This window comes from Lysinibacillus sp. NPDC097868 (genome assembly GCF_044761135.1).
Classification (GTDB): domain Bacteria; phylum Bacillota; class Bacilli; order Bacillales_A; family Planococcaceae; genus Lysinibacillus.
The window spans coordinates 1-57,671 of sequence record NZ_JBIWBS010000003.1 but is presented as its reverse complement, the minus strand read 5'-3'; the positions used below and the strand labels follow the sequence as shown (position 1 = coordinate 57,671).

Annotated in this window: 57 protein-coding genes; 53 read left to right on the top strand and 4 right to left on the bottom strand. The window is 38.2% G+C overall.

Annotated elements, in window-relative coordinates; translation table 11 throughout:
• Positions 1-118 precede the first annotated feature (118 nt).
• From fsa to ACIQXJ_RS16940, 46 genes are all read left to right on the top strand, one after another.
• Positions 119-769 (top strand): fructose-6-phosphate aldolase, encoded by a 651-nt coding sequence (gene fsa / locus ACIQXJ_RS17165; RefSeq protein WP_340821003.1) that lies wholly within the window; start codon positions 119-121, stop codon positions 767-769.
• A 60-nt stretch (positions 770-829) separates the two neighbouring features.
• Positions 830-2,116 carry a UDP-N-acetylglucosamine 1-carboxyvinyltransferase gene (locus ACIQXJ_RS17160; protein WP_401010784.1) on the top strand — a complete coding sequence of 429 codons (1,287 nt, stop codon included), beginning with the start codon at positions 830-832 and terminating at the stop codon, positions 2,114-2,116.
• 96 nt (positions 2,117-2,212) lie between these two features.
• Positions 2,213-3,169, top strand: a complete 957-nt coding sequence (glpX, locus tag ACIQXJ_RS17155; protein ID WP_401010782.1) for a class II fructose-bisphosphatase — start codon at positions 2,213-2,215, stop codon at positions 3,167-3,169.
• Between the two features lie 147 nt (positions 3,170-3,316).
• Positions 3,317-4,600 carry a transcription termination factor Rho gene (rho, locus tag ACIQXJ_RS17150; protein ID WP_340821000.1) on the top strand — a complete coding sequence of 428 codons (1,284 nt, stop codon included), beginning with the start codon at positions 3,317-3,319 and terminating at the stop codon, positions 4,598-4,600.
• Between the two features lie 485 nt (positions 4,601-5,085).
• Positions 5,086-6,993 (top strand): AraC family transcriptional regulator, encoded by a 1,908-nt coding sequence (locus tag ACIQXJ_RS17145; RefSeq protein WP_403056322.1) that lies wholly within the window; start codon positions 5,086-5,088, stop codon positions 6,991-6,993.
• A 106-nt stretch (positions 6,994-7,099) separates the two neighbouring features.
• Entirely contained in the window at positions 7,100-8,824 is a 1,725-nt protein-coding gene (locus ACIQXJ_RS17140; RefSeq protein WP_403056325.1) for an ABC transporter ATP-binding protein, read from the top strand.
• Positions 8,825-8,843: 19 nt separating this feature from the next.
• Positions 8,844-9,638 (top strand): ABC transporter ATP-binding protein, encoded by a 795-nt coding sequence (locus ACIQXJ_RS17135; protein WP_403056328.1) that lies wholly within the window; start codon positions 8,844-8,846, stop codon positions 9,636-9,638.
• A 33-nt stretch (positions 9,639-9,671) separates the two neighbouring features.
• Positions 9,672-10,724 (top strand): FecCD family ABC transporter permease, encoded by a 1,053-nt coding sequence (locus ACIQXJ_RS17130; protein ID WP_403056331.1) that lies wholly within the window; start codon positions 9,672-9,674, stop codon positions 10,722-10,724.
• Positions 10,721-11,755: a FecCD family ABC transporter permease gene (locus ACIQXJ_RS17125; RefSeq protein WP_403056334.1), complete on the top strand. Its 1,035-nt coding sequence runs from the start codon at positions 10,721-10,723 to the stop codon at positions 11,753-11,755. Before ACIQXJ_RS17130 ends, ACIQXJ_RS17125 begins: the two co-directional genes overlap by 4 nt.
• Positions 11,756-11,850: 95 nt before the next feature.
• Positions 11,851-12,900, top strand: coding sequence for an NAD(P)/FAD-dependent oxidoreductase (locus ACIQXJ_RS17120; RefSeq protein ID WP_403056337.1), 1,050 nt, complete (start codon positions 11,851-11,853; stop codon positions 12,898-12,900).
• A 170-nt stretch (positions 12,901-13,070) separates the two neighbouring features.
• Complete coding sequence (rpmE, locus tag ACIQXJ_RS17115; protein ID WP_004269457.1) at positions 13,071-13,274, top strand: 50S ribosomal protein L31; 204 nt, start codon at positions 13,071-13,073, stop codon at positions 13,272-13,274.
• 291 nt (positions 13,275-13,565) lie between these two features.
• The gene (locus tag ACIQXJ_RS17110) at positions 13,566-14,138 is read left to right on the top strand and encodes a thymidine kinase (protein ID WP_401010767.1); all 573 of its coding nucleotides are present in this window, start codon (positions 13,566-13,568) and stop codon (positions 14,136-14,138) included.
• Between the two features lie 250 nt (positions 14,139-14,388).
• Positions 14,389-15,465, top strand: coding sequence for a peptide chain release factor 1 (gene prfA / locus ACIQXJ_RS17105; RefSeq protein ID WP_340820992.1), 1,077 nt, complete (start codon positions 14,389-14,391; stop codon positions 15,463-15,465).
• Entirely contained in the window at positions 15,452-16,312 is an 861-nt protein-coding gene (prmC, locus tag ACIQXJ_RS17100) for a peptide chain release factor N(5)-glutamine methyltransferase (protein ID WP_403056340.1), read from the top strand. The genes prfA and prmC overlap by 14 nt, the downstream gene beginning before the upstream one ends.
• Positions 16,313-16,356: 44 nt before the next feature.
• Positions 16,357-16,938: a stage II sporulation protein R gene (locus tag ACIQXJ_RS17095; RefSeq protein ID WP_403056342.1), complete on the top strand. Its 582-nt coding sequence runs from the start codon at positions 16,357-16,359 to the stop codon at positions 16,936-16,938.
• A gap of 100 nt (positions 16,939-17,038) precedes the next feature.
• A complete protein-coding gene (locus ACIQXJ_RS17090; RefSeq protein WP_403056345.1) occupies positions 17,039-18,073 on the top strand; it encodes an L-threonylcarbamoyladenylate synthase in 1,035 nt (344 codons plus the stop codon).
• A gap of 456 nt (positions 18,074-18,529) precedes the next feature.
• Positions 18,530-19,027, top strand: a complete 498-nt coding sequence (locus ACIQXJ_RS17085) for a manganese efflux pump MntP (protein ID WP_403056348.1) — start codon at positions 18,530-18,532, stop codon at positions 19,025-19,027.
• Positions 19,028-19,044: 17 nt separating this feature from the next.
• Positions 19,045-19,485, top strand: a complete 441-nt coding sequence (locus ACIQXJ_RS17080) for a low molecular weight protein arginine phosphatase (protein ID WP_403056351.1) — start codon at positions 19,045-19,047, stop codon at positions 19,483-19,485.
• A gap of 8 nt (positions 19,486-19,493) precedes the next feature.
• Positions 19,494-20,777 (top strand): methyl-accepting chemotaxis protein, encoded by a 1,284-nt coding sequence (locus ACIQXJ_RS17075; RefSeq protein ID WP_403056354.1) that lies wholly within the window; start codon positions 19,494-19,496, stop codon positions 20,775-20,777.
• A 413-nt stretch (positions 20,778-21,190) separates the two neighbouring features.
• On the top strand, positions 21,191-21,628 hold the full coding sequence (rpiB, locus tag ACIQXJ_RS17070; RefSeq protein WP_403056357.1) for a ribose 5-phosphate isomerase B: 438 nt from the start codon (positions 21,191-21,193) through the stop codon (positions 21,626-21,628).
• A 123-nt stretch (positions 21,629-21,751) separates the two neighbouring features.
• A complete protein-coding gene (locus tag ACIQXJ_RS17065; RefSeq protein WP_403056360.1) occupies positions 21,752-22,294 on the top strand; it encodes a TIGR01440 family protein in 543 nt (180 codons plus the stop codon).
• Positions 22,295-22,356: 62 nt separating this feature from the next.
• Entirely contained in the window at positions 22,357-23,598 is a 1,242-nt protein-coding gene (glyA, locus tag ACIQXJ_RS17060; protein ID WP_401010746.1) for a serine hydroxymethyltransferase, read from the top strand.
• Positions 23,599-23,997: 399 nt separating this feature from the next.
• On the top strand, positions 23,998-26,151 hold the full coding sequence (locus tag ACIQXJ_RS17055; protein WP_403056363.1) for an EAL domain-containing protein: 2,154 nt from the start codon (positions 23,998-24,000) through the stop codon (positions 26,149-26,151).
• 127 nt (positions 26,152-26,278) lie between these two features.
• Entirely contained in the window at positions 26,279-26,908 is a 630-nt protein-coding gene (upp, locus tag ACIQXJ_RS17050) for a uracil phosphoribosyltransferase (RefSeq protein WP_173478609.1), read from the top strand.
• 185 nt (positions 26,909-27,093) lie between these two features.
• The gene (gene wecB, locus ACIQXJ_RS17045) at positions 27,094-28,215 is read left to right on the top strand and encodes a non-hydrolyzing UDP-N-acetylglucosamine 2-epimerase (RefSeq protein ID WP_403056366.1); all 1,122 of its coding nucleotides are present in this window, start codon (positions 27,094-27,096) and stop codon (positions 28,213-28,215) included.
• Positions 28,216-28,755: 540 nt separating this feature from the next.
• Positions 28,756-29,127 (top strand): ATP synthase subunit I, encoded by a 372-nt coding sequence (locus ACIQXJ_RS17040; RefSeq protein ID WP_139860289.1) that lies wholly within the window; start codon positions 28,756-28,758, stop codon positions 29,125-29,127.
• Between the two features lie 35 nt (positions 29,128-29,162).
• The gene (gene atpB, locus ACIQXJ_RS17035; RefSeq protein ID WP_402889880.1) at positions 29,163-29,873 is read left to right on the top strand and encodes a F0F1 ATP synthase subunit A; all 711 of its coding nucleotides are present in this window, start codon (positions 29,163-29,165) and stop codon (positions 29,871-29,873) included.
• A 63-nt stretch (positions 29,874-29,936) separates the two neighbouring features.
• Entirely contained in the window at positions 29,937-30,161 is a 225-nt protein-coding gene (gene atpE, locus ACIQXJ_RS17030) for a F0F1 ATP synthase subunit C (protein WP_004269474.1), read from the top strand.
• Positions 30,162-30,338: 177 nt separating this feature from the next.
• Positions 30,339-30,857 (top strand): F0F1 ATP synthase subunit B, encoded by a 519-nt coding sequence (gene atpF / locus ACIQXJ_RS17025; protein ID WP_340820980.1) that lies wholly within the window; start codon positions 30,339-30,341, stop codon positions 30,855-30,857.
• Positions 30,854-31,390 (top strand): F0F1 ATP synthase subunit delta, encoded by a 537-nt coding sequence (locus ACIQXJ_RS17020; protein ID WP_340820979.1) that lies wholly within the window; start codon positions 30,854-30,856, stop codon positions 31,388-31,390. Before atpF ends, ACIQXJ_RS17020 begins: the two co-directional genes overlap by 4 nt.
• A 28-nt stretch (positions 31,391-31,418) precedes the next feature.
• Entirely contained in the window at positions 31,419-32,927 is a 1,509-nt protein-coding gene (gene atpA, locus ACIQXJ_RS17015; RefSeq protein WP_173478606.1) for a F0F1 ATP synthase subunit alpha, read from the top strand.
• A gap of 49 nt (positions 32,928-32,976) precedes the next feature.
• Positions 32,977-33,834, top strand: coding sequence for an ATP synthase F1 subunit gamma (gene atpG / locus ACIQXJ_RS17010; RefSeq protein WP_340820977.1), 858 nt, complete (start codon positions 32,977-32,979; stop codon positions 33,832-33,834).
• A gap of 50 nt (positions 33,835-33,884) precedes the next feature.
• Entirely contained in the window at positions 33,885-35,300 is a 1,416-nt protein-coding gene (gene atpD / locus ACIQXJ_RS17005) for a F0F1 ATP synthase subunit beta (RefSeq protein ID WP_173478604.1), read from the top strand.
• 24 nt (positions 35,301-35,324) lie between these two features.
• On the top strand, positions 35,325-35,732 hold the full coding sequence (locus tag ACIQXJ_RS17000) for a F0F1 ATP synthase subunit epsilon (RefSeq protein WP_340820975.1): 408 nt from the start codon (positions 35,325-35,327) through the stop codon (positions 35,730-35,732).
• A 58-nt stretch (positions 35,733-35,790) separates the two neighbouring features.
• On the top strand, positions 35,791-36,030 hold the full coding sequence (locus ACIQXJ_RS16995; protein ID WP_401010728.1) for a DUF1146 family protein: 240 nt from the start codon (positions 35,791-35,793) through the stop codon (positions 36,028-36,030).
• Positions 36,031-36,427: 397 nt separating this feature from the next.
• Complete coding sequence (murA, locus tag ACIQXJ_RS16990; RefSeq protein ID WP_340820973.1) at positions 36,428-37,741, top strand: UDP-N-acetylglucosamine 1-carboxyvinyltransferase; 1,314 nt, start codon at positions 36,428-36,430, stop codon at positions 37,739-37,741.
• A 141-nt stretch (positions 37,742-37,882) separates the two neighbouring features.
• Positions 37,883-38,827 carry a stage II sporulation protein D gene (spoIID, locus tag ACIQXJ_RS16985; RefSeq protein WP_403056369.1) on the top strand — a complete coding sequence of 315 codons (945 nt, stop codon included), beginning with the start codon at positions 37,883-37,885 and terminating at the stop codon, positions 38,825-38,827.
• Positions 38,828-38,864: 37 nt separating this feature from the next.
• Positions 38,865-39,521 carry a peptidoglycan DD-metalloendopeptidase family protein gene (locus ACIQXJ_RS16980; protein ID WP_403056372.1) on the top strand — a complete coding sequence of 219 codons (657 nt, stop codon included), beginning with the start codon at positions 38,865-38,867 and terminating at the stop codon, positions 39,519-39,521.
• 134 nt (positions 39,522-39,655) lie between these two features.
• The gene (locus ACIQXJ_RS16975) at positions 39,656-39,916 is read left to right on the top strand and encodes a sporulation transcriptional regulator SpoIIID (protein ID WP_004269485.1); all 261 of its coding nucleotides are present in this window, start codon (positions 39,656-39,658) and stop codon (positions 39,914-39,916) included.
• A 166-nt stretch (positions 39,917-40,082) separates the two neighbouring features.
• A complete protein-coding gene (gene mreB, locus ACIQXJ_RS16970) occupies positions 40,083-41,078 on the top strand; it encodes a rod shape-determining protein (RefSeq protein ID WP_340820969.1) in 996 nt (331 codons plus the stop codon).
• Between the two features lie 21 nt (positions 41,079-41,099).
• Entirely contained in the window at positions 41,100-41,933 is an 834-nt protein-coding gene (locus tag ACIQXJ_RS16965) for a flagellar hook-basal body protein (protein WP_403056375.1), read from the top strand.
• A gap of 24 nt (positions 41,934-41,957) precedes the next feature.
• Positions 41,958-42,797: a flagellar hook-basal body protein gene (locus tag ACIQXJ_RS16960; protein WP_401010716.1), complete on the top strand. Its 840-nt coding sequence runs from the start codon at positions 41,958-41,960 to the stop codon at positions 42,795-42,797.
• Positions 42,798-42,833: 36 nt separating this feature from the next.
• The gene (locus ACIQXJ_RS16955) at positions 42,834-43,118 is read left to right on the top strand and encodes a DNA-directed RNA polymerase subunit beta (RefSeq protein ID WP_173478595.1); all 285 of its coding nucleotides are present in this window, start codon (positions 42,834-42,836) and stop codon (positions 43,116-43,118) included.
• Between the two features lie 227 nt (positions 43,119-43,345).
• Positions 43,346-43,789, top strand: a complete 444-nt coding sequence (gene fabZ / locus ACIQXJ_RS16950; protein ID WP_340820965.1) for a 3-hydroxyacyl-ACP dehydratase FabZ — start codon at positions 43,346-43,348, stop codon at positions 43,787-43,789.
• Positions 43,790-43,948: 159 nt separating this feature from the next.
• Entirely contained in the window at positions 43,949-44,332 is a 384-nt protein-coding gene (locus ACIQXJ_RS16945) for a hypothetical protein (RefSeq protein ID WP_340820964.1), read from the top strand.
• Positions 44,333-44,445: 113 nt separating this feature from the next.
• Positions 44,446-44,844, top strand: coding sequence for a hypothetical protein (locus ACIQXJ_RS16940; RefSeq protein ID WP_403056379.1), 399 nt, complete (start codon positions 44,446-44,448; stop codon positions 44,842-44,844).
• A 785-nt stretch (positions 44,845-45,629) separates the two neighbouring features.
• Here ACIQXJ_RS16940 and ACIQXJ_RS16935 read toward each other — a convergent pair.
• Positions 45,630-45,866 (bottom strand): nuclease-related domain-containing protein, encoded by a 237-nt coding sequence (locus ACIQXJ_RS16935; protein WP_403056382.1) that lies wholly within the window; start codon positions 45,864-45,866, stop codon positions 45,630-45,632.
• 256 nt (positions 45,867-46,122) lie between these two features.
• Complete coding sequence (locus ACIQXJ_RS16930) at positions 46,123-46,548, bottom strand: YwpF family protein (protein WP_403056385.1); 426 nt, start codon at positions 46,546-46,548, stop codon at positions 46,123-46,125.
• Between the two features lie 301 nt (positions 46,549-46,849).
• Here ACIQXJ_RS16930 and ACIQXJ_RS16925 point away from each other — a divergent pair, with 301 nt between their 5' ends.
• Positions 46,850-47,272: a single-stranded DNA-binding protein gene (locus ACIQXJ_RS16925; protein WP_403056388.1), complete on the top strand. Its 423-nt coding sequence runs from the start codon at positions 46,850-46,852 to the stop codon at positions 47,270-47,272.
• A 268-nt stretch (positions 47,273-47,540) separates the two neighbouring features.
• Here the strand turns inward: ACIQXJ_RS16925 and ACIQXJ_RS16920 are convergent, their stop codons facing one another.
• Together ACIQXJ_RS16920 and ACIQXJ_RS16915 are read right to left on the bottom strand one after the other, a co-directional pair.
• Positions 47,541-50,312: a DEAD/DEAH box helicase gene (locus ACIQXJ_RS16920; RefSeq protein ID WP_403056391.1), complete on the bottom strand. Its 2,772-nt coding sequence runs from the start codon at positions 50,310-50,312 to the stop codon at positions 47,541-47,543.
• Complete coding sequence (locus tag ACIQXJ_RS16915; RefSeq protein ID WP_403056394.1) at positions 50,309-51,883, bottom strand: hypothetical protein; 1,575 nt, start codon at positions 51,881-51,883, stop codon at positions 50,309-50,311. Before ACIQXJ_RS16915 ends, ACIQXJ_RS16920 begins: the two co-directional genes overlap by 4 nt.
• Positions 51,884-52,111: 228 nt before the next feature.
• Between ACIQXJ_RS16915 and ACIQXJ_RS16910 the strand changes: the two genes are divergently transcribed.
• The 6 genes from ACIQXJ_RS16910 (at position 52,112) to ACIQXJ_RS16885 (ending at position 57,085) form a co-directional block, all read left to right on the top strand.
• A complete protein-coding gene (locus ACIQXJ_RS16910) occupies positions 52,112-52,576 on the top strand; it encodes a transcriptional regulator (protein ID WP_403056397.1) in 465 nt (154 codons plus the stop codon).
• A 192-nt stretch (positions 52,577-52,768) separates the two neighbouring features.
• On the top strand, positions 52,769-53,617 hold the full coding sequence (locus ACIQXJ_RS16905; RefSeq protein ID WP_403056400.1) for a flagellin N-terminal helical domain-containing protein: 849 nt from the start codon (positions 52,769-52,771) through the stop codon (positions 53,615-53,617).
• A 244-nt stretch (positions 53,618-53,861) separates the two neighbouring features.
• The gene (locus tag ACIQXJ_RS16900) at positions 53,862-54,188 is read left to right on the top strand and encodes a nuclease-related domain-containing protein (RefSeq protein ID WP_403056403.1); all 327 of its coding nucleotides are present in this window, start codon (positions 53,862-53,864) and stop codon (positions 54,186-54,188) included.
• A gap of 104 nt (positions 54,189-54,292) precedes the next feature.
• Positions 54,293-54,952, top strand: coding sequence for a hypothetical protein (locus tag ACIQXJ_RS16895; protein ID WP_403056406.1), 660 nt, complete (start codon positions 54,293-54,295; stop codon positions 54,950-54,952).
• Positions 54,953-55,100: 148 nt separating this feature from the next.
• Positions 55,101-56,372: a nucleotide sugar dehydrogenase gene (locus ACIQXJ_RS16890; protein ID WP_403056408.1), complete on the top strand. Its 1,272-nt coding sequence runs from the start codon at positions 55,101-55,103 to the stop codon at positions 56,370-56,372.
• A complete protein-coding gene (locus ACIQXJ_RS16885) occupies positions 56,369-57,085 on the top strand; it encodes a WecB/TagA/CpsF family glycosyltransferase (RefSeq protein WP_401010694.1) in 717 nt (238 codons plus the stop codon). The genes ACIQXJ_RS16890 and ACIQXJ_RS16885 overlap by 4 nt, the downstream gene beginning before the upstream one ends.
• Positions 57,086-57,671: the final 586 nt, after the last annotated feature.

Below are 57,671 nucleotides of genomic sequence, written 5' to 3'. Positions count from 1 at the left end.
GAATACACATAATAAGAGAAGTGTTGATGCTAGCAATCGACCTTCTCTTGTTTTTGACATAATAACTTTTTTGAAAAAATTTAAAAATATAAACAAATAGGGTTTAGGAGGAAATATTATGAAATTCTTTATTGATACAGCAAACTTTGACGAAATTAAAGAAGCACACGCATGGGGTATCTTATCGGGAGTTACGACAAATCCATCATTAGTTGCAAAAGAGGAAAACGTTTCTTTTCATGATCGACTACGTGAAATTGCTGAGCTTGTAGACGGCTCAGTAAGTGGAGAGGTAATTGCATTAGATGCTGAAGGAATGATTAAAGAAGGTCTAGAATTAGCTGCGATTGCACCGAATATTACAGTTAAATTACCGATGACACCAGCTGGTTTAGAGGCTTGCCGCTTCTTTGCAAACAAAGGCATTAAAACAAACGTAACACTAATTTTTAGTGCAAACCAAGCATTAATGGCTGCGCGTGCGGGTGCTACATATGTATCACCATTTATCGGCCGTTTAGATGATATTGGTCTAAATGGTGTAGAGCTTATTGAAACAATTTCAGATATTTTTACAATCCATAACATTGAAACGCAGATTATTGCAGCATCTATCCGTCACCCTCAACACGTAACGGCGGCAGCACTTGCGGGCGCTCATATTTCAACAACTCCTTTTAAAGTGTTAAAACAACTTTTCCACCATCCATTAACGGAAAAAGGAATTGAAGGATTTTTAGCGGATTGGAATAAGCGAAAAGGTGAATAATAAGATTATAAAGTGAGTCAAATGCTAAAATTACTTTCCAATCATGAGGGAGAACGCAAAATGGATGTTTATAAAATTACAGGCGAAAATCGTCTAAAAGGTACAATTAAAGTTAGTGGTGCAAAAAATAGTGCGGTCGCCTTAATACCAGCATCAATTTTGGCGAACTCTCCAGTGACAATTGGAGGGATTCCAGAAATTTCAGATGCTTGGACTTTAAAAGCCTTGTTAGAAGAGATCGGTGGAGAAGTACAGTTTGAGAATGGCAAAATGATTATTGATCCTTCCGAAATGCTTGCACTACCTTTGCCAAATGGTAATGTGAAAAAACTCCGTGCCTCTTATTATTTAATGGGGGCAATGCTTGGTCGCTTCAAAAAGGCTGTCATTGGCTTGCCGGGTGGTTGCTTCTTAGGACCGCGTCCGATTGATCAACACATTAAAGGCTTTGAGGCACTTGGTGCTAAAATTACAAACGAGCACGGTGCGATTTATTTACGTGCAGAAGAATTAATTGGCGCCAAAATTTATTTAGATGTCGCAAGTGTTGGCGCTACCATCAATATTATGTTGGCTGCAGTACGTGCAAAGGGGCGTACAGTTATAGAAAATGCAGCAAAAGAACCTGAAATAATTGACGTAGCAACACTTCTTACAAATATGGGTGCCAATATTAAAGGTGCTGGTACAAGTGTAATTCGTATCGAAGGTGTTGATGAGCTGCACGGTACGGAGCATACAATTATTCCAGACCGTATTGAAGCTGCAACTTTTATGATTATGGCAGCAGCAGTTGGCGACGGCATTACGATAGACAATGTAATTCCACTACATTTAGAGGCAATTACTGCAAAGCTTCGTGAAATGGGCGTCAAGATTGATATAGGTGAGGAAAGTATTTTTGTTCCAAAAACAGACCTATCAACATTGCAGGCAGTTGATGTTAAGACGATTGTGTATCCTGGATTCCCTACAGATATTCAGCAACCACTTTCCGTGTTAATGACACAGGCATTTGGCTCCTCAAAAATTACAGATACAATCTACACGGCTCGATTTAAGCATATTGATGAGCTACGTCGTATGAATGCCAACGCACGTGTAGAAGGGAATACGGCGATAATTACCGGTCCAAGTAAATTACATGGCTCAAGCGTAACTGCAACAGACCTTCGCGCGGGTGCAGCTTTAGTATTAGCTGGCCTATTAGCAGAAGGTGAAACTGAAATTCACGATATCTATCATATTGAACGTGGCTATAGCTCACTTATTGAAAAATTACGTGACTTAGGCGCAGATATTCGACGTGAAACAATTATGGTCAGTGTTGCAGAGGCAAAGGAATAATGAGAGGTAAAAGTTTCGAGCCAATTATGTTACAATAAAGGTAATTTGAATGTTTCGGCACAAAGAAACATGCCGATAACGGGAGGCAAAACAACAATGGAACGTAGTTTATCGATGGAAGTAGTACGAGTAACAGAGGCAGCAGCAATCGCATCCGGGAAATGGATGGGTCGCGGTTTGAAAATTGAGGCAGATGATGCAGCAACGACAGCAATGCGCTCAATGTTCGATACGATTCCAATGCATGCTACAGTAGTAATTGGGGAAGGTGAAATGGACGAAGCGCCAATGCTTTATATCGGTGAAGAGCTTGGCCTTCGTAATGGCGGTCCTCAAGTAGACATAGCAGTCGATCCTTTAGAAGGTACAAATATAGTAGCAAAAGGTACAAATGGTGCAATGACTGTATTAGCAATTGCTGATAAGGGTAATCTGTTAAATGCACCAGATATGTATATGGAGAAAATTGCTGTAGGGCCAGAAGCTGCAGGAAAAGTTGATATTAATGCCTCTGTTACTTATAATTTATTACAAGTAGCAAAAGCAAAAAATAAAGATATTTCTGATGTAGTAGCTACTCTATTAGATCGCCCTCGCCATCAAGCAATAGTAGATGAGATTCGTGAAGCGGGAGCACGTATTAAATTTATTCAAGATGGTGATGTTGGTGCTGCTATTAACACTGCATTCGATGAAACAGGCATCGACATTATGTTTGGAATGGGCGGCGCACCAGAAGGTGTTATTTCAGCTGTTGCATTAAAATGCTTAGGCGGAGACTTCCAGGCCAAATTAGTGCCAGAAGACGAAGAACAGTTAGAACGCTGTAAACAAATGGGCGTAGATGTAGAGAAAGTTCTTTACTTAGATGACTTAGTAAAAGGTGACGATGCAATTTTTGCAGCAACTGCCGTCACAGATTGTGAGCTATTAAAAGGTGTTCAGTACAAAGGTGCTTACGCATTAACACATTCAGTTGTAATGCGAGCGAAATCAGGTACTGTGCGATTTGTAGAAGGTCGTCACGCGCTTGATAAAAAACCTAGCTATTAATAATATTTTCTTCTAAAATATACCTAGTGCAACTTATTTGCACTAGGTACCTTCTTCTTCATTAAAACCATCCCATAGTTTTACTTAAAACTTCTATGTTTACCCCAATACATGCATTATATTTTGAAAAAGACTGGAGTTGTGCATATGTCTGCATTGACAATCGCTCAATTAGAAAACATGACGTTAAAAGAGCTTTACGCCCTCGCACGCCAATACAAAATTTCGTATTATAGCAAACTAACGAAAAAGGAATTAATTTTTGCTATTTTGAAAACGCGTTCAGAGCAAGAGGGTTATTTCTTTATGGAAGGGGTACTTGAAATTGTTTCGCAAGAAGGCTTCGGCTTCCTTCGTCCAATAAATTACTCACCAAGTAAAGAAGATATTTATATTTCTGCTTCTCAAATTCGTCGTTTTGATCTTCGTAATGGGGATAAGGTGTCTGGCAAAGTACGCCCACCTAAAGAAAATGAACGTTACTATGGCTTACTACAGGTGGATGCTGTAAATGGAGAAGACCCTGAAGTAGCAAAAGAACGTGTTCACTTCCCAGCATTAACGCCGTTATACCCTGATCGACAAATTAAGCTTGAAACAACACAGAGCAATCTATCAACACGAATTATGGATTTAGTAGCACCGGTAGGATTTGGTCAACGTGGTTTAATTGTCGCGCCTCCAAAGGCTGGTAAAACATCTTTACTTAAAGAAATTGCCAACGCTATTACAACGAATCATCCTGAGGCTGAGTTAATCGTCTTACTTATTGATGAGCGCCCTGAGGAAGTAACGGACATTGAGCGTTCTGTAAATGCGGATGTCGTGAGTTCTACGTTCGATGAAGTACCGGAAAATCATGTTAAGGTAGCTGAAATCGTGTTAGAACGAGCTCGCCGTTTAGTAGAACATAAACGTGACGTTATTATTTTAATGGACTCTATTACGCGTCTTGCACGTGCTTATAACTTAGTTATTCCACCGAGCGGTCGTACGCTTTCAGGTGGTATCGACCCTGCTGCCTTCCATAGACCAAAACGATTCTTCGGTTCTGCTCGTAATATCGAAGAAGGTGGTAGCTTAACAATTTTAGCTACAGCTTTAGTAGATACAGGATCGCGTATGGATGAAGTAATCTATGAGGAATTTAAAGGGACTGGTAACTTAGAGTTGCACCTAGATCGACAATTAGCAGAGCGTCGTATTTTCCCTGCGCTTGATATTCGTCGTTCAGGTACACGTAAGGAAGAATTACTTCTTGAACCAGAACAACTCGAAAAACTATGGGCAATTCGCAAAACATTTTCAGATGCACCAGATTTTGCAGAGCGTTTCTTGAAAAAAATACGCACAACAAAATCAAACGAAGAATTCTTCGAAAAGTTAAATGAAGATATGAAAAAGGCCACTAAAGGTAAAGGGCTACTTTAAAATTTTAGACACCATTGACTAGTAATAGTTAATGGTGTCTTCATTTTTTTATGCTATCATGGATTTCCGTATGGGAGGTGTCAGGCACTCAAACAATTTACTATGTTAAACATGGATTTTATGACTATCTAAGTAAAAAATTCACTTAGATTCCTCGTGGGAACAGCACAAAACGTAAGACGTAACAAAGCGCGCGCAAGCAAGGGTTGCGGCATACGTTGTGCCCGTGGAAAGCGAAGTGGATTTTTCCGATTTAGGAAACCATTATTATGCTAAGTGCCAGGCACTCAAACAATTTTACTAGTTGATTGGAGCGAAAAGCATTCGCCCGTAGCGGAAATCAACGAAGCAAGTTTATCTCTAACCTAACACCATTAACTAATAATAGTAATTGGTGTTTTTTTCTTGTCCTCTAAAAAGTATAATGAAATTGATAATCATTATCAATATAATGATGGTATGTCTTATTAGTTGAGGAGAACGCTATGAATTATGATGCCTACATGCTCCTATGGGAAAATGCACATATCAAGGTAAAACACATTGAATATGTATTTAACAACGAGGTGCAAAAAAAAGAAGTAATGAATTACAGTTCGCTATTAATCATTACAGTTGGTGAAGCAGAAATTGTTATTGGAAATAATCCTTATCATGTGCAACAATTTAGTATTTTTCATATTGGAAAGTCCCAAACACTACATATAAAACCAAAAAAGCCTTTGAATTACTTCTTAATCCACTATAAAGGCGATGTCATTTATGCCGATGCTTTTATGCAACACTTACAAATGCAATATCAACCTTTTCAAACGGAGTTCTCATGTGTACCTGCTAATCCTATTGTGATTCATAAGTTGTTACATGACATGTTTAACAAGTGGCAGACAGGTGCTATTCATGAGCATGTATTTGTAAAAGCATCCTTTTATGAGCTCATTTATCGTGTGTTTCAAGAGCTAGCTGAAGGGCAGGGTAGGCCACATGAAATGGATAAGGTAGAATTAGCACGTTTATTTTTAGAAGAACATATTCATGAGCCATTATCCATACAAACGCTAGCAGATTCACTCAAAATTAGTACACGACATTTATTACGCATTTTTAAGGCTCGTTATGGAATAGGGCCACAAATTTATTTACAGCAACTCAAAGTTAAACGCGCAAAACAATATTTAATAGCCAATCAATATGACATTAAAGAAATTGCTATTTCTCTTGGATATGAGGATGAATACTATTTTAGTAGAGCCTTTAAAAAGGAGACAAGTATGGCACCAAGTATTTTTAGGCTGAAATATACAGCCACTATGTCCGAAATAGCTATTACAAATGAGAATCATTTTCAATACAATAAGAATCAGCTCGAGCAAGCAAAACGATTTAAGATTGGGGAAAATGAAGTCATGATGAAAAAAATGCTTAAACATATAAAGACGCCCTTTTTGCTAAGTTTGTTAGTTTTACTAGCAGCATGTGGTGAGGATACAAAACAACCAGCTGAAAATAATGATCGTGTACCTAAAACAGAAGAGGCAGAGACTAAAACTATTACGGACGACAGTGGCCGAGAAGTAGAAATTCCAGTAAAAGCACAACGTATTGTGACAGACTGGTATATGGGGCAAATCCTTGCATTGGATGTTGTGCCAGTAGGAGCAATCACAGCCAATTTAGATTATGCAGCATTTTTAAAACCGTACTATAAAGACGGAGAAATTACGAATGTCGGAACAGACGGTAATGCATCATTAGAAAAGATTTTAGAGTTAAAGCCAGATTTAATCATTACATGGAATCCAGAAGATGTTGAAAAATATGAAAAAATTGCACCGACAATCGTTTTTTCTGATACAGCCTATAATTCAGCTACTGATGAGGTCAAAGCAATGGGCGAATTTTTAGGAAGACAAGAAGAAGCAGACGCATTTGCCAAAGATTTTGAGAATCGTGTAACGCAAGCACAACAAAAAATAAATACGGCTATTCCAGAAGGTGCCACTTTTACGATTTTTGATTTATTTGAAAAAAATGCAACTGTTGTTGGAAATTCAAGTGTGTCAGGAGGACGAGCACTTTATCAAATTCTTGGTGTAAAACCACAAGAAAAAATTCAGGAGCTATTTGATACAAAGGAATCAAATGGCGGCCGCTATGAAATCTCCTATGAAGTAGTCGGTGACTATGTTGGCGATTACGTCTTCGTTATTAATTTCTTTAATAAAGAAGGGAAACTCCCTCCAACTTGGACAAATCTTGATGTTATCAAAAATAATAAAACAATTCCTTTAGAAGCGGAATATTATTTTGCTTCTGATCCTTTATCTGGGCTACATCAAGCAGAAGATTTAGCTGACAAAATTGTAGAGTATACAAAATCTCAGGAAAAATAAAAAGTAGAAATGTGGATAACACATGAGGTGAGCTACCTGATTTGCAATTAGGTAGCTTTCATTTAATAGAGCATAAACAATGCATGTTTATTAGGAGGTAACGTCCATGTTACTACAACGTTTCTTTACTTATTACAGGCCATATAAAGGATTATTTATATTAGATTTCTCCTGTGCAATTTTAGTTGCCCTAATTGAGCTGGCATTTCCATTAGTTTTAAATAAAGTAATTGATGATATCCTTCCAGATGGTGAATTAAAGTGGATTATGATGGCAAGTGGATTGCTACTGTTGTTGTATGTTTTTAACTCAATTTTAGATTTTATAGTTTCATATTGGGGGCATATGCTTGGCATCAATATTGAAACGGATATGAGAAGGGAAGCGTTCAATCATATTCAAAAGCTCTCTTTCCGCTACTTTGATAACAATAAAACAGGACATCTTGTCTCCCGATTAACAAATGATCTAATGGACATCGGTGAGCTTGCACATCATGGTCCAGAAGATATGTTTATTGCAATGATGACGATAATCGGATCTTTTTGCGTCATGTTTTATATTGATCCTACATTTACGCTATTAATCTTTATTCTTGTACCATTTATTCTTTTGCTAACTATTATTTTTGGCAAGCTTATGTCGAAAGCATTTCATCAAATGTTTAGCGATATTGCAGACTTTAATGCCCGTGTAGAGAATAACGTCAGTGGTATTCGAGTAGTACAAGCATTTACAAATGAAGACCATGAAAAGAACCGCTTCAAAACGAATAATGAAAAATTCCGAACAACAAAATTGTTTTCTTATAAGGTGATGGCTTGGAATGAAGCTATCTCTGGTATTTTAACAAAAGTTTTATCATTATTTACGCTATTTGTCGGAGCGTACTTTGTATTAAATGGCTATTTAACGAATGGCGAATTTATTGCTTTTATTCTTCTATCCGGGATTTTGCTCGGACCAATTAACAAAATAAATATGTTTATTGAGAGTTATCCAAAGGGCATGGCTGGTTTTAAACGCTATATTGAATTTTTAGAAACAGCACCGGAAATTGCAGACCACCCAAATGCCAAGTTAATAGAGTCTATTGATGGCAATATTACATTTAACCAAGTTTCATTTGGTTACACCGATACAGAACGAACATTAAATAATATTAATCTTACGGTTCAGTCTGGAGAAACAGTAGCGCTTGTTGGTCCATCTGGAGCGGGGAAATCAACCATTTGTAGTCTACTCCCACGCTTTTATGAGGTGAGTGAGGGATCAATAAAAGTCGATGGGAAAGATATACGAGATTTTAAGCTTCATTCATTACGCTCACATATCGGCATAGTGCAACAGGATGTTTTTTTATTTGATGGCACGATTCGAGAAAACATTGCATACGGAGATTTACAGGCGAGTGAGGAAGATATTTGGTATGCGGCCAAACGAGCACAGCTTGAAGAGATGATACAAGCATTACCAGATGGTATGGATACGTTAATTGGTGAACGAGGCGTGAAATTATCAGGTGGACAGAAACAGCGATTATCTATAGCACGTATTTTCTTGAAAAACCCTAAAATTCTAATTTTGGATGAGGCAACATCCGCTTTAGATACAGAAACAGAACTGGCTATTCAGCAAGCTTTACATGAACTTTCCAAAGGACGCACAACGTTAGTCATTGCACACCGCTTGGCGACAATAAAAGATGCAGACCGTATTGTCGTCGTTTCGAAAAAGGGAATTATAGAAGAAGGAACACATGAACAATTAATGGCTATGAAAAATGCTTATTACGGTTTGTACACAGCACAATTTGGTTTGCAAATCTAAAAATGAAAGGAAGTTTTGTATGTCAGTATTGGAGATCGAACATGTGGCGATTGGTTACTCCTCGACGCTTATTGTGGATGATTTAAGTGTTGCCATTCCTAAAGGTCAAATCTCAACAATTATTGGCCCAAATGGCTGTGGAAAATCTACTTTATTAAAGGCTATTGCGCGTGTATTACGAACACAGGATGGTGCTGTTTATTTAGATGGTAAGGCCATTCATCAATTAAAGACAAAAGAAGTAGCAAAAAAGATGGCAATTTTACCTCAAACAGCAAGTGCACCAGGAGGATTAACTGTTTTTGAATTAATATCATACGGCCGTTTCCCTCATCAAGGAGGGTTCGGTACATTGCGCAAGGAAGACTACGAATATATTCATTGGGCAATTGATGTTACAGGATTAAGAGAGTTTTGTGATCGTCCAATTGAGGCATTGTCAGGTGGTCAGCGCCAAAGAGTATGGATTGCAATGGCATTGGCTCAAGGTACGGATATTTTAGTACTGGACGAACCGACAACATATTTAGATTTAGCACATCAGCTAGAAATTTTATTATTGCTTGAAAAACTCAATCGGGAAGAAGGACGAACGATTATTATGGTATTGCATGATTTAAACCATGCGTCTCGGTTTTCTCATTTTATGATGGCTATGCGAGACGGAAAATTGATCGTAAGTGGCAGCCCTCAAGATGTGATGACAAAGGAGAATTTACAAACAGTGTTCAATATCAACGCAGAAATGGCTGTCTGTCCATATAGTAAAAATCCAATTTGTCTATCTTATCAGCTATACAACATGAAAGATTAAGTGGAGCATTGGAAGTTAAGAGGAGGAAGTAGAATGACTGCGTCGACAGGAGTAGAAGGGCTCAGCGATATAGATGAGCTACAGAAACAATCTCACCCAATACGCGGAATAGTAGCTTTGATTTTAGGAGTAATTGCATTAATATTTGCCATTGGCTTAGCCATTTCTTTAGGAGCAGCGGATATTTCATTAAGTACTGTTTGGACTGCCATTACACAATTTTCACCAGAATTAACAACACATCAAATTATTCATGATATTCGTTTGCCACGAGTACTTGGAGCAGCGTTAGTAGGTGCAAGCTTTGCAGTTGCTGGTGCGATTATGCAAGGTATGACGCGCAACCCTTTAGCAGACTCAGGGTTATTAGGATTGAATTCTGGAGCGGCATTTATGCTCGCTGTCTGCTTTGCCTTTTTTCCTGGCATGCCCTATATGTATTTAATTTTATGGTCGTTTGTAGGTGCAGGCCTCGGTGTTGCGATTGTCTATGGTGTTGGCTCATTGTCTAAAGGGGGCTTATCACCTATGCGTCTAGTTCTTGCTGGCGCTGCTGTTAGTGCTTTACTTGGTGCGCTCGGCGAAGGAATTGCACTTTATTACCGCATTGGACAAGACCTAGCATTTTGGTATGCTGGAGGCGTTTCGGGTACGATGTGGAGTCATCTTCAAATATTATCGCCATGGATACTGATTGCGATGATAGGTGCACTTATACTATCTCGCTCCATTACGTTGTTAAGCTTAGGAGAAGAAATTGCAATAGGGCTTGGTCAACGAACTGTTGTCGTGAAAGTGTGGGGGATGGTGATTGTTTTAATTTTAGCAGGTGCAGCAGTTTCGGTTGTAGGCGCTGTTGGTTTTGTAGGATTAATTGTTCCCCATTTTACGAGATACATAGTTGGACACGATTATCGATGGATTATCTCTTGTTCATTAGTATATGGAGCATTACTCGTTGTACTAGCTGATTTAGTTGCGCGTACTATTAATCCGCCATATGAAACGCCGATTGGTGCATTAATTGCTTTAATTGGGGTTCCATTCTTTCTTTATTTAGCACGTAAAGGAGGAAAGGAACTGTGAGTAATAATTTTTTAACACAAAATCAGCAAAAGCTTAGAAAGAAAAATTTCCTCATCATAGCTACACTAATGATTTTAATAGTAATTACTTTTGTAATTAGTATGAATACTGGCGTTATTAAACTGACACCAATGGAAGTGATACGTACTCTTTTTGGGCAGGGCGATACGCAACAGCAAATAATATTATTTCAATTTAGGCTTCCTAGAATTGTAATTGGAGTTTTAGTAGGAATAGGTTTAGCCATGGCAGGTGCTGTTTTACAGGGCATTTCAAAAAATGCTTTAGCAGATCCAGGTATTTTAGGCATTAATGCGGGTGCTGGGTTAGCTGTAATGTTGTATATTTCTTTTTTCCCAACGACTAAATCAGCACCTGTATATTTACTACCAGTACTAGCCTTTATAGGGGCAGGGATAACAGCAGTGTTAATTTATACACTGTCTTATAAACGCCATGAAGGTATCACACCAATGCGTTTAATTTTAACGGGAATTGCGGTGGCCGCTGGAATTAGTTCAGCAATGATTGTATTAACACTTCGTCTTAGCCCTGAAAATTATCAATTTGTGGCTACGTGGCTAGCGGGTAGTATTTGGGGCTCGAATTGGAGGTTTGTCCTATCCTTATTACCATGGTTATTAATTTTACTACCATTTATCTATTCAAAATCTCGAGTTTTAAACATATTAAATTTGGGCGAAATAACATCGATTGGATTAGGTGCTTCTATTGAAAAAGAACGTCGTTGGTTATTAGCCGCATCAGTTGGATTGGCTGGAGCTAGTGTTTCTGTTAGTGGCGGTATTGGATTTGTTGGATTAATTGCCCCACATCTAGCTCGGCAACTTGTAGGAGCAAACCATCAATTTTTACTTCCTACCGCAGCGCTTTTAGGTGGCTTTTTAGTGTTATTGGCCGATACGATAGGTCGCTCAATTTTAGAGCCTTCAGAAATACCAGCTGGAATTGTGGTAGCGGTTTTTGGAGCACCATATTTTTTATATTTATTAGCGCGATTAAAGGAATAAAATAGATTTCTTATATTTCTAATTGAGAATGAATATCATTAGTCTTAGGAAGAATAGAACATGCAAACTTTATAAGTAGAAAAGGGGAGAAAGACATGCCAGAAGAATTGTATGATGTAACGATTGTTGGGGGTGGACCAGCAGGTTTATATACAGCTTTTTATAGCGGGATGCGCGATTTAAAAACGAAAATTATTGAATTTAGCTCACAGCTAGGTGGACGCATGCTTATTTATCCTGAAAAAATGATTTGGGATGTTGGTGGGGTAAAGCCTATTTTAGGTGGCGAGTTAATTCAACAACTTATCCAACAGGCAAAAACGTTTGATCCAACAATTGTTTTAAATCAAAAGATAGAAAAATTAGAAAAACAGAGTGATGGAACATTTATTTTAACGTCAGCATCAGGAGAGAATCATTATTCTAAAGCAATAATTTTAGCAGTTGGTTATGGTGTGATTTCAATGCAAAAGCTTGATATAGAAGGAGCAGACCGCTACGAAGTAACGAATTTACATTATACTGTGCAAGAATTAGAGATTTTCCGCAATAAACATATACTTATTTCAGGTGGTGGCAATTCCGCAGTGGATTGGGCGAATGAACTAGAATCTATCGCTGCTAGTGTAACAATTGTCCATCGTCGTGATGAATTTGGTGGTCATGAAAAAAATGTCTTACGTATGCGAGAATCCTCTGTCAATGTAAAAACACCATACGAAGTGGTACAATTACATAGTGATGGTGATGTAATACAGTATGTGTCCATTGTGAATAAAGATACAAATGAACTGGAACGAGTGCAAGTAGATGCAGTTATTGTTAATCATGGCTTAAAATGTGATTATGGAGCTCTTGAGGAATGGGGATTAGAAATTCAAGATGGAGTAGCTATCGTCAATGAGAAGCGAGAAACCAATATAGAAGGTATCTACGGAGCAGGTGATTTTATTGATCATCCTAGCAAAGTAAGATTAATTGCGGGTGCGTTTACAGATGGTATTTTAGCGTTAAATAGTGCAAAATTATTTTTAGAGCCAGATGCCCCGAAAGTTGCGTATGTATCATCGCATAATATTCGATTTAAAGAGCGCAATAAACAAATAGGATTAGTAGATAACGATTATCGCGAAGTTCGTGGTTAAAAATTGTAATATAGTTTTTCAATATTTTTTGCTTGAAAAAAATAAAATAACTATGCTATACTTCAAAAGTATGCAACGTGTACATATGTAGCCGACATATTCGGGCTATGTAAGGTACAGTTCGATAATACTCTGTTCCAGATGGTTCAGGGCGAGAGGAGAAAACGAATATGAAACAAGGAATTCATCCAGACTACAAAGAAGCAACAGTAACTTGCTCTTGTGGTAACACTTTCAAAACTGGTTCAGTTAAAGAAAACATCGTTGTCGAGTTCTGCAACGAATGTCACCCATTCTATACTGGCCGTCAAAAATTCGCGTCTGCTGATGGTCGCGTGGATCGTTTCAACAAAAAATACGGTCTTAAAAACTAATGTTAGTTTAATACCTGCCAAGCATGTGCTTGGCAGGTATTTTTTTCAGTATATAAAAAGTGCATGCGTTCATTGCGTCCCGACGCATTTGTATCTTTCACAACGTTGCACGTAACGTTCAATATAAAACAAAGACCGGATTTTGAAATGTGCTTAAGCTAGCGCAAATCCATTCGATACTGACAGTAGGTTCGGTATAAAAGATTAACACTATGGTGCAAGCTTTTAAGCTAATTGCTAAAATAATTCCTTTCAAAATCCATAATTGCAAATAGAGAGGGAGAAGATACAATGGCACAGCTATACTATAAACATGGCGCGATGAATAGTGGCAAATCAATTGAAATTTTAAAAGTTGCACATAACTATGAAGAACAGCAAAAGCCTGTCATGATGTTTACATCTGGGCTTGATACGCGAGATGAGGTAGGTTTTGTTTCAAGTCGAGTAGGTTTACGACAAGAAGCCATTCCAATTTATGAGGATACGAATATTTTTGAACTTGTAAAAAACAATGTAGTAAAACCATACTGTGTTCTTGTAGATGAAGTGCAGTTTTTAAAAAAGGCACATGTGCTACAATTAGCTAATATTGTCGACCAACTAGACATCCCTGTCATGGGCTTTGGCCTGAAGAATGATTTCCAAAATGAATTATTTGAAGGTAGTCAGTACATGCTTACATATGCAGATAAAATTGAAGAAATGAAAACGATTTGCTGGTTCTGTCATAAAAAAGCAACAATGAATTTGCGTGTCGATGAAAATGGCAAACCTGTGTATACAGGCGATCAAATAAAAATCGGCGGTAATGATTCTTACTATCCTGTTTGCCGTAAATGCCACGCACATCCACCACTTTGAATTCGCTTTAATCGGAAGAGGGCTTTATGATATTAAGCAGTCGACCGAAGAAAATGTAGCATACATGCGGAATTTTCCTTATACTAAGTAGTGGAAATAATGCATGACTATTACGCCTAAACAAATCCTTTGTCAGACTCTATTGTAGGCGGAATGATTAATGAATAGAGTAAAAAATACGTCTCGCTGTCTTTAATGGAGGCGCATTCCTACTGGATATAGATAAATGAACTAAATAGAGGTGAAGCCCATGTTTGATAGACTACAAGCAGTAGAAGATCGTTATGAAAGGCTAAATGAGCTTTTAAGTGATCCGGATATTGTAAACGACAGTAAAAAATTACGTGAATATTCAAAGGAACAATCGGATATTCAGGAAACAGTTGATGCTTATCGTGAATATAAAAGCGTGAAAGAGCAACTAGTTGATACACGTGAAATGTTGGATAACGAAAAAGATCCTGACATGCACGAGATGGTAAAGGAAGAATTCAACTCATTAAAAGCACAGCAAGAGGAGCTGGAAGAACGTCTACGCGTTTTATTAATTCCAAAAGACCCGAATGATAATAAAAACGTAATTATGGAGATTCGTGGAGCAGCCGGCGGTGATGAGGCGAATATTTTCGCAGGAGATTTATTCCGTATGTATTCTCGTTATGCTGAGACACAGGGCTGGAAAATCGACATTATGGAAGCAACGCCAAACCCAATGGGCGGCTATAAAGAAGTAATTTTTATGATTAACGGGCAAGGCGCATATTCAAAATTCAAATTTGAAAATGGTGCGCACCGCGTACAACGTGTACCAGCAACAGAATCACAAGGACGTATTCATACTTCAACAGCGACAGTTGCATGCTTACCTGAAGTTGAAGAGGTAGATGTTGAAATCCATGAAAAAGATATCCGTGTAGATACTTTTGCGTCATCAGGTGCAGGTGGGCAATCGGTAAATACAACGATGTCTGCTGTACGTATGACCCACTTACCAACAGGTGTAGTTGTATCGATGCAGGATGAACGTTCACAAATTAAAAATCGTGAAAAAGCGATGAAAATTCTTCGTGCGCGTGTAGCTGATAAGTATTTGCAGGAAGCGCAAAAAGAAATCGACGCAACACGTAAATCAGCAGTAGGCTCAGGCGACCGATCAGAGCGTATTCGCACATACAATTATCCACAAAACCGCGTTACAGACCATCGTATTGGCTTAACGATTCAAAAGCTTGATCAAATCGTCGAAGGAAGACTGGACGAAATCATTGATACACTTATCTTAGAAGAGCAAGCATCTAAGCTAGAGAGACTGAATGATGACCTATAAAAATGTGATGGAGGCCCTTGATTGGGCTTCTTCTTTTTTAGTGGATAATGGACGTGAAGAAACCGCGGGTCGTATTGTGATGCAACATATACTGGGCACAACGTATTCGGGTGTGATGCTACACTTACAAGATTCGTTAACAGCTGAGCAAAGTGAACAGTTTAAAAATCTGATTGAAGAGCATGCTAGTGGGCGACCTGTACAGTATTGTATCGGCAGTGAAGAATTTTATGGACGTACATTTATTGTGGATGAATCGGTGCTAATTCCCAGACCTGAAACAGAGGAATTAGTGCTAGCAACAAGCAATCGCATTGAACAATTATTTAATAAGAAAACATTAAAGCTAGCAGATATCGGGACAGGTAGTGGCGCTATTGCTATTTCTATGAAGTTAGAATGTCCTGAGCTAACAGTAGTGGCAACAGATTTATCTGCAGCAGCATTATCCACTGCACAAAAAAATGCACAAATACTTGAGGCAGATATTGATTTTCGTCTAGGCGATTTAACAGCACCCCTCGTTGGGGAAAAGTTTGATATTGTTTTATCTAATCCTCCGTATATTGCAATTGAAGAAGCGAAGGACATGTCTAGCATCGTACTGGAGCATGAGCCGCATAGTGCTCTTTTTGCAGAAGAGGATGGGCTTATTTTATATCGCAAATTAGCACAACAGCTTCCAGCACTGATGAATAAGCCCGCTTTGATCGGTCTTGAAATTGGTTATACACAAGGAGAGCAGGTAGCGAAATTTTTTAAAGAAAGTTTTCCACAAGCTACTGTTAGCGTTGAAAAAGATATTAATGGAAAACCTCGTATGGTTTTTTGTGAAATTGATGTATAAAGATTCTCCTTCTTGACAACAATGTTGAGCAAGGAGGGATTTTTATGTTAAACGAATACAAGATTGTTAGATTTCCAAAACTAAATATTGTGCTAGCTTTTGCTAGACTAGTAATTATGGCGATAGCTTTACAACTATGTATATTATATATTCCATCATTAATAGGTTTTGCAAAGGAAGCTACGAATAATGAACAAGAAAATGATTTTCGTATAAGAGTTATAGCTAATAGCAACACAACAGATGATCAGTTTGAAAAAGAGCAACTTGTGAAAGATTTAAAACCATATTTAATACAAGTAGGTTCAACTACAAATGTGGATAATGATAATTTTGTTACATTAAAAGAGAGTATTGAAGCAGAATTAAAAGAAAATTATCCACAATTGCGTACACAAGTGTTACTTGGGGATAACTTATTTCCGCCGAAGAGACAAGATGCGATGTTTTATCCACAAAATATGTACCATTCGATTGTTGTGAAAATTGGCGATGCACGTGGTGATAACTGGTGGTGTAGCATTTTCCCGTCTATTTGTGAACCGGAAAAAGAGGAAGAAAAGGCAGAAGAAAAAGAACAAGTAACATTCTTTATTTGGGAATGGATAAAAGGATTTTTTGAGTAATTGTGCACAAATTCAGATAACTTATACACAATTATTGATAAGTTATGAACAAAATGTGGATAATTCAGAAAAAAACAACGATTGAAAGAAGGTTTATCATATGGAAACCGTGTGTAAGATTGTGGATAGTAATGTGAATAGTCAAATAACTTATGCACAAGCTGTGGATATCTTGAATGCTGGAGAGGTTGTGGCATTTCCAACAGAAACGGTTTACGGTTTAGGTGCAGTGGCTACAAATGATGATGCAGTCAGAAAGATATTTAAGGCAAAAGGGCGTCCTTCAGATAATCCACTTATTGTCCACATAGGAACGAAAGAGGAAGTTTATCTTTATATAGAACATATTTCTGAGCTAGCAAAAAAATGTATGGATGCATTTTGGCCAGGCCCTCTTACACTCGTTATGCCAGTAAAGCCAAATGTGCTGGCACAAAGTGTGACAGCTGGATTAAAGACTGTCGGAATTCGTATGCCGGATCATCCAGTCGCGCTAGCATTATTACAGCAAATTCAAAAACCACTTGCTGCTCCAAGTGCGAATCGTAGCGGGAAACCAAGCCCAACAGAAGCGATTCATGTAAAAGATGATTTAGAAGGGTACATACCGTATATTTTAGATGGAGGTTCTACAGGTATTGGTTTTGAATCGACTGTGCTAGATGTGACGCATGAACCACCAGTTATATTACGTCCTGGTGGTATTACAAAAGAAATGTTAGAGTCCGTAATAGGTCCAGTTATTCAACCGACCAAAATAGAGCAGACAATGGAAGAGACGCCGAAAGCCCCAGGCATGAAGTATACACATTATGCTCCTAATGCACCTGTATACTTAATTGATTGTGATGAGGGAAAAGTACAGCAAGCCATACAACAACTTCAAGCGCAACATCATAAAGTAGCACTTCTAGCACCTGAGAGCTTTAAGCATATTAATAAAGAATATTACTTCTCAATCGGTGAAGCAGGTAGTAAAGAAGAGATGGGCGCGGCACTATATCATGCATTAAGAGCTTGTGATAAAACAGAAGCTACCGTTATTCTAGTGACGACGACATCAACAGAAGGTGTAGGCGCTGCTATTATGAACAGACTTGAAAAAGCTGCTGGGGGCAAATGGTATTCACTTTAATTAGTGGGTCTATCGGCGGTTCGAGAACTTCTACCGGCGATTCTCACAAGTTTCTCGGCGATTTCATAAGACGACAATAAAAAAACTCATCTATATAAAAGATGAGTTTTTTTATATGGAAAAGTATCTGCAAGTGTTATTTGCAAGTGCCAGGCACACAAACAATTTTCCATGCTAGCATAACTTCTAAGTAAAAATCTACGTAGACTCCTGCGGGAAAAGCACAAGTAGTAAGACGCAACAAACCACGCGCTAACGAGGGCTGTGGCTTACTCTATGCCGGCGAAAAGCTAAGTGGATTTTTACGATGTAAAGTGTCAGGCACTCAAACAATTCTCTAACTATTATTTGAAAATGGAATTTTATAATATGGAAAATGTCTTATCTTTCATTATTGATAATAATGTATTTCCAAGCATAAAATGATAAAATATTAGGAAGCGAAGGAGTGCATTCTTGCAGGGGATTCTTGCAGGTATTTTAACGTCTGTCGATGTCGTCGGTTTATTTGTATTAATTCCAAATGTTAAATATCGTTTATTTTTGTCAATGTGGACAGCAACATTACATATGCTTTTTCCACTACTCGGCTTTGAATTAGGAAATTACTTAGTGCGTTTTTTATCAGAATGGGGTCAATGGATTTCCTGTATTCTATTATTTAGCATTGGACTACATTTACTTTTGTCTTCCAACAAAAATGAGAAAATAACCATTTCACCTGTTTTATTAGCTGTGACTGCTAGCCTAGATACCTTTTCAGTAAGTGTTTCTTTTGGTATGCTTAACTTAGAAAAAACTATTTTTATTATTAGTGCTGGAATGAGTGCTTTTATTTGCGCATATGGGGCTTTAGTTATAGCACGTAGAAGTCAGGTTTTTTTTGGAAACAAAATTCAAATTATTGCAGGGATTGTTTTTATCATTATGAGTATTTTAGCGCTTCGAAAATAATAAGGAAGGTGATAAGTGTGAATATATTATTTGTTTGTACCGGAAATACTTGTCGCAGTCCAATGGCAGAGGTTATTTTAAAGCAGAAACAAATCTACAATGTTCAGGTTCGTTCTGCTGGTATTTATGCAATGCCGAACGCTGAAATGTCAGCACATGCGCAGCAAGTTTTAAATGAAGCGAATTTGCCACATCAACATTCAGCAACACAATTATCCATGGCTGAAATAGAGTGGGCCGATTTAATTTTAACAATGACAACAGCGCACAGAGATACTATTATCGCTAACTATCCAAACACAGAAAAAAAAGTTTTTACACTGAAAGAATATGCGAACGAAGGAAGTTTAGAGAATGTTGTAGACCCTTACGGCGGAAATAAAGCGATTTATGAGGAAACATTTGCAGAACTAGATAAATTAGTAGAACAGTTAGTTAAAATACTTGAGAAGAATTGAGGGGCACTATGAAAAAACAGTTTGGCTTACGACTTAAACTAGTATTATTTGTAAGTATTCTTGCACTGATCACATATAGTATCAGCTTTGTATTCATTGAATTTATACAACCTACTTTTTTCCCGGAAATTAATCGTAAGCTATTTGAAGTGATTACTTATTTATTAGGGATTACATGGTCAGGTATTTTAGCAGCAATTTTCAGTGTTATTTTAATCAAGCCGTTACAGCGACTTGAATACTCTGCTACACGCGTTGCAGAAGGAAAAATTGGAGAGGATGTAGTGATGCCAAAAACGAATGATGAGATTCGTTCAGTGGCAGTAGCATTCCAACAAATGGTGTTAAATTTACGCCACATGGTAGAAAGCATCGATCAAAACTTTCAACAAACAAATCAATCAATTATCAAATTATCCGATGAAACCGCTGTTGCGACAAAGAAAGCAGACGGTATTGCAGTGACGGTAAAACATATTTCCGCAGGAGCAGAAGCGTCAGCTATAGCAGTACAAGATACAGCAGAGGCGATTGAAGATGTGCGCACATTAGCAACAGAAGTGAATACTAGAGCGGAACAGTCTGCAATACAATCGAAAGAGATTTTACATAATTTAACTAATACAACAAAAGCGATTGAAACGTTAGTCAACAGCATTCAACAAATTGCAGCTGGCAACAACGAAGCACTAGAAAGTATTCGTACATTAGAAGACAATGCTGGACAAGTTGAGCGTATCATTAGTTTAGTAGGAGATATTGCGGCACAAACAAATTTACTAGCGTTAAATGCATCTATAGAGGCTGCCCGTGCAGGAGAACATGGTAAAGGCTTTGCGGTTGTGGCAGAAGAGGTTCGTGGCTTGGCCGATGAAAGTGCAAAAGCTGTACAAGGAATTACGACTCTTATTCAATCAATGCAGCATAATGTTGAAGTTGTTGTGAAACAAATGAATCAACAAGTGGGATTTGCGACTAAAGAGGCAGCGCGTGTTTCTGAAACTACGACTGCGGTTGAAGGGATGTCATCAAGTGTCCATGAAATGGCAACCGCGATCGTAGAGATTTCTTCATTAATTGAAAAACAAATGCACAATATTGAAACAACTGCTCGACAATCACAAGAAGTGGCAGCAATTGCTCAAGAAACATCAGCTGGTGCACAAGAAGTGAGCAGTGCAACAGAAGAGCAAGCACATGCAATTGAACAGGTAGAACAACTTGCACAAGACTTGAAAAAACAATCCGAAGCGTTGCATAAAATGATTTTACAATTTGATAGAGAAGCATAGTAAGAAAAAGCATTCAAATTAATACATGTAAATGACAGACTGTGGACAAGCTCAAAAAAGAGCTTGTCCACAGTTTTTTCTATTGATTGACCAAATACTTGTTGATAGGAAGCTTAAACGTTATTAACAGGTACAAATGAAAAAATATTGAAATAGTATGTCCACTGTAGTTGAAAAGATAGAAAAACTTCAGAAGAGGGAATATTACAACAAAAGACCATTATCCGAATTTATTAACAGGATATTCACATTATCCACAGAAAAAGGACTTAAAAATGAACGTTTTTCAATCGAATTACAAGAAATGTTCGTCTTTTAGGGGAAATCAGCATAAAATTGCAACAAAAATCATGTTATTCTTGAAAGAGAAGTGGTAAACTAATGTTGACTATATTTCGAAATGAGGGAACCCAGTGAGAATAGCAATTTCTTCTGATCACGGAGGCAATAATTTACGTCGTGAGATTATGCAACTGTTAGATGAGCTTAATATTGGCTACGAAGATTTTGGTCCACAATCTGCGGATTCAGTAGACTATCCTGATTATGCAAAGCCAGTTTCTGAAGGTGTTGCTAACGGGGAATTTGATAAAGGTATTTTAATTTGTGGCACAGGGATTGGCATGTCCATCACTGCGAACAAAGTAAAAGGCATTCGTTGTGCATTAGTGCATGATGTATTTAGTGCAAAGGCAACACGTTGCCATAATGATTCAAATATTTTAGCGATGGGTGAGCGCGTAATTGGTCCAGGCCTTGCACGTGAAATTGCGCAAACATGGCTTGAAACTGATTTTGAAGGTGGGCGTCATACACGTCGCGTAGAAAAAATCGCTGAATTAGAACAGTAATACAAGAACGTCTTCCGCCGTTAACGCAAAAACAAATAGGTAGTGACAGTCTTGCACTGTCACTTTTACCTTAGCTTGACGCCTAACGTAAATAGAAGACATCAAAATAAGGGGCTGAGCTTAATGGTTGTGCAACAAATACAAACGCAATTGACTCAGTTACTCAGTGAATTCGAAGAGCAGGTAGTACTGCGACCAAAGACTATTTTTGTCGTAGGCTGCTCTACGTCTGAAGTGATTGGTCAGAAAATTGGCACAGCAGGTGCACTTGAAACAGCAGAAGCAATTTTTGAGCCATTGCAGGCATTTGCAAAGAAACATCAATTATATTTAGCGTTCCAAGGCTGTGAGCATATAAATCGAGCTATCACGATGGAAGCTTCAGTTGCAGAACAGTTGGGCTATGAACCTGTGGCTGTTATTCCTGTTCGCACTGCGGGTGGGTCGATGTCAGCTTATGCTTATACAAAATTGGAAAGCCCAGTAGTTGTAGAGGCAATACGTGCACATGCAGGTATTGATATAGGCCAAACTTTAATTGGTATGCATTTAAAGGAAGTAGCTGTTCCAGTTCGTACATCAGTGCGATCAGTAGGAGAAGCGGTTGTCACAGTAGCAACAACACGTCCAAAACTAATAGGTGGCGAACGTGCTGTATATAAATAACACTACTTCTGTTGTCAGAGGTACATGTAAATAACGATTATACTTAGGAGGCTTTTTCAAACATGGCATACGAAAAATTAGCAGTACAAGACAAAGCAGTATTAGATGGGATTTTAGCTGAGAAAAAACGTCAACAAGCGAATATCGAGTTAATTGCATCTGAAAACTTTGTATCTGAAGCAGTAATGGAAGCACAAGGTTCAGTTCTTACTAACAAATATGCTGAAGGTTATCCTGGAAAACGTTACTATGGTGGCTGTGAACACGTAGACGTAGTAGAAGATATTGCACGTGATCGTGTGAAAGAACTTTTTGGTGCAGAATATGCTAACGTACAACCGCACTCTGGTGCACAAGCAAACATGGCTGTATACCATACAATTTTACAACCAGGAGACACAGTTCTAGGAATGAACCTTTCTCATGGTGGTCACTTAACACATGGTTCTCCTGTAAACTTCTCAGGAATCCTTTATAATTTCGTAGAATACGGTGTAACAGAAGATACACATGTAATCGACTATGAAGATGTTCGTCAAAAAGCATTAGCACACAAACCGAAACTAATTGTAGCTGGTGCATCTGCATACCCACGTGAAATCGACTTCTCTAAATTCCGTGAAATCGCAGACGAAGTAGGAGCTTACTTTATGGTTGATATGGCGCACATTGCTGGGCTAGTAGCTGCTGGAGAGCATCAATCACCAGTTCCTTACGCTGATTTTGTTACATCTACAACACATAAAACATTACGTGGACCACGTGGTGGTTTAATTCTTGCGTCGAAAGAATGGGAGCAAAAATTAAACAAATCTGTCTTCCCAGGTATCCAAGGTGGGCCATTAATGCATGTTATCGCTGCAAAAGCTGTAGCATTTGGCGAAGCTTTACAACCTGATTTCAAAGACTACGCAAAACAAATTAAAGCAAATGCACGCGCTTTAGCAGAAGTGTTAATCGAAGAAGGTGTAGAAATCGTATCTAATGGTACGGATAATCACTTATTACTTCTAAACGTTAAATCTCTTGGCTTAACTGGTAAAGTAGCAGAGCACGCACTTGATGAAGTAGGAATTACAACTAACAAAAACACAATTCCGTACGATACAGAATCTCCATTTGTTACTTCTGGTATTCGTATTGGTACACCTGCAGTTACATCACGCGGCTTTAAAGAAGAAGACATGAAAGAAGTAGGCGCTATTATCGCAGCTGTACTTAAAAACCCAGAAGATGAAGCGGTAAAAGCTGATGCAAAAGATCGTGTTAAAGTTTTAACTGATAAACATCCATTATACGCATAATTAGTATTGTTTAATTATAGGCTGTGTCTTAAGTGTGTTGTTCACTTTAGGCACAGCTTTTAGTTTGTTTAATTCGATTTAGCAAAATGCCTCTTCTATAGAATTCATTGAAATTAAGTGAAAGGTCCTGATGGTTGATTTTCTAGCAAGCACACAAAAAATGCTGAAGTGTAATGGATAGAATAAACTGCAAAACTATACTTTTTGCTAACATAAAAATAAATTAATCTTATTTTTGGATTTTTTTACATAAATATAGGATAAAAGGTTATATTATATTGAATAAGGACAATGGTTGTCCCGAAGAAGGAATGTTTTTTTGTAAAAGTGACAATTTATTGAATTTTTTATGTACAATATAAAGGGGTAGAATTGATGGATATAGTCGGGAGGGGTTGGATGGTTACTAAATCTATGGACGTACAAAAAAATATTTTATTAACTACAATTCGTAACTTAGGTGAACAATCTAAAGAAAGCTATGTTATTTTGGATGCGAAAACTAATTTCATAGTAGAATGTAATAATTCTTTTTGCATACTAACAAATGCAATACGTTCACAGATTCTAGAAACAGATTATTTTGCGATGCTTTCAAGTGGGTTACAAACGACAATGCTTGAAAAAATAAAAGAGAACATACATAGTGGAGCAATGGTGACGGAAAAGCTGCACCATAATCGCTTCGAACAGCCACCATTTTGGGCAGAAATGCAAACCCTTCCTTTTCAAAATAATGATAATGAAACATTATTTGTGTTAATCATCGTGAAGGATATTACGTATTATCACACTGAAGATTTTATAGCGGAATTAGAGAAAACCGTTTATGAGGCAATCGAAAAGGACTATCCATTTTATAAAAAAATGGACACTATTTGTAGCAGAATAAATCAATTTTTTATGCCACATGTGTTTAGCTCGGTTCTTATCAAAATAGATTCAAATCATTTGCAAGTTTTTACTTCTAACAGTGTTCGCCAACATGTCCCTCAGCTTTTCGAGATGAATGACTTCTATAGAAAAGTCATGCAACAGGAAACACCCATGATAGCAGATAAACTAGAAGAGGTTGCTATTCCAATAGAATTTAAAAGTTTTGCTAATCTAACAAATAATCATTCGGGATGGTTTGTTCCTATTCGCAATCAAAAACAACAAGCAATCGGATTTTTTGCAATATTTTCTCAATATCCCCGTGAAAGCTTGTTTTTTAACAATGTGTTTCAAAAAATAGGTGCACTCGTTGCATTAGCGTATTCGTATGCAAAAACTCAGAAAAAAATATGGGATTTAGCATATAAGGATATTACGACTGGCTTGCCAAATCGACATAGCTTTTTAAATAAGATAGAAAAGGAAGAACAACGAGGGCGAATAGGCTTTATCAAAATAATAAAACCAAGTGAATTTCATCAAGTCGTTGAATTATATGGCCGTGAAGCAGGGGATGAATTATTAAGACAAATTGCTAGGCGTCTTCAAGAACATAAGAAAGATTTGAATGAGTATATTGCTAGGTTCACAAGTTCTAGTCTTATTATTTCACAAGTGACACCCAATGAAGAGTTAAACGATTATGAGCTTCGCATAAAAGAATTAACGCGCCAGCCATTTATTATAAATGGTAAACAAATTTATATTACATTAAAGACAGGCATCTCTTCCTTCGATAAGGATATTAAAATTGCAGATGCAATCAGATTTGCAGATAATGCATTATCTTATGCGGCCAACAAACCAGGAACGCATCTGGAGATATTTACGAAGGAACGCAATGATTTACTAGAGCAACAGATGACTGTTTTAAATCATTTATCACAAGCACTTAAAAATAAAGAGATTTCTGTGAATCTACAACCAAAAGTAGATTTACGAACGGGGGAAATTCAAAGTATTGAAGCGCTAGCTCGTTGGCATTCACCGGTTCTCGGCTTTGTATCACCAGCTATGTTTATACCAGTTGCCGAAAATGCAGGGAAGGTTCGTGAAATAGACATACAAATTTTAGAAATTGTTCTCGCTTGGCTAGCGGAGCGTCAACAGTTGGGGAAGAAGTTAGTGAAGGTTGCGGTAAATATATCGCCTGATCACTTTTACTATCCTCATTTTGTTAAGGATATCCGGCAATTAGTTGAAAAATATATGATTAATCCAAGTAATATTATTTTAGAGGTAACAGAAAATATCGGCTTAGTAGATTTTCAAACCGCACTCGCCATTATTCAAGAATTAAAGAGCTATGGCTTTAAAACATCGGTGGATGATTTTGGAACAGGTTTTTCCTCTCTTAGTTATTTACAAAGATTACCGTTCACTGAGTTGAAAATTGATCGTAGCTTTATAAATGATATACATGATGCAGCAACATTAGCAATTGTCCGTTCAATTATTCAGCTTGCATTAAATTTAGGTATGACATCTGTTGCAGAGGGAATCGAAAATGAGGAACAGGTAGAGATATTACGTGCGCTTGGTTGTAAGGTCGGACAAGGTTACTTCTATTATAAACCGATGGCGATTGAGCAACTTGATTCTATACTTGACGTATAAATTGCTTCTATATGTAGCAAACACTCTAGAAAAGGGAATATCTCGAATTTATTTTTGAGACAACTCCTGTTTTCTGTTATACTAGTTGAGATAAAAATGAAATCCGAACGGTTAGGAGAGAACCCCTTTGAGCAAAGTATACGTATTTGATCATCCACTAATCCAACACAAGTTAACTTATATTCGTGATAAAAATACAGGAACTAAAGAATTTCGTGAGCTAGTTGATGAGGTCGCAACATTAATGGCATTCGAAATTACGCGAGAAATGCCTGTAGAAGAAATTGAAATTGAAACACCAGTAACAATCGCGAAAACAAAAGTTCTTTCTGGGAAAAAACTTGCAATTGTACCGATCTTACGCGCAGGCATCGGCATGGTTGATGGCGTATTAAAACTAATTCCAGCTGCAAAAGTTGGTCATATTGGTCTTTATCGTGACCCTGAAACATTAAAACCTGTTGAGTATTATGCAAAACTTCCAGCAGATGTGGAAGAACGTGATTTCATTATTGTAGACCCAATGCTTGCTACGGGTGGTTCAGCAGTGGAAGCTATCAATTCACTGAAAAAACGCGGTGCGAAAAGCATTAAATTTATGTGTTTAATTGCTGCGCCAGAAGGTGTTAAAGTAATTCAAGATGAACATCCAGATGTGGACATCTATATTGCAGCACTTGACGAAAAGTTAAATGACCATGGTTACATTGTTCCAGGTCTAGGTGATGCTGGTGACCGTTTATTCGGTACGAAATAAAAAGAGGGTTATTGCTTAAAGAGCAATATCGTTTTTCATACAGCAACTTTATAGCATTTGAAAGCGTCCTTCAATATTGAAGGACGTTTCATAGTATGTTTAGGCAATTAAGTCTCTCTTCTTAATAATGAATGTGGACCATTGCACTTGATATACAATATAACCAAAGGACGGTGCAAATCGTTTTGACGAAAAAATGGAAAGTGATGACGATTTTCGGTACGAGACCAGAGGCGATAAAAATGGCCCCGCTTGTATTGGAATTACAAAAACATCCCGAGCAAGTGGAATCAATCGTGACTGTAACAGCACAACATCGCCAAATGCTTGACCAAGTATTAGAAACATTTAAAATTACACCAGACTACGATTTAAATATAATGAAGGATCGTCAAACTCTAATTGATGTGACAACTAATGCATTACAAGGTTTAGATAAAGTCATGAAAGAAGCGCAACCTGATATCGTCTTAGTGCATGGTGATACTGCTACAACATTCATTGCAAGCTTAGCAGCATTTTATAATCAAATTGCCATTGGTCATGTTGAGGCAGGTCTTCGAACATGGAATAAGTATTCACCTTACCCAGAGGAAATGAATCGTCAGCTGACAGGTGTCATGGCTGATTTGCACTTTGCACCAACAGAAGTATCAAAGAAAAACCTTTTAGATGAAAACAAAAATGCAGATACTATTTTTGTCACAGGCAATACAGCTATTGATGCATTAGCCACAACGGTGAGTGAGCATTATACACATCCCGTGTTAGAAAAAATAGCAAATGATCGAATGATATTATTAACAGCGCATCGTCGTGAAAATCTAGGCGAGCCTATGCGTCATATGTTCCGAGCAATTACACGACTGTTAGCGGAGCACGAAGATGTACAAGTTGTCTACCCTGTGCATATGAATCCGGCTGTGCGAGAAATAGCCAATGAAATATTAGGCGATAATGACCGCGTGCATTTAATTGAACCACTTGAAGTTTTTGATTTCCATAACTTCGCTGCGAATTCGTACATGATCTTAACTGACTCTGGTGGTGTTCAAGAAGAAGCGCCTTCATTAGGAAAGCCAGTTCTAGTGCTTCGTGATACGACAGAGCGTCCGGAAGGAATTGCTGCTGGAACTTTGAAACTAGCAGGAACAGAAGAGGAAACAATTTATTCTCTTGCAAAAGAATTGCTAGAGGATAAAGAGGCGTATGAAGCGATGGCAAAAGCCTCTAATCCTTATGGAGATGGACATGCTTCACAGCGTATCGTAGAAGCTCTCTTGAAATTTTTGCAAAAAAGCAAGTAATACACCATTTTTAATTTATAAAATAAGTAAAAAGAACTAAAATTTAATGTGTAGCTAATTTACGAGCAAATTTCTGTCGTAAATTAGCTTTTTTTTGCATTATTCCAAAAAAGTTTTTGTAATCTATGAAAGTTCATACACAAATTTGTCAACAATTTGACAAGAGTATAGTAGCTGTGAAGTTTTTCTCCTTTACTAATTGACTTCAAATATCACCTATTGTATGCTTACAAAGGGTAAGAATGATAAGGGTTTCTAATCGTTGATAGACGTTGAAACACTTGTTATATCAAGTTTCTACTAAATTGACAGTTCAAACCATCACTGTCGATTTGCAACGTTTTGTGCGTTTCGGTTTAACACCGAATCAGTAAGGGGTGTAAGGCATTATTAGGAATTTACACCTGTAATTTCATTCAAATGACTCTCCCATTACTATTCCGCTGTGAGTAGTGTTTTTCACTGCTCTTTTCTGATTTCACAAAGTGGTAAGCAAACGTTTTCTTTACTCGAAAAAATGATTCAGGAGACTACAAACCAATGCTAGATTTGCATCACATTTTTGCTGTGCAGAAGAGAGCGTTATTTTTTTTGCTCGCACTTTGCGCTTTAGGCTGGGGCTTTACGTCCTTTCAAACAGTTTTTGCGGGCATCGCAATCGGTGCATTTTTTGGTACGTATAATTTTTGGATTTTAGTTCGCCGTATGGAGAAGTTTGATCGTTCCATTAGTGAAGGGAAGAAAATAGGTTCACTTGGTACAGCACTGCGTTTTGGATCAGGTGTAGCGGCAGTCGCTATAGCCATTTCGTTGCCAAACTATTTTCACTTGATTAGCACGGTCATAGGGCTAATGATTCCGTACGTAGTTCTCTTTGTCGAGAGAATTGTATCTCATGTAAGGAACCACTAATTGTGCTTTATTAGAAAGAGAGGTGAAAAATAACAATGAATCATGAAGCTCCGTTAGTAACCATTGGTTTTTTAACATTTAACTTATCTACAGTTATGATGTTACTAGTTGCAGCAATAGTCGTATTTTTAATCGCTGTTATCTCTACTAGAAACTTAAAGTTAAAACCGACTGGTATGCAAAACTTTATGGAATGGATTATGGATTTCGTAAAGAATATCATCAAAAGCAACATGGACTGGAAAACTGGTGGACGATTCCACATTCTAGGTATCACACTTATTATGTTTATCGCAGTATCTAACTTATTAGGTCTTCCATTCTCTATCGTCTATGACCATGAACTTTGGTGGAAATCGCCAACAGCTGACCCAACGGTTACAATGACTCTTGCAACAATGATTTTAGTATTATCTCAATACTATGGTATCAAAATGAAGGGTACAGGCCATTATGTTGGTACATTCTTCAAACCAATGTCATTTATGTTCCCGCTAAAAATTATTGAAGAGTTTGCGAACACTTTAACATTAGGTCTGCGTCTTTACGGTAACATTTATGCAGGTGAAATTTTACTTGCATTAATCGCAGGTTTAGCAGTATCAGGTCCGATCGGGTTCGTAGGTGCAATTGTTCCTATGATGGCATGGCAAGGTTTCTCTATTTTCATCGGCTTTATCCAAGCCTTTATCTTCACAATGTTAACAATGGTTTACATGGCTCATAAAGTGAGCGATGACCATTAATATAAAGCATAAATTTTATGCTTGAACCAAAAAAACAAACAATTCCAAGGAGGAAATTTTAAAATGACAGGTTCATTAGGTTTATTAGCAGCAGCAATCGCAATCGGTTTAGGTGCACTTGGTGCAGGTATTGGTAACGGTCTTATCGTATCAAAAACAGTTGAAGGTATCGCTCGCCAACCAGAAGCTCGTGGCGTTCTTCAAACTACTATGTTCATCGGGGTTGCATTAGTTGAAGCCTTACCGATCATCGCAGTAGTAGTAGCATTCATCGTAATGAACAAATAATTCAGTTGTATACTGAATTTTACTAGTGGCGAAGCAGGATTCACCAGATGAAACTTCGCCCTTCATTTTGGAACAGATAAAAGCTATGTGCAAATATAGCTTTTTAAAATAGGTAAGTTTTTAAGTATTACAAACTAATATGTTGAAGTTAAAGCTCTTGAAGGGAGTGAAACAATCGTGTTTTTAGACAATCTTGTACTAGGTGCAGGTGGAGGATTCAATGGTGGAGATGTCATCTCAACATTAGTCATCTTCTTAGTATTAATGCTTCTACTTAAAAAGTTCGCTTGGGGTCCATTAATGGGCATCATGCAACAACGTGAAGAATTAGTAGCTAGTGAGATCGAAGCAGCTGAAAAAGCTCGCAAAGATTCGCACAAATTTTTAGAAGAACAAAAAAGTCTTCTTAAAGAAGCTCGTACGGAAGCACAATCGATTGTTGAGGGTGCTAAGAAGCAAGGCGAAATGCAAAAAGAAGAAATTCTTACAGCAGCTCGCAATGAAGCTAACCGCTTAAAAGAATCGGCTTTACGTGAAATCGAGTCTGAAAAAGAAAAGGCTATCGCAGCTGTACGTGATGAAGTCGTTTCATTATCTGTACTTGCAGCATCTAAAGTCCTTAGCAAAGAGATTTCTGAGGCAGACAACCGTGCTCTAATTGAAGAGACGATTGCGAAGGCAGGGGAAGCTCAATGAGTAATTCAACTGTAGCAAAGCGTTACGCTCAGGCTCTATTTGAAATTGCGCAACAAAAAAATATTCTTGCAGAAGTTGGGGCAGACTTAAACGAGTTAACAAAAGTTGTTACAGAATCTCCAGATTTTTTAACACTTTTAAACGCGCCTAAGTTCTCTATCGAACGTAAGAAACAAATGGTAGCTGAAATCTTTGCAAGTGCAACACCAGAAGTTTTACACACAGTTCAACTACTTGTTGAGAAGAAACGTGTAAACGAAGTGAAGCTAATTGCTAATGCATATGCTGAGCTTGCTGCACAGGCACAAGGTTCTGCAGATGCAACTGTATTCTCAACTCGTGAACTTTCTGCTGAAGAAAGCGCTAAAATTTCTGCAGCATTCAGTAAACTTGTTGGGAAACAATCATTAAACATTACAAACGAAATCGATCCTTCATTATTAGGTGGTATTCGTGTTCAAATCGGTAACCATATTTATGATAGCTCAGTAGTGAACAAGCTTGAGCGTCTAAAACGTGAATTAATCGGTTAATAATTTAGAAATGTGAGAGGTGACATACATGGGCATCAAGGCTGAAGAAATCAGCAGTCTGATTAAACAACAGATTGAGAATTATGAATCTGAACTTAAAGTAAGCGAAGTTGGTACAGTTATCCGTATTGGTGACGGTATCGCTCTTGCTCATGGCCTCGACAACGCCATGGCTGGAGAGCTTCTAGAGTTCTCTAACGGTGTTATGGGTATGGCTCAAAACCTAGAAGAAGGTAACGTTGGTATCGTTATTTTAGGTCCATACACAGACATCAAAGAAGGCGATGAAGTTCGTCGTACAGGTCGTATTATGGAAGTACCAGTTGGTGAAGAACTAATTGGCCGTGTTGTAAACCCACTAGGTCAACCAGTGGATGGACAAGGTCCAATCAACACAACTAAATCTCGTCCAATCGAAAGCCCAGCTTTCGGTGTAATGGCTCGTAAATCAGTACACGAACCACTACAAACTGGTATCAAAGCGATTGACGCACTTGTACCAATCGGTCGTGGTCAACGTGAATTAATCATTGGTGACCGCCAAGTTGGTAAAACATCTGTAGCAATTGATACAATCCTTAACCAAAATGACCAAAACATGATCTGTATCTATGTTGCAATTGGTCAAAAAGAATCTACTGTACGTGGTGTAGTAGAAACTTTCCGTAAACATGGCGCTTTAGATTACACAATCGTTGTGACAGCTTCAGCTTCTCAACCAGCTCCATTATTATTCTTAGCACCATTCGCTGGTGTATCTATGGCAGAGGAATTCATGTTACAAGGTAAACACGTATTAATCGTGTATGATGATCTTTCTAAACAAGCATCAGCTTACCGTGAACTTTCACTTCTTCTTCGCCGTCCTCCAGGTCGTGAAGCATACCCTGGTGACGTTTTCTACTTACACAGCCGCTTATTAGAACGTGCTGCGAAGTTAAATGAAACATATCAAAATGGTTCAATTACAGCTCTTCCATTCGTTGAGACACAAGCTGGGGATATCTCTGCATACATCCCAACTAACGTTATCTCAATCACTGATGGACAAATTTTCTTACAATCTGACTTATTCAACTCAGGTGTACGTCCAGCGATTAACGCCGGTCTTTCTGTATCACGTGTAGGTGGATCTGCTCAAATTAAAGCGATGAAAAAAGTTGCGGGTACACTACGTCTTGACTTAGCTGCATTCCGTGAACTTGAATCTTTCGCTCAATTCGGTTCAGATTTAGATAAAATCACACTTGCTAAACTTGAGCGTGGTAAACGTACGGTTGAAGTTCTTAAACAAGACCTAAACAAACCACTTAAAGTTGAAAAACAAGTTGCGATCCTTTATGCATTAACTAAAGGTCACTTAGATGATATTCCAGTTCAAGATATCGTTCGTTTTGAATCTGAATTCTTAAGCTGGTTAGATACAAACCACACAAACGTTTTAGATCATGTTCGTACTACTAAAGAACTTGCTCCTGACGCGGAATACGTAGCAGCTTTAACTGCATTCAAAAAAACTTTCGCTAAATCAGAATAAGCAAGAAAAATAGTCGCTTGATTAAAATACAAAAGGTGGTGAAATACCAGTGGTAAACTTACGCGAAATAAAAGGTCGTATTAATTCAACAAAGAGTACGAAACAAATTACGAAAGCGATGCAGATGGTTTCTTCTTCAAAGTTACGTCGTGCAGAGCAAAACGCTAAAGCTTACGTTCCTTACATGGAAAAAATTCAGGACGTAGTAGGCGCTATCGCTTCAGGTACAAAAGACAGTGGACATCCAATGTTAACTGCACGTCCTGTTAAGAAAACAGCTTACTTAGTCATTGGTTCTGACCGTGGTCTTGCAGGTGCTTACAACTCAAGTATCCTTCGTCAAGTGCAACGTACAATCAACGAGCGTCATAAATCAAAAGACGAATACGTGATTTTAGCAGTAGGTCGTGTTGTTCGTGATTACTTTGTGAAACGTGATCATAATGTTATTAGCAGTGTAGTTGCTCTTCCTGACCAACCAACATTCGCTGATATTAAAGAAATCGCTCGTAATGCTGTTGGTATGTTCATTGACGGTACGTATGATGAACTTTATATGTACTACAATCACTTTGTTAGCGCTATCGCTAACGAAGTGACAGAGAAAAAACTTCTTCCATTAACTGATATTGCAACTGTAAGCAGTAAAGCTTCTTATGAATTCGAGCCATCTGGTGAAGCAATTCTTGAAGTATTACTTCCACAATATGCGGAAAGCCTAGTTTACGGCGCATTATTAGACGGAAAAGCAAGTGAACATGCTTCTCGTATGACTGCTATGAAAAATGCAACTGATAACGCATCTGATCTTATCGGAGATCTTTCATTGCAATATAACCGTGCACGTCAAGCAGCAATTACACAAGAAATTACAGAAATCGTTGGTGGGGCTGCAGCCTTAGAATAGGCTTCAGCTCACCAATGTCGTATAAGAATACGATAGGAGGGTACACAGTAATGAATAAAGGACATGTTATTCAAGTAATGGGTCCGGTTGTTGACGTAAAATTCGACAATGGCCAATTACCAGCAATCTATAACTCATTAACAGTTAAGATTGAACGTCCTAATGAAGAACCAACAACTCTTGCATTAGAAGTTGCACTTCATTTAGGTGATGATTCTGTTCGTACAATTGCAATGTCATCTACTGATGGCTTACAACGTGGAGCAGAAGTAACAGACTCAGGAAAAGCTATCTCAGTACCAGTTGGTGAAGTGACTCTTGGTCGTGTATTCAACGTATTAGGAGAAGTAATCGACTTAGGTGAAGAAATTCCAGCTGATGCTCGTCGTGATTCAATTCACCGCGAAGCACCAACTTTCGATGAGCTTTCAACTTCAGTTGAAATCCTTGAAACAGGTATCAAAGTAGTAGATTTATTAGCACCATACATTAAAGGTGGTAAAATCGGTCTATTCGGTGGTGCCGGTGTAGGTAAAACTGTATTAATTCAAGAATTAATCAATAACATTGCACAAGAGCACTCAGGTATCTCTGTATTCGCTGGTGTAGGTGAGCGTACTCGTGAAGGGAACGACTTATTCTTCGAGATGAGCGATTCAGGCGTTATCAAGCAAACAGCGATGGTATTCGGTCAAATGAACGAGCCACCAGGTGCACGTATGCGTGTAGCTTTAACTGGTCTTACAATGGCAGAATACTTCCGTGATGAGCAAGGTGCAGACGTACTTTTATTCATCGACAATATCTTCCGTTTCACACAAGCTGGTTCTGAGGTTTCTGCCTTATTAGGTCGTATGCCTTCTGCGGTAGGTTACCAACCAACACTTGCAACTGAAATGGGTAAATTACAAGAGCGTATCACATCTACTAACAAAGGATCTGTAACTTCTATTCAAGCGATCTATGTACCAGCCGATGACTATACTGACCCGGCTCCAGCTACAACTTTCGCCCACTTAGATGCAACTACTAACCTTGAGCGTAAATTATCTGAAATGGGTATCTACCCTGCGGTTGACCCATTAGCTTCGACTTCTCGTGCATTATCACCAGAAATCGTAGGCGCTGAGCACTACGCAGTAGCAACTGGCGTACAACGTACAATCCAGCGTTACCGTGAATTACAAGATATCATTGCTATCTTAGGTATGGATGAGTTATCTGATGAAGATAAACAAACAGTTGAACGTGCTCGTCGTATTCAATTCTTCTTATCTCAAAACTTCCACGTTGCGGAACAATTCACTGGTCAAAAAGGTTCTTACGTTCCTGTTAAAGAAACGGTTCGTTCATTCAAGGAAATCCTTGATGGTAAACACGATCACCTACCAGAAGATGCTTTCCGTTTAGTTGGTTCAATTGAAGAAGTAGTTGAAAAAGCGAAAAGCATGGGCGTAGAGGTTTAATACTAGGGACGAGGAGGAAAAAATATGAAGACAGTTACAGTCAATATTGTCACTCCCGACGGCCCAGTATACGATTCTGAAGTATCAATGGTAATCGCGAAAACAACTTCAGGTGAGATTGGTGTTCTTGCTGGCCATATTCCAATGGTTGCTCCACTTGCAATTGGTGCAGTGAAGCTGAAAAAAGAAGACGGTTCAACTGAAGTTGTAGCTGTAAGCGGTGGTTTCATTGAAGTTCGTCCAGAAAAGATTTCAATTTTAGCACCTTCTGCTGAAATTGCTGAAAACATCGACGTTCAACGTGCTAAAGAAGCCGTTAAACGCGCTGAAGGACGAATTCAAAGCAAACAAGATAACATTGATTTCAAACGTGCTGACCTAGCATTAAAACGTGCGTTGAATCGTATCAACGTTCATGAGGGTAATATCTAATTCAATTTTTAACGGGCAGATTCAATATCTGCCCGTTTTTTAAATGGAGGAACACGATGTGGAAATTTATGAAGCAGTAGGGCAAGAAGCTTTAATGGGGATTCTATCGCATCTATTTTTTATTGCTATCACATTTTACGCTTTGCAGGCCTTCATGGTAGAAAAACTATTTAAGAAAAATAAAGTTTTTCAAATACAGTTGATTTATATTTTGCTGAGCATTGCGATAGGCACAGCAGTTTCTAATTTCTTTCTTCAAATATCAGGATGGTCTGGAAAACTTCCGTACTTATTTTAAATTTAGCGAAGTAAACATAATACGTAGACGGAAGCATAATTTTATAGGTACATATTTCGAAGGGCTCCATAAGATAACTTATGTGGTCCTTTGAAATATGTACAAAAGAGGTTTAGCAATCCATATAAACGGATATATTTTAGTCACGAACTTTCGTTATGTATAAGAGAATTACATTTTTTTCCGTGTTATTGGTCATTCACAAAAAAAAAAATAATGCGTACAATAAATAAATAGCAAAATATCAATAAATGCATTAAAATAGTGATTTGGACGCTTGAACGAGCGTGTGAAAAGTTGTACTATAAAGTTGTTTGTTTACTGATTATGACATTATACATCTTTTTTTAAAATAAATTTTCGATAGGTTAAGAGATTGAATTCGGAGGGACGTAGGGTGGATAAAATTATAGTGACTGGCGGCCAAAAGCTACAGGGGAAAGTTCGTGTAGAGGGCGCAAAAAATGCAGTGTTACCAATCCTGGCAGCAGCTTTACTTGCTTCAAAAGGAGAAAATGTTATTAAAGAAGTCCCTAACTTAGCAGATGTTTATACCATAAATGAAGTACTTAAAAGTCTAAACGCTGATGTTACATATATACCAGAAGACAATATAGTATATATAGACGCAACAAAGGATCTTTCAAGTGAAGCACAATTTGAATTTGTTAGTAAAATGCGTGCATCTATTTTAGTAATGGGTTCTTTACTTGCTCGAAATGGCTTTGCACGTGTAGCATTACCGGGTGGTTGTGCAATCGGTTCACGTCCAATAGAATTACATTTAAAAGGCTTTGAGGCAATGGGTGCAAAAATTTCATTTGGGCACGGGTATGTGGAAGCGAAGGTAGAGGGTCGTTTACAAGGTGCGAATGTGTATTTGGATTTCCCAAGTGTTGGAGCTACAGAAAATATTATGACGGCTGCATCGTTAGCAAAAGGAACGACTGTCATTGAAAATGCAGCAAAAGAACCAGAAATTGTAGATCTTGCTAACTTTATTAATAGTATGGGTGGCCGTGTTATCGGTGCAGGTACGAATACGATTCGTATAGAAGGCGTTGACACATTATATGGAATAGAACATCATATTATTCCAGACCGTATTGAGGCAGGTACATTTATGGTAGCTGCAGCGATCACAAAAGGCGATGTAACGATAGAAAACGCTGTGCCAGAGCATATGACGGCTTTAATAGCTAAAATGCGAGAAATGGGCGTTGAAATTACAGAGCTAGATGAAGGTATACGCGTACATGTACCGCAAACATTAAAAGCTGTGGATATTAAAACAATGCCGCATCCAGGATTCCCAACGGATATGCAATCCCAGATGATGGCCTTAATGTTAACTGCTGAAGGTACGAGTATTATTACCGAAACTGTTTTTGAAAACCGTTTTATGCACGTAGAAGAGTTTCGTCGTATGAATGCGGGTGCAAAAATTGAAGGCCGCTCTGTCTTTATCGAAGGGCCAGTAGACCTACAGGGAGCTGAGGTAATGGCAACAGATTTACGAGCTGCCGCTGCACTAATTTTAGCTGGTCTTGTGTCAGAAGGTATTACGAGAGTTACAAAGCTTCATCACTTAGATCGTGGTTATGTAGACTTTCATGGGAAATTAGCGTCACTTGGCGCTAATATTGAACGAGTAACAACTATGGAAGTTGTACAAAAAGAAAAAGCTTCATTGGAATTACCAACAAACTAATGATATTGAAATCTCTTTGCTTATAATAAGCAAAGAGATTTTTTGCTGTTAAATTGAAATCTACTCTTCTAAACAAGATAATAAGTCTTTTACGTTTAGTAGAACGCTCATATATTAAAGAGTTCTCGCATATTATTCCATATGAAAAAATGGATAATGAGTATTGGTGTTATTTGTTTAATTGGCGCATTATATATGCTTCCTTTAGCATTCAGTGAGAGACGAACGGAAGACAATTTTAACAATTCTCCACAAACGACGGAAAAAGCCTGTGAAATATTCATAGAAGTGGAGGGACAACAGGAAAAAATTCCTTTAGAAACGTATATAGTTGGTGTAGTTGCTGCGGAAATGCCCGTTTCTTTTAATAAAGAAGCCTTAAAAGCTCAAGCAATTGCAGCAAGGACGTATGCTCTGAAAACGACAAATTACGGCAAGAATACCATTGCACCTACAGTTGCAAGGCAAGTTTACTATAATAAGGAACAAAGAAAAGCAAATTGGACTAGCAATTTCCCGGGAAATGAAAAGAAAATTGTCGAAGCCATTACAGAAACACAAGGACAAGTACTTCTATATGATAATGAATTAATAACGGCAATGTTTCACTCAACAAGTAATGGGAAAACGGAGAGTGCTTATGGCTACAGCGGTAATGACTTACCATATTTACAAAGCGTTACAAGTATGTCCGATCAAGCATCTCCAAAGTTTGCAACAATAGAAGAATGGACGTTAGCCGAATGGAATGCCTTGTGGCCGATTAAATGGCAGGCGACAGATTTTGGACGTATACAATTGTTCCTTAATGATTCAGGACGTGTTGAACGGCTACAGATGGGGAAAAACGTCTGGTCCGGGAGAGAGGTTAGAACACTCTTACAATTACCGTCAACAGATTTCAAGATTTCATATAGTAGGAATACTGGAAAAGTGCAAGTAGCAACGAAGGGATATGGCCACGGAGTTGGTATGAGTCAGTATGGTGCAAATGCGATGGCAGGCGAAGGAAAGACCGCCTCAGAAATTTTACACTATTATTATCAACAAGTTGAGATAAAAAAAATAGATGCATGTTTAAAATAGCTTCTAGTTGTTCACACTGCAATTAGAGGTGATGAAAATGAGAGAGGATAAAAATAGTAAAACTTCTCAAAATGAAAAAGGACAATTGCAGAAAAAACCTTGGTTTTGGCCGGTAGTATACGGTGGTGGTGCGTTAGTGTTAGCAGGTTTGTTATTTGGTTACAATAGTCTCGTATCAAAAGAAGAGGCGCCATTACCAGATTTAGCACAGGTAGACCCAGGTCCAGTAGTTGAAACAAATGCACGAACAGAAAACATGAAGTACCCATTCAAAGAAGCTGACTTTAGTAAAGTACAAGTTTCACAGGATTTTTATGAGGTAGAAGCCAATGAAGAGTCACGTGAGAATGCTTTAATGGTATTCAATCAAACTTTTACAACTTCATCAGGCATCTCTCTTTCTATGAATGGAGAGGAATTTGAAGTAGTAGCTGCGATGAGTGGTAAAGTACTAGAAGTAAAACTAGATGCATTCACAGGCAATAAAATCGTTCTAGAGCATGCAAATGGTATGCAAACACATTACAGCTCTGTGAAGGATATTGTCGTAAAAGAAGGCGATGAAGTTGCACAAGGTCAGGCACTAGGAAAAGCGACTGACAATGAGTGGAATCAAGCAGCTGGCGTTCACATGCATTTTGAAGTACTAGAAAACGGGAAATATATCAATCCTAAAAAATTACTAGCATTTTAAAAAAATCAGCATTTTAACGAGAAAGTGCAAAACGTGTTCTGAATAGCTTTGTCCTCACATAAGGTGAAGAAATGCGCAGACGTGCATCTGATGCCAAAGCCATTTTGTGAAATTGTGTGGAAAGGACGAAGAACGTGCACGAGCACATTCGGAAGCGCTGCATACGCCTCGGTGAATTATTGATTGAGACGCGTGAAACTGTGCGTGTCCTCGCGAAAATGACAGGTTACTCAAAAAGTACGGTGCATAAAGATTTAACAGAGCGATTACCAACAATTCATGAAGGATTAGCTGATCAAGTGAAAGAGATTCTCGCCTACCATAAAGCCGTACGTCATATTCGTGGAGGAGAGGCAACGAAAAACAAGTGGAAAGAAAGAGCGAGTCAAGAATGATTCGTTCTTTTTTTGTACTTTGCTACTTGTGTACATATAATTGTAGGAAAACAAGCGGAATAACTAAATTTAGGTGAAATTACCAATGGGGTATGATAAAATATTCTAGATAAATAGACAATAGGAACGTTATGTAGTTTGAACTGGCGGGAAGGAGAAATTTAAAATGTTTTCGAAGGATATAGGCATTGACTTAGGAACTGCGAACGTATTAATTCACGTAAAAGGTAAAGGAATCGTCCTTAATGAACCTTCAGTGGTAGCAATAGATAAAAAGACAAACAAAGTTTTAGCTGTAGGAGAAGAAGCTCGTCAAATGGTGGGTCGCACGCCCGGTAATATAACAGCAATTCGGCCATTACGCGATGGAGTGATTGCAGATTTTGATGTTACTGAAGCGATGCTTAGACATTTCATCAATAAATTAAATTTAAAAGGGTTTTTATCTAAACCACGTATCTTGATTTGCTGTCCTACAAATATTACAAGTGTAGAGCAAAAAGCTATTCGCGAAGCAGCTGAAAAATCTGGTGGTAAAAAAGTATATTTAGAGGAAGAGCCAAAAGTTGCGGCAATCGGTGCAGGTATGGATATTTTCCAACCAAGCGGCAATATGGTAGTTGATATCGGTGGCGGAACTACAGATATTGCAGTACTTTCAATGGGTGACATCGTAACAAGTGAATCTATTAAGGTAGCGGGCGACGTTTTTGATAATGATATTTTGCAATATATTAAAAAGGAATATAAATTGCTAATTGGTGAGCGTACAGCAGAAGCGATCAAAATGACAATCGGCACAGTTTTCAAAGGCGGACGTAGCGATTCAATGGATATTCGCGGTCGTGATATGGTAACAGGCTTACCTCGTACCATTACAATCCATTCTGAGGAAATTGAACGTGCATTACATGAATCGGTAGCAATGATCGTACAATCGGCTAAAAACGTGTTGGAAAAAACACCGCCTGAGCTATCAGCTGATATTATTGATCGTGGTGTAATTATTACTGGTGGTGGCGCATTGCTACACGGTATGGACCAACTGTTAATTGAAGAGTTAAAAGTACCAGTCTTTATTGCTGAATATCCAATGGACTGTGTGGCAATTGGTACTGGCATTATGCTAGAAAATATTGATCGTGTTCCAGCATCCCTATAAAAATACAATGAGGTGATTCCTTTGTTCAAAGGGTTTTATACAGTAGCAACAGGTATGATAGCACAACAAAGACGAACAGAATTACTGACAAACAACTTATCAAATGCAAATACACCTGGATTTAAAGCTGATCAATCTACAATTCGTTCATTTCCAGATATGCTAATGTCGAGCGTAGGTAAAACAAATGCACCTGCCAATCAGCAATCCGGCTCGCAGTATATGAGCCAAGTTGGTGCATTAAATACAGGAATTTATATGCAAGAAACATTGCCAAATTACATACAAGGTCAAATCTACAGCACTGATTTAACGACAGATATGGCCCTGATTGATGGATACTTACCGCAAAATGAAGATGGTGTTACTGGCTCAATTTTCTTCCGTCTGGCACATCCAGACGGCGGAGAAGCCTATACACGTAACGGGAATTTTACATTAGATGGTCAAGGCTATTTAGTCAATGCGCAAGGTCTGTACGTATTATCAGACAGTGGACAACGCATCCAGCTACCAAATGATGATTTCCGTCTTGACCAGGATGGTACAATTTTTGTAAATAACCAGCAAGTAGCCCGTGTAGGTGTATCATTTGCTGTCAATCCGAACATGCTAGTCAAACAAGACAATGGCTTAGTTCGTACAGAAAATGGAGACGCTTTACCTACTGCTTACGGTGCGAATGGCGTATCGTTTACATTAGGTCAAAATTATTTAGAGCGCTCTAACGTAGACTCTGGTCGCACAATGACAGACTTAATGACAGCGTATCGAGCTTTCGAAGCAAATCAAAAAGTGTTGCAGGCTTATGATCGTAGTATGGAAAAGGCTGTTAACGAAATCGGCAAACTATAATAAGCGAACAGGAGGCGTTTTCTCATGCTACGAACAATGATTACCGCAACGAATACAATGGGCCAATTGCAAAATAAACTAGATACAATTAGTAATAACATCGCTAATAGTGGTACGCATGGCTATAAGGCACAGCAAGCTACTTTCAATGAACTAATGTATCAGCAATTTAATACTGATAAACAGGACCCTACTGTGCGCCAATCACCAGTAGGTGTACGCTATGGCTCTGGCGCAATGCTTGGCCAAATTCAAACGAATCATAAGCAAGGTTCCCTTCAAACAACAGATCGTGACCTTGATTTAGCTTTTACAAAGCCAAAACAATATTTCAACATTTTAATGCCAGATGGTGAAAATGCTACAAAAACAGTGTATACTCGTCAAGGTGACTTTTATTTATCCCCTTTAAATAATGGGACGGTAATGCTTGTTAATACAGATGGCTATCCAGTAGCTGATGCAAATGGACAACCTATCACATTACCTGATAACGTAAAAGGATTTGCTGTTCGCGATGGAGGCTCGTTAGAAGCAACATATCCGAATGGAGATATTATTCGTACGGATTTAGCTGTAACAGAGTTCCAAAAGCCACAGCTAATGGAGCATGTATCTGGCACATATTTAGGCTTACCGAATAACTTAGCGGAGCTAGGATTTACACAAGCTGAAGTTGTAACAGATTTACAAGGTGCAAATCGTCAGCAAATCGGCATGCAAAATGGTACACTCGAATTATCGAATGTAAACTTGTCGAAGGAAATGACAGATTTAATTGAAACACAACGTGCTTATCAATTTAATGCTAGAGCCGTAACACTAGCTGACCAAATGCTAGGGCTAATTAATGGCATTAGATAAGTACGTTTGAGTAAGTAATGAAGGGGTACAATATCTATGACAAACGATTCACGTCGACGTTCTGTGCCGACACAAGAAACCGATACGCCACCAGAAGAGAAGGGACGTCGCTCAAATGGAGAGCAACGCGAGGTTCGATGGGTGCAAATACGGCTGATTCCGATTTGGTTACGTGTTGTACTTGTTCTTGTTTTAATCATTGTTGCCGCTATTTTAGGTACGATGGTCGGCTACAGTGTGATTGGTCAAGGAAAAGCAATGGATGTCTTTAATTTAGAAACATGGCGGCATATATTTGACATAATGAATGGTAAAGAATAATAATATTCTTTACCATACTTTGTGTTATCACATAAAAAGGTTTAATACTGTAATCTGTACATCAAATGCACGCTTTTAGATTAGGACAAAGGCGAATAGTATTTGAGACCTTCATTCTGTTGTCCGAGCTGGCTCGTTGCTTGCTAAATGGAGAGGACTCGGAATTGGAGATTTGGTACGTATTTTATGTAAAAAACCAACTTACATACTCAAGAGGGGGAAAAGAAATGTTAACAGCAGAACAAATTCAAGCAATTTTACCACACCGTTATCCTTTTTTATTCGTTGATCGTATTGTGGAATTAGAGGAAGGCAAGCGTGCGGTAGGTTTCAAAAATGTATCAATTAATGAGGATTTCTTTAATGGACATTTTCCAGGATATCCAGTTATGCCTGGTGTTCTAATTGTTGAAGCATTAGCGCAAGTTGGCGGTGTAGCCTTATTAAAATCTGAGCAATATCAAGGGCGTTTAGTGTTTTTAACGGGCATTGATAATGCACGCTTTAAGCGTCAAGTAGTACCAGGCGATCAGCTTCGATTAGAAGTGGAATTCATTAAATTGCGCGGTTCTATGGGTAAAGGACACGGAATTGCGACTGTTGATGGTGAGCTTGTTTGTGAGGCAGATATTTTATTTGCAATAGGGCCAGAACAACCAAAACAGCCTTAATTTGCAATTATAGGCTAAAAGTTATAAAATAATCTTGTCGAATAGTGTTCTTATTGTCAATTTTTTTTGACAGAAATTAGTATAGTTTTAATAATACGATGGAATTGTATTGAAATACATGAGATTTTAGGTTTTTTAAAAAGTAGGAGGATTATATAGATGTATAAGGAATTGTCTTCAGGTGTTAAAATTAGCATTACGCGTTCGATTTCAACATCTTTTGAATCATACTTAGCAAGTATTGGTTGGGAAGAAGAGCGCTTTTCTATGGAAGACTTCATTGCTAGCTGGCAGTCTTATTTTCAGGAAAATGCCGCTTGGATCGAAAAAATCCCAGCCGATGTTTTGATGAGTACTGAATTCCATGAAGAAATGGCAAAAAAAATCGATGAAGTAATTGCAAAAATTTTAAATGAAGAACCAACCGCTAAACAGATCGAAACAATTGATGCTCTACAAAAAGAACTAGGTACAAACTATTCTTATAATTGTAAAGCAGAAGCAGCTTATATTGAGCAGTTGCTAAAAGAAAAACAAAAATAGTTTTTGTACAAAAAAATCGGATAGTTCCCTCCTTTCCCGGGTAATCTATGTAGGATCACAAATGCACAAGTTGTATTTGATGACATAGTACTCAAGAGAGGAGGTTTTTTAATATGTGGAAAATGTCATTTTTCACCATTATTCTTGCTACAGTATTCCTTGGAGGTTGTAACTGGGGTAACAATGCGGCTAATGAAACCCCAATGAACGATGTGAAGAACGGCGTTCGAGAAGGTGTTAACGATGTGGAAGATGTTTTAGATCCAGATACGAACCATGATGCTTATGATCGTAACGTTAACAACAACAATCGTGGTACAGTGAACGACGGTACAGTAAACGACGGCACAGTAAATGAAAACACTGTAATGCCTGAAGCGACTACACCAGGATCAAATGCGGATGTAAATGGCTCAAATGGCTATGATAACGTTCCAAATGCAAACGGTGTAAACGGTGTTGAAAGAAACAACAATGCTGTCAATGAACGTAATACCATGACTACTCCATAAATACAAAAAGTGATTCCGTCAATCGGAATCACTTTTTCTTTATATCGAGCGGGTGATTCCTGCTGGCGGTAGGTAGGTGATGAATTCCGCGGAGCAGCGGAGAGATTTTGCGGAAGCGAGGTTGAATTCCGCGAAAGGGAGGAGTGATTCCGCGGAACAGAGGAAGAATACCGCGGAACACGAAACTAGCGATCCTCAAAAAAATCTTATGCGGAAGTCCGCATAAGACTTGGTCAAAAGAACTGCTTCATATATTCTGTTAAATTATCTGGGAGATGGTAAACGCGATTTTTAGTGGTACCAATACTAGGGAAATGAAATTTTCGCAACAAGCGATTTGCTGCATCGCTTGATTCAATGCCGAAGAATGTGCGCAATTGACTATTGGTGATAGTTCGACTCACAAGCAATTGATAATCTTGTAGTGCTTCTGCAAATATTTCCGAGCTTGTATGGTGGCATACTGAACATTTCCAAATGCCTCGATTGATTTTTGTATTTGCATTTTGGACAAAGTACTCCGTGACGGAAGCGCGAAGAATCTATGCGAGTTATTAAATCTTGTGGTTGATGTTGAGCTCGAATTAGCTGTACAAAACGGGTTAGTTGCTCATCCGTTAATATTGGTTCGGGGTATTTTTTATAAAGACTTTGAATATGACTCTGCAGTCCAGATACATGGAAAATAGGAACTGTATTCGGATGATTTTCAATGATAGCAGATGGATTAGAAAAAATAACAGCGCCTTCTATAGGGAGAGAATAATTTTTAGATATAATTTTAATCAATCGGATATGACGTTGGATTTGAGTAATAGCATTTGGAAAGCCTTCAACTGTTCCATCAGATTTTGTCCGAGTGATTGATATGTAATGCCATCGAAATCTAGCTTTCCGCTGATATTCTTTATTTCCACGACTAATATGAAATGATTACAAATAAAGAGTGTATCGAGTTGGTGAGAATGCTTGACTGCATTCGCAAGAACTAAATTATGCAATACAAAAAAGTATTTGGACATATTATTTCATACCATTCTTTATCAACTCTTTGTTCACCAGCGAAACCCGCATCGAGCCTCCGAAATTGTTCAATAAAATAGCTAGCTTCAGGATCTCGCTCCCGTAACCGTTTCAATAAAGCTTCGAGCCACAATAATTTTAAAGGTTTCTTTCGAATGACAAAATTCATTTGCTTTACACCATATTTTATCCGAAAATGACAACTTGTCCAGCACAAAAAAAACGATACGTTACACAACGCATCGCTACATAAAATTAATCATTTTTAAGTTTTGGTCGTTCTTTCATACCTTTTGAGAAGCGGTCTAGTAGCTCTACTTCCGAAACACCCTCTGTTAGGAGATCCGCGAGTAATTGTTCGGCGTATTTTGAACGCTTAATTTTTAAAGTACCTTTTAACAGCACGGAGATATGCTCGCCAATTTCTTGCACAGTATGAACGACAACCCGAAATGGCGCTGGTTCATTATCTGGAAATGAAATAACTGCTCGCACATTAAATACTGTAGCATTCGCTAATAACTCATCAAAAATCGGTCGATATTGTCGATCGATAAACAGTTCAAGAATCCAAGATTGATGGCTGTTTTCCTGGTTAATAATAATGCCATCGACTAAAGGAAATGCTTGCATGCCCTCTTGAGTGACAAGGTCAAAGGAAAGCATTTTAAATGTTTTCATTATGTATCCTCCTAAGTCGGTCATTCATTTTAGTATAACATAATCAATTACAGCTTGTTGCTGTTGAGTCTGTTACTTCACTTCTCCGTTAAATATGCAAAATTTAATTTTTGAGGATTGTACTATTTTACTTACAGCCGTCAAGACTCTACTTGGAAAAAACCCCAACATACAAAAAATGAACTAATGAAAAAACGATTTTTCGTATTGAATAACACCCTAAATATCAAAAAATGACTTTTGCCAAATGGGACTGCCATCTTGTAAGATGAGAGCAATTAAAAGCAAAGGAGGTGAATTGATGAACCAAGTCGGGCTGGTTGGAAGACTAACAAAGGATCCTGTGTTACGACAACTATCTAGAAATCGGGTGCAATCACATTTTTCCCTCGCCATTAATCGCAATTACAAAAACAGTCGTGGGGAAGTAGAAACTGACTTTATTCTTTGTACAGTATGGGGAAAGCTGGCAGAGCATATTGTTAGATTTTGCGGAAAAGGCTCATTGATTGGGATAAATGGGCGAATTCAGTCCAGATCATTTATGAATGAAGAAAGCACAAAAATTTATATTACTGAAGTGGTAGTAGAAGATGTCCGTTTTTATAGGCTGAAGCCACCAGATAGTGACGAGAGCAATGTATTGCCATCGTCATCCGTCAATCAGGAGATTCTTAATGATTTTGTGTTACCAGAGAAAGAATTGCAATTACCAGTAGTATAACCGACTATCGCAATACATACGGAGCAATGCTAAAACATTTTCTAAATTCGCCATTCTCCTATAAGAATGCTAAGCTTGCGCCGTAATAAATTAATTAGAAGGGATAGATGTGGACTTTAAATAATACTTATCATTGCTGAAGACCGCACAGCAATGAACATTTCACACACAATTAAATATTAGAAGTAAGTAGGAAAGAAGAAAACATTGTTCACTGAAATGTTGCTAACTAAAAGAGCGCCAAGAACGTGAAGCTCTTGGCGCATTTTTAAGATAAATTATAATCCAGTGACATTAGATCACGAAGTTCATCATCATCTAGTTCTGTTAACCACTGACTCGATTGAATGAGTTCCTCTGATAATGCAGATTTCTGCGCTAGCATTTTATCAATTTTTTCCTCAATCGTCCCTATGGTCACAAACTTATGCACTTGCACAAATTGTGTTTGCCCAATTCGGTAGGCACGGTCTGTTGCTTGATTTTCAACAGCAGGGTTCCACCAACGATCGGCATGCAATACATGGTTTGCAGCTGTTAAGTTCAGCCCTGTTCCTCCAGCCTTTAAAGAGAGGATGAATATAGGGAATTCACCTGCCTGAAAAGCCTCTACTAAACGGTCTCGTTGCTGTTTAGGCATAGCACCGGTTAAAAATGGTGCATCAACATTATAAATTTCACTGAAACAATGCTGAAGTAATTGTCCCATTCCAATATATTGTGTGAAAATAAGACATTGTTCACCATTGTCCACGATTTCAGCTGCCATGTTTACAATTCGCTCTAGCTTAACGGAACGTGTCAGCATCGTTGCAGCATCCTCGAAAGGTTCCTTTAAATAAAGTGCAGGATGATTACATAATTGCTTTAATTTACTAAGCATCTTTAAGACACGGCCTTTCTTTTGAAAGCCTGTTAGTTGCTCTAGCTGATCAAGCGTCTCTAAAATATAACCTTCATACAGTGATGCTTGTTCTGCGGTTAACGCGCAATAGGCATGTGACTCTTGCTTATCAGGTAAGTTAAGCTGTAAATTTGGATCTCGCTTTGTACGGCGAAGTAAAAACGGTTGAATTTTCGCTCGTAGCTTTTGCTTATGTGACTCAGATTCATCACGCTCAATAGGTAATATAAATTCTTCGTTAAAGCGTCCAAAGCTTCCTAAATAACCTTTATGAATAAAATCAAAAATAGCCCAAAGTTCCGATAATCGATTTTCAACAGGTGTACCTGTTAGAGCTATATGGTGGCTACCATGTAATTTTCGTATCGAACGAGATTGCAATGTCTGCATATTTTTTATATTTTGCGCTTCATCCAATACAACAGTTGCCCAATTGATTTCTTGTAAAAATTCTGCATCCTGTGACACTGTACCATAAGTAGATAAAATAACATGTGGTTTTTCTTGTTCGATAAATCTTACAAATGCATCTTCTTTAGTACGATTTGCTTGATAATGTGTATGCACGACTAGCGATGGAGCAAAACGGGCAAGCTCTTTTTGCCAGTTACCAAGTACTGAAGTCGGACAAATAATAATGGTTGGCTCTTTGGCATCCGTCGTTTCATAGACATGCAGTAAATAAGAAATAAGCTGAACGGTTTTTCCAAGTCCCATGTCATCAGCTAGACAGGCACCAAAACCTTGTTCGCGCATAAAGATAAGCCATTCAAAACCTTCTTGCTGATAAGGACGTAAGCTAGCATTTAATGAAAGGGGTACTGGTACTGGTGGAAGACCTTTCTTTTCCTGAAGCTGCTCCATATAAGATTTTAAAGATTGCTGTAACTCAAAGGCGAAAAGTGGATCGTCACGCATTGCATCATCGGCATCTTCTTCTTCCTCAGGCGCAGCTAAATCTTCAGGTAGCTCGCGGAATAAAAGCTCACGAACAGTCCAACTTTCATCTTCAGCCTGTTGCATTAAAGCACGCATTTCTTGCATCCAATTGGCATCTACTCGGAACCATTCTGTACCAATACGAATGAATTCTCGTTTTTCATCGACCAGCTTTTTAAATTGCTCGGCTGATATCGATTCACCATTCATTGAAAATTGCCATTTAAACGTCAAAATATCATCAAGCCCAGCAACTTTTTTCGTTGATATATTGCCTGTGCTAACACGCACGCGAATTTTTGATTGTTTTAAATCTTTTAGCCACGCTGGTAGCACAACATCAAAACCGAGTGCCTGTAGCCGTGCTAAGTCTTCTCGTAAAAATTTGCGAACCTCTAAATCGTCTAGGGTAACATGAATAAAAACATCAGGTTGTAAATCTTCAATTGATAGCAGCTCCACAATCTGTGTTTGTTGTTGTTTAATTTCAAGCGCAAACGCCTGCCATTTAGTCGGTAATGCATCTACTAAAGGTAATAATTTTTTACGAACAGCGGGTGTCCAGTAATTTTTTGTTGAAACCGTACTTAAAACAGTTTCCAAAAGCCAAACTTCCGAATCTTCCTCAGGCTCACTTAAACGTAGAGAAACAGTAACAGCGCCAGCTTGGCGATCCTGCTCTAACGGCCAACCACCACGTTCGAAAAAAGGGAGTAGCTTAGGCACATCAGAAACAAGTAATCCAGCGTGAGCGAGTTTTTGTTGCACGGCTATTTCAAGTAATTCAGTATCTTCACCTTCTATAGAAAAGGACAGTGAAGAAAAATCATCTGCAATTACTGCATGTGACCAAAGTAAAGGTTCTTGCCAGTATTGCTGTAATTTTTGTGCTTGTTCTATCATCGCACTACTTTCAGCATTAATCCCTTGCCAATGGATAAATGGGTGACTGTAGCGCGTAGAAAAGATATCGAGTAGTTCTGCAGTAGAAATATCGATGGAAAGCTCTGTACGATTGGTCATTAAGCCATAAGTATTTGCCTCATAGGTAAAAAATAATGAAGAAATAAGTGTCTCTACCTCTATTGCGGTACCACTTGCAGTAAAGCCCTGCACTGTATAATTGCCATTCTGAGCTGATTCAATGCGTAGCTGTAGTCTTTTCGTAAACGGAGAGGGAGCATTTAATGTCATCATACTAAGTTTCCTTTCTCAATCTCTTCCTGTAGTGCGCGAAGTCGTTTATATTCTGCACGGATTGTTTGCATGTATGTTTCAAAATAAGCAACTTTACCTGCTCGTTTTGCTGCGCTTCGCATACTTTTCCATATACGAACAGCTTGCTTATAATTCATACGTGATTTTTGTGTAATCTCTGCCATTGCATAGACATGATACAAAGGTAATACGGCTGCAGGAGCTATGTGTAACACATCTTTTAGACCACACATTTCCAAATAAGAAAATGAGGAAACATTTAACTGATGTAACGCCGCCCATTCACGGTAGCGCTCTTTTCGAATTAGGAAGAATGAATATGGCTGTAATCCGTATACACCGAACGCACTATATAACGTAGTTTCTTCCTCCTCGGTCAATTGTATATCTTCATATAAAAGTTGGAATTGTCGCACGTATTGCGCTCGCTGTACGACGGGCACAGTTTCTTGTAAAAAAGCTTCGGCAAATGGGAGCATAGCGCGCAAAATTAATGCTTGTGAATGTGACTCGCCAGCTCGCTTTGCAAAAGTAGCTAATTCGAACAAGTCTTGCATCTGTGGTAAGGCAACATGTGCAATGCTTTCCTGTAATAATTGTTCTTTTTGTAATAGCACGTAAAATATGAGCTTTAATGATTGTAAAGAAATCTCGGGTGACAGATTTTCGAGGTTGCTTATAAGTATAAGCTCCTGTTCGCGTCTAGGCTTCTCATAAAAAAGCACTGCCCAAAGCAGCATGTAGATTTGCAGTCGATTAGCAAACAGCCCTTCGCGTTCAAGTAAAAAGTTTCGGACGATTTGCTGAAGCGCATCATAAAATGGATCGGTTGCAAAAAGCCGAGAGCGATTCGTTAATTCTGTCAGTATACTTTCGAAGGATTGCACACTTTGATCGATAAAGTATTTCATATAGGGTGAGTCTAATGAATGCCCCTGTGTATTGTTTAAATGACGCCAAATCACATTAAAGATGGACAGCTCTATAAATAGCTTATAGATTGGCTGCCACTCACGTTCAAATGGCATATGTTTGCGAAGTCGCTCCAATGCGTCAGAACGAATTGCCGATAGTCCGTAGCCTTCTAAAATGCGACCAGACGGTAACAGACGTTTCATTACTTCATCGACCATCAACTGCCAGCTTTCAGGGCTACGTTCATCAGCTAATGATTTTAACTGCACTGATTTTTGGGAGCGCCAAGCACTAGACCAGTTTTGTACTGAATCAAAGTACTGATAGAGAGCAAGTAGTGCGCCAACCTGATGTCGACACCATTTTTGTTGGGGACAGTTACAGCTTAAAGTCCCGTGAGCAAAATCAATTTCTACAGTTGCAGGTCTCACATCCTGTACGCTTGCATATAATATAGAACTTGCTCCATTAAAACGATCAAATACAATAGATTTGTTACGTACAGAAAAAACTGCACGACGCATAAGTTCCTCGTCTTCGCTAGAGGACGGATGTAAATCCTGCTCAGCTTCTTTTAATTTAGCAAGTATAAATTGTTGATGTTCCTTAGCTAGTTGCGAAATAGACAAAGCCATAACCTCACTCCTCTCAATTGCATTGGCCAATGACTTTAGCTTTAATTTGGATGATATAAAATGTCATCTGTAGTATTAAGGAAAAAAGACTGTCTTTCCATTATACGATTAAAATGCGGACATGATAAGCTGAATGATCAGAAAGAAAAAAATTGAACATAAGATGGTTAACAAGAACGTTTATTTATGTTAAAATCTGAATAATCAGATAACGAGGAGGGATGAAGGATGATGCAGGTTCAGTACATGAAGCCGTTCTACACGAAAATTTCTGGAGATAAATTGCGTCTCGTATTTGCTTATCAATATTTCTCAATATTAAAAGAGAATGAGATTTTTCATTTCATTCCAATCGAAGGGAAAGAAATGATTATCAACTTGCATACACAACAAATCGAAAATTTATCTGAGGTATTTGTTTTCCAAAAAGGGAATCGTTTTATTCGATTACCACTTTATCAACTATTACTCATTACAAATGTTCATGAACATTTAACGCCAATTCTTGAAAGCGCTACACCAAAACCACAGTTACCCCTTGTCTCTTCCGCAACTGTTGGTGAGATAGAACAGCTTATTACAGAAATTGAACACAGAAATATTGATTATTTAATAGATCAAGCATTATTAGATTACAATGAAGCTCTCTTTTTTGAGCTATTACATCAAAAGAGCACACAATTCGGAGGTTAACAAAAATTGAATACTTGGTACAGCAAATGAGCACCCACTTTTCATGAAGAAGAAGCGGGTGCTTTAACAGTTTATTTGATGGAGTTTTAAATCTCTTTATCTTCAATTATTTGGATTTATTACCAATAGTACTTAAAAGCGATTGGCTGACACCGATATAAATAAAAATACTGTTCGCAAGGGGGTGGGGAGATGCTAGGAAAGTGGTCTGCTACGGGAATGTCGATATTAAATAATATGAATAACCATTATAGTGCAATGAGCAAGGCAATGTTGCGAATTTCTTCGGGCTACCGCATTAACAGTGCAGCCGATGATCCGGCAGGTCTTGCGATATCTGAAAAAATGCGTGCCCAAATCCGCGGATTGAATATGGCATCAAAAAATATACAAGATGGAATTTCACTTGTGCAAACAGCTGAAGGTGCGCTTAATGAAACGCATGCAATGATACAAAGAATGCGAGAACTAGCGGTACAAGCGTCCAATGATACGCTTACCGATAGTGATCGTCAAAACCTTGATAAGGAATTTCAAGAACTTAAAAAAGAAATTCATCGACTGTCAAGGGATACGGAATTTAATACGAAGACATTATTGAATGGTGATCATGCAACGAATGGTATCAAAATTCAAGTAGGGGCAAATGCTGGTCAAAACATTGAGTTGTTCATTAAAGATATGGGCTCGGTGGCACTAGGTTTGGACGATACCACATCCATTGCAACACGTGATGATGCAAACAAGGCAATTTCAACGATGGACGAGGCATTAAAGCGAGTATCATCAGAACGTGCAAATCTAGGGGCAATGCAAAATCGACTAGAGCATGCATATAATGCGAACATGAATACAGCAGAAAACTTAACTGCTGCGGAATCACGAATTCGCGATGCTGATATTGCGAAGGAAATGATGAATATGGTGAAATCACAAATTTTGCTACAAGCAAGCCAATATGTACTGGCACTTCACATGCAACAGGCACAATCAATTTTAAAATTGCTAGAAAGCGGAACAATAAGGAATCCCCGATACTAATGGAGATTCCTTATTGTTTTTTGTTTTAGATGGAATCGCCGATAGAATTGCACGAATCGCCGATGACGTGGAAGATATCGCCGATAGAAGTTGGTGAATCGCCGATAGAAACCCACGAATCGCCGGTAAACCATTTGATTTAACAAGTTTAATCCCCGTAAACCACAGTAAATTTTTAATTTTCAACAACCTATTTTTTTACAACTTTTATGCTGTTATAGTTAAAAGAAAAGGAGTGAAGCTATTGATTGTTAAACCTTTTGCTCCATCATCGCTGACATTGGGATTTCAAGCGCTTGTTCGACGATTGCATCCTTCACATCCGCGGTTCACAACCTTACAACAGGAGCTGAAAATTAAGGAAGCGGGCGATTTTGCAGAACATTATGTTTTGAAAGAGCTAGAAAATTTGCCACAGCTCAGTGACTGTCACATCTTCCACAATGTTATGCTTCCTACGGTACTCCCCATGCAAATCGACATTTTAGTCATTACATCAAGCGGTATTATTATATTAGAAATTAAAAATATACGCGGTACTGTTCATTTCAAAAATGACCCACGCCGTTAATTCGTACTTTAGATACAGGAGAAATTCAAGTTTTTACGCATCCTGAAATTCAGCTGGAACAGTATATTCAGGCTATGCACCATTTTCTTAGCAAGCAAGATATTGTGATACCGATATATGGAGCAACTGTTTTTCCTTTTAATAATGTAGAAATACATCGTGAAGGAGAAGGGCTACCGATAGTAATGGGAAGAGAACTCCCAATGTATTTGCATAGGCTAATAGTGAAAAATGAGGGGATAGCTACGACTGAAATAACAAATATAATTTTGTCACAATTACAATACAGAAAGCCTTATCCGCTTTGCCGATATTATCAAATTGATCCCAATGTTTTGCAAAGAGGCGTTTTTTGCGAAAATTGTGGTCACTTTGGAATGAAAAAGCAGAAAAGGTCTTGGTTTTGTCACAGTTGTCAGCATCAATCTACCGATGCACATGTACAAGCACTAAAAGATTATTACATGCTTGTTGGAGATACGATAACGAACAGGGACTGTCGGGAGTTTTTGAAAATTGATAGTGAGTACATCGCCAAACGATTGTTGCAAAAATCTTTACAAACATGGCGTAATGCAGGGAAATATACAAAGTACAAATTGTCTAGCTTGTTGGAATCGCCGTTAGGAGTCCCAAAATCGCCGATAAAACAGAAGAAATCGCCGATAGAATTCGATGAATCGCCGATAGACCGCAATAAATCGCCGATAAACCAATCAAATCACTTCCAAAAAGCTACGATAAACCCAACAATATGTAAATAGTACACAGAAAATACTGCAAAATAACAAATTGATTCACACTTTCCCTTGAAAGATGTATACTATAATGCAGAACAAAAATGTGAAAATGCATTTTATTGACCATATAAAAATTTACTACTCGTTTTTGAAACGGAAGGAAGAATAGAGAATGACGAAATCAATTTGTGTCGTTGGACTTGGCTATATCGGATTACCAACGGCTGTAATGTTTGCCAACCACGGCATAAAAGTACATGGGGTTGACGTAAACCCGGCAGCAGTAAAAAGTATTCAAGAGAAAAAACTTCATATTGAAGAAAACGGTTTACAAGAACGCCTAAATAAAGCAGTAGATGAAGGATTCTTAACAGCGTCAACAACACCACAAGAAGCGGATGTTTTCATTGTGGCTGTACCATCGCCAATTAACCCTGACAATACAGCGAATTTAGAATATGTACGTCAAGCAACGGCATCGATTGTGCCTTATGTGAAAAAAGGGAATTTAGTAATTCTTGAATCGACAGTACCACCGAAAACAGTAGAGCACATTATGCTACCTGAGCTAATCAAAGCAAACTTAGAGTTCGGCGTTGATTTATTTGTAGCACATTCACCAGAGCGCGTAATTCCTGGTCGTATTTTTGAAGAATTAGTGAACAACGACCGAATCGTTGGTGGGATTGATGAAAAATCTTCTCAAATGACAAAAGAGCTTTACCAAACATTTGTAAATGGCACAATCCATTTAACTGATGCAACAACAGCTGAATTAGTAAAAGTAATGGAAAACACATATCGTGATGTCAATATTGCTTTTGCTAACGAGCTTGCAAAAATGGCTGAAAAATTAGACGTAAACATTTGGGAAGCAATTAAATTTGCTAACTATCACCCACGCGTGAATGTACACTTCCCAGGTCCTGGTGTAGGTGGACATTGTATAGCAGTAGACCCATGGTTCTTAGTTGAGCTAGGTGGCGAACAAGCACAAATTATTCATATGTCACGTAATACAAATGACAGCATGCCAAGATTTACAGCACAAAAAACACAGGCCATTTTAAATGAAAACAAAATCGCAGGTGGCAAAGTGGCTGTGCTTGGACTAGCCTTCAAAGGAAATGTTGATGATATGCGTGAAAGCCCATCAACAATCGTGATCGATGAGCTACAAAACCTTGGATTAGAAGTCATTTCTTACGATCCACACATTAAAGAAAACAAACATGCTACACAAACACAAAGCTTAGAAGAAGCAACAAAAGATGCAGACATCATTGTTGTGTTAACAGATCACAATGAGTTCAAAGCATATGATGCAGCAGACATCACTGTAAAAACAAAAATCGTCTTTGATACGAAAAACTGCTTAAACCGTGAGAAATGGCAAGAGGCTGGCTTCCAGTTCCACTTACTAGGGGATGCGAAAAACCGATGAAAGAAACAGTACTTGGCATTAACGTCAATACGGAAGGCTACGATGAATTAATGGATATGGCATTTGAGCGCATTGAAAATAAACAAAAAGCGCTCGTTGTTGCCATCAATCCAGAAAAAATTATCAAGGCAAAAGAAGACCCAGCACTAAAGAAGCTATTAAATGAAGCAGAATTTCAAATTCCGGATGGTATTGGTGTTATTCTTGCTTCGAAAATTCAAAAAGGGCAAATTCGTGAACGTGTTACTGGCGTCGATATGATGATGAAGCTTTGTGAAGAAGCGGCAAAACGAAGCAAGCCAATCTTCCTTTATGGAGGCAAACCTGGTGTTGCCGATGCAGCAAAAGCAAAGCTAGAATCTTTATTTCCTTCTATTAAAATAGTCGGCGTACAGGATGGCTATGAAAAGGACGAACAGAAGGTCATCGATCGTATTAATGAAGCGCAACCGGATTTACTATTTGTTGCGATGGGAAGCCCAAAACAGGAAAACTGGATTAATGCCAATCGTGACCGATTGCACCCAACGATTTATCAAGGAGTTGGTGGATCGTTCGATGTGTTGGCGGGGACAGTGAAACGTGCTCCAGAAATTTTTCAAAAATTTGGTCTTGAATGGTTTTACCGATTAATGAAAGAACCTAAGCGTATCAAGCGTCAGATAGCACTACCACTTTTCTTATTGGAAGTGGCAAGGCAAAAACGTCAATAATTTTTAAAAATTGGTATTGTCGTTTTAAATTGAAAGTGTTAGACTGTAGGTGTATAGGAATTTCCTCTATGAAATAAATAGAATTCCCTGCAAGGAAACAACGGTTGGTAGCCCAAGCGAAAAAAGCTCAAGCATTTATATGCTTGAGCTTTTTTCGTTTTATCAATTAACTTAATTATCCATTATTTTATATCATTCTAGAAAATATAAACAAAGGAATAGTAGAAAATTAGATTTTGTTGGAAAAGTTGCATATTTTCACTTGAAAAAAAACGTCAGATAGCCGACAATGGTAAAAGAGAGTTCGATGTCCACTATTTTCCGGAAACGAATTAGTAATTTTCCCAAAATATGATTGACAACTTTTAGGGATACAACTATACTTTTATGTGTAGTTGTTTATTTACTACATAACTATGTAGTAGAGACATAATTTTTGAACTTAGAGGAGGAAATTTTTCTATGGCTAACCAACCAAAGAAATACAAAAAATTCGTAGCGACGGCAGCAACGGCTACATTAGTAGCATCTGCGATCGTACCAGTGGCTTCTGCAGCAGGATTCACAGATGTAGCAGGTAACGACC

Coding starts and splice junctions, on each gene's coding strand:
- fsa (WP_340821003.1), top strand. CDS start 119: ATGAAATTCTTTATTGATACAGCAAACTTTGACGAAATTAAAGAAGCA.
- ACIQXJ_RS17160 (WP_401010784.1), top strand. CDS start 830: ATGGATGTTTATAAAATTACAGGCGAAAATCGTCTAAAAGGTACAATT.
- glpX (WP_401010782.1), top strand. CDS start 2,213: ATGGAACGTAGTTTATCGATGGAAGTAGTACGAGTAACAGAGGCAGCA.
- rho (WP_340821000.1), top strand. CDS start 3,317: ATGTCTGCATTGACAATCGCTCAATTAGAAAACATGACGTTAAAAGAG.
- ACIQXJ_RS17145 (WP_403056322.1), top strand. CDS start 5,086: ATGAATTATGATGCCTACATGCTCCTATGGGAAAATGCACATATCAAG.
- ACIQXJ_RS17140 (WP_403056325.1), top strand. CDS start 7,100: ATGTTACTACAACGTTTCTTTACTTATTACAGGCCATATAAAGGATTA.
- ACIQXJ_RS17135 (WP_403056328.1), top strand. CDS start 8,844: ATGTCAGTATTGGAGATCGAACATGTGGCGATTGGTTACTCCTCGACG.
- ACIQXJ_RS17130 (WP_403056331.1), top strand. CDS start 9,672: ATGACTGCGTCGACAGGAGTAGAAGGGCTCAGCGATATAGATGAGCTA.
- ACIQXJ_RS17120 (WP_403056337.1), top strand. CDS start 11,851: ATGCCAGAAGAATTGTATGATGTAACGATTGTTGGGGGTGGACCAGCA.
- rpmE (WP_004269457.1), top strand. CDS start 13,071: ATGAAACAAGGAATTCATCCAGACTACAAAGAAGCAACAGTAACTTGC.
- ACIQXJ_RS17110 (WP_401010767.1), top strand. CDS start 13,566: ATGGCACAGCTATACTATAAACATGGCGCGATGAATAGTGGCAAATCA.
- prfA (WP_340820992.1), top strand. CDS start 14,389: ATGTTTGATAGACTACAAGCAGTAGAAGATCGTTATGAAAGGCTAAAT.
- prmC (WP_403056340.1), top strand. CDS start 15,452: ATGATGACCTATAAAAATGTGATGGAGGCCCTTGATTGGGCTTCTTCT.
- ACIQXJ_RS17095 (WP_403056342.1), top strand. CDS start 16,357: ATGTTAAACGAATACAAGATTGTTAGATTTCCAAAACTAAATATTGTG.
- ACIQXJ_RS17090 (WP_403056345.1), top strand. CDS start 17,039: ATGGAAACCGTGTGTAAGATTGTGGATAGTAATGTGAATAGTCAAATA.
- ACIQXJ_RS17075 (WP_403056354.1), top strand. CDS start 19,494: ATGAAAAAACAGTTTGGCTTACGACTTAAACTAGTATTATTTGTAAGT.
- ACIQXJ_RS17065 (WP_403056360.1), top strand. CDS start 21,752: ATGGTTGTGCAACAAATACAAACGCAATTGACTCAGTTACTCAGTGAA.
- glyA (WP_401010746.1), top strand. CDS start 22,357: ATGGCATACGAAAAATTAGCAGTACAAGACAAAGCAGTATTAGATGGG.
- ACIQXJ_RS17055 (WP_403056363.1), top strand. CDS start 23,998: ATGGTTACTAAATCTATGGACGTACAAAAAAATATTTTATTAACTACA.
- ACIQXJ_RS17040 (WP_139860289.1), top strand. CDS start 28,756: ATGCTAGATTTGCATCACATTTTTGCTGTGCAGAAGAGAGCGTTATTT.
- atpB (WP_402889880.1), top strand. CDS start 29,163: ATGAATCATGAAGCTCCGTTAGTAACCATTGGTTTTTTAACATTTAAC.
- atpE (WP_004269474.1), top strand. CDS start 29,937: ATGACAGGTTCATTAGGTTTATTAGCAGCAGCAATCGCAATCGGTTTA.
- ACIQXJ_RS17020 (WP_340820979.1), top strand. CDS start 30,854: ATGAGTAATTCAACTGTAGCAAAGCGTTACGCTCAGGCTCTATTTGAA.
- atpA (WP_173478606.1), top strand. CDS start 31,419: ATGGGCATCAAGGCTGAAGAAATCAGCAGTCTGATTAAACAACAGATT.
- atpD (WP_173478604.1), top strand. CDS start 33,885: ATGAATAAAGGACATGTTATTCAAGTAATGGGTCCGGTTGTTGACGTA.
- ACIQXJ_RS17000 (WP_340820975.1), top strand. CDS start 35,325: ATGAAGACAGTTACAGTCAATATTGTCACTCCCGACGGCCCAGTATAC.
- spoIID (WP_403056369.1), top strand. CDS start 37,883: ATGAAAAAATGGATAATGAGTATTGGTGTTATTTGTTTAATTGGCGCA.
- ACIQXJ_RS16980 (WP_403056372.1), top strand. CDS start 38,865: ATGAGAGAGGATAAAAATAGTAAAACTTCTCAAAATGAAAAAGGACAA.
- mreB (WP_340820969.1), top strand. CDS start 40,083: ATGTTTTCGAAGGATATAGGCATTGACTTAGGAACTGCGAACGTATTA.
- ACIQXJ_RS16960 (WP_401010716.1), top strand. CDS start 41,958: ATGCTACGAACAATGATTACCGCAACGAATACAATGGGCCAATTGCAA.
- ACIQXJ_RS16955 (WP_173478595.1), top strand. CDS start 42,834: ATGACAAACGATTCACGTCGACGTTCTGTGCCGACACAAGAAACCGAT.
- fabZ (WP_340820965.1), top strand. CDS start 43,346: ATGTTAACAGCAGAACAAATTCAAGCAATTTTACCACACCGTTATCCT.
- ACIQXJ_RS16945 (WP_340820964.1), top strand. CDS start 43,949: ATGTATAAGGAATTGTCTTCAGGTGTTAAAATTAGCATTACGCGTTCG.
- ACIQXJ_RS16940 (WP_403056379.1), top strand. CDS start 44,446: ATGTGGAAAATGTCATTTTTCACCATTATTCTTGCTACAGTATTCCTT.
- ACIQXJ_RS16935 (WP_403056382.1), bottom strand. CDS start 45,866: ATGTCCAAATACTTTTTTGTATTGCATAATTTAGTTCTTGCGAATGCA.
- ACIQXJ_RS16930 (WP_403056385.1), bottom strand. CDS start 46,548: ATGAAAACATTTAAAATGCTTTCCTTTGACCTTGTCACTCAAGAGGGC.
- ACIQXJ_RS16925 (WP_403056388.1), top strand. CDS start 46,850: ATGAACCAAGTCGGGCTGGTTGGAAGACTAACAAAGGATCCTGTGTTA.
- ACIQXJ_RS16920 (WP_403056391.1), bottom strand. CDS start 50,312: ATGATGACATTAAATGCTCCCTCTCCGTTTACGAAAAGACTACAGCTA.
- ACIQXJ_RS16915 (WP_403056394.1), bottom strand. CDS start 51,883: ATGGCTTTGTCTATTTCGCAACTAGCTAAGGAACATCAACAATTTATA.
- ACIQXJ_RS16910 (WP_403056397.1), top strand. CDS start 52,112: ATGATGCAGGTTCAGTACATGAAGCCGTTCTACACGAAAATTTCTGGA.
- ACIQXJ_RS16905 (WP_403056400.1), top strand. CDS start 52,769: ATGCTAGGAAAGTGGTCTGCTACGGGAATGTCGATATTAAATAATATG.
- ACIQXJ_RS16890 (WP_403056408.1), top strand. CDS start 55,101: ATGACGAAATCAATTTGTGTCGTTGGACTTGGCTATATCGGATTACCA.
- ACIQXJ_RS16885 (WP_401010694.1), top strand. CDS start 56,369: ATGAAAGAAACAGTACTTGGCATTAACGTCAATACGGAAGGCTACGAT.